This window comes from Streptomyces sp. NPDC037421 (genome assembly GCF_055602105.1).
Window position 1 is genome coordinate 1 of the sequence record NZ_JBVJWV010000007.1, and the last position, 55,906, is coordinate 55,906.

The window sequence follows — 55,906 nt, forward strand, 5'->3', positions numbered from 1 at the left end:
CGTTTTTCCAGGGCGCTCTCCCGCGCCCGTTGGTGGCTGCTCCTCTCCTGTCTCCGAAACGTCTGGTGGTCTTTGCTCCCCCACCCCCGCCGGCGTTTGAGGCGCGCGGGTCCGGGGCGCAGCCCGGGGGAACGGGCGAAGGGCGGGTAGGGGACACGGCCCGCGCAGCGGCCCCCCACCCGCACACGGCGCTCCAGGGCCCGGGCAGCGCCCGCCGGAATCGGGGCGCTCCGGCGGAGCCGGGGCCGAGCGCCCGGGAGCCGGGGCGGAGCGCCCGCGGGCCGGGGCGGAGCGCCCGCGGGCCGGGGCGGAGCGCCCGCGGGCCGGGGCCGAGCGCCCCGGGGGGCCGGGGCTCCGCCCCGGGGTTATACCGCCGACTCCGGGGTGATGCGGCTGCGGACGGCCGACTGGACGTCCTCCTCCTCCGCCGGGTCCGCCGCCAGGCGGCGCAGGCGGGGGGCCACTCGGGCGTCAGCGGTCTCGGCGTGGCGGGCCGCGACCTCGCGGGTGGTCTCCTCGCAGTCCCAGAGGCATTCGACGGCGAAGCCCGCCGCGAAGGTGGGGTCGGTGGCGGCCAGGGCGCGGGCCGCGCGGCCGCGCAGGTGGGAGGAGGCCGTCTCGCGGTAGACGTGCCGCAGTACCGGGGCCGCGCAGCCGATGGAGAGCCGGCCCGCTCCGTCGACCAGGGCGAAGAGGCGGACGGAGTCCGGGCCGGAGCCGCGGACGGTGTTGCGGAGGGCGCCGAGGACCAGTCCGGCGTCCTCGGCCCCGCCGCAGGCCGCCAGGAGGGCCGCGGCGGCCGCTCCGAGGGCGTCGGGGCGGTGGACCCAGAGCCGGGCCCGGTCGAGGGCGGCGGGGCCGCACATGCGCTCGTAGGCGGCCACGGCGGGCTCGTCCCCGGCGGCTTCGATGAGGTCCAGCACGGCCGGGTTCTCCGGTTCGGCGAGGACGAGGTGGTGCAGGGCGGTGGCCCGGGCGGCTTCGCCGGAGGCTCCGGCGGCGGCCGCGAGGATGGCGGGCCGGTCGTCGGGGGCGGCCACGGCGGCGAGGCAGCGCGCGGCGGGCACGTGCAGGGGGGTGCCCCGGCGCAGCCCGTCGGCGGCCCAGTCGAAGACGGCCTGGACGCCCCAGCCGGGGCGGGGGCCGTTGGGGGTCATCTGGCGCTGCCAGCGGTCGAAGGAGCCCTGCTGGCGGGCGGCGCGCAGGCGTTCCGCGTAGGCGGGCAACTCCTCCCACAGGGCCCACGGGCGGGGCTCGTAGGCGTCGCGGACGGCGGCGGCCAGCCGCGCCTCGCCCTCGGCGGTGGCGGGGAACCGGGCGAGGACGGGTGCGGCGAGGGAGCGCAGTCCCCCGTCGTCGTCGCGCAGGGCGAGCTCGTCGAGGGCCCAGGCCCAGTTGGCCCCGGAGGCGGCGTAGCGGCGCAGCAGCATGAGGGCGTCGTCGCGGCCGTACGAGGCCAGGTGCCCGAGGACGGACAGGGCGAGGCCGGTCCGGTGGTCCTCTTCGTCGAAGAGGTCGTCGGCGCCGAAGAGGTGGGCCTCGATCTCGCCGAGGGGGCCGTCGAGGTCCAGGTACAGGCGCGCGTAGTACAGGGAGCGGTTCTCGACCTGCCAGTCCTGGCGCGGGTCGCGCAGCACGCACTGGTTGAGTGCCGCGAGGGCCTCGTGCCTGGGTGCGGCGAGGGCGTGCAGCGTGCCGTCGCCACGGCCCCGCTGGAGGAGCCCGAGCAGGGTACCGCTCGGCGCTATGACTGGTTCGAACATGGGAATGGCCTCAAATCAAGCTGGGGACGCGACCGGGAATCGGGATTCACAGAGCCGCGTAACAGCATGTGAGGACGTCCGCCGTCTGGTTCCGCTCGATGTAGACCATTGCCTTCTCACTCTCGTCGGTGCTTCGCGACCACGGCGGCCGGGGCGGCAGGGGTGGGTGTGGACACCCGTCGTGTCCAGCCCGCTCCTGCCCGTCCGTCATGTCCGCGAATCGAATCCGACGCCATGATGACCCAGGCGGTTTGTGCGCCGCGACCACATTTAAGGGCGCCGTGACCAAGCCGTGAGGTGGCGGGGCCCGTCGGGGCCCGGCGACGCCCGGGAAAAAGCGGACTACTTGGCTCCGAAGAGTTCCAGCAGGTCGGCCTTGTTGAACATGCGGGCCGTGTCCACGGCGGAGGGGGTCCCGGCGTTCGGGTCGGCCCCGCCCGCGAGCAGCGCGCGGATGACGGCCTCCTCACCCTTGAAGACGGCGCCGGCGAGGGGGGTCTGGCCGCGGTCGTTGGCGCGGTCCGCCTCGGCGCCGCGGTCCAGCAGGACCGTGACGGCCTCGGCGTGGCCGTGGTAGGCGGCGAGCATGACGAGGGTGTCGCCCCGGTCGTTGGTGAGGTTGGCCGGAACCCCGGCGTCCAGGTAGGCGGCCAGCGTCGCGGCCTCACCCTGACGGGCGAGGTCGAAGATCTTGCCGGCCAGTTCGACGACGTCCTCGTCGGGGGCGTCCTGGTGCTCGCTCATCGGTCGTACCGCCTTTCGGTCTCTGGCTTGTCGGCGCGCCAGCCGTGGCGTGCCGCCCGGGCCGCCCGCGTGCGCCCCGCGCCCTCCGGAAGGAGTTTCCCCAGGCCGGGAGGGCAGGACGGCGCACGGCACTGCGTCCGTACGGGTGAATCGCCAGGGTAGCGCCCGTCCCGGGACATGACGGGGCCGGTCCGAGGCAAGGATGGCTGGCGGCGGTGCCTCCACACCGCGGGCGCCGGCCGCGCCAGTCAGGCGCGTCCGGTCAAGTGAAAAAACCCAGGATTCACCCGTATGCACCTTTTATCGCATTGATACTTCCTGTGAGCCTGGAACAACTGATGGTGACCGTACCCACCCACCAGGAGCCTCGACTCATCAGGAGAACGTCACATGGTCCTGTCCATCTCAGGTGTCGTCCTGCTCGGCATCATCTGCTTCCTGTTCTTCAAGAAGGACGGGATGAAACTGACGCACGCGTTCGTCTGCGCGCTGTTCGGCTTCTTCCTCGCCGGCTCCGCCATCGCCCCGAGCATCACGGCCAGTACGGCGAGCCTCGCGAGCCTGCTCGGCGGGATCAAGCTCTAGCCCGCCCGGGCTCCAGGCCCGCACGGGTCCCGGCCCCGCCGGGGCTCAGGTCCCGCACGGGCCGTCCACGATCAGGCCCGCGGCCTCGGCCGCCTGGGTTCCGCCCAGCCCCGCAGCGCCCGGGCCCTGACGCCACAGTCCCGCACCACCACGACTCCAGGAGACGACCGTGGCCCGGCGCCCTCTCCCCCGCATCCTCAGCAGCGGCAGCGCGTCGCTCACCCGGGGCCGCGACCTCGCCCGCACGGCTGCCGACAGCGCCACCGACGTGCTCCACCCGCTCATCGTCATCGGACGCGGCCTGCGCGTCCTGGCCTCCGCCGGGCGGCGCAGGTGGGCGGCGACCCCGAAGGACAAGCGCGGTCCGGCGCTCTTCCTCGGGGCCGCCTGCGTCCTCGTGGTCGCGATCGTCCCCTACGGTCCCCTCGGCGCCCTGATCAGCGTCATGGCGGCCGCGGCCTGGCACGGGCGGGACCGCTCCCCGGCAGGCTCCGGGCCCGGCGACGCCGAGGCCGAACGGCTGCGCTCGCTGTACGAGGCGCTGGTGCCGTACTTCTCCGCCCCGGAGGACCCCAGCCCGCTCTTCGCCCACGGCGGGGCCTGGGAGGAGGCCTTCAGCGACTACGAGTTCGACGGTGCGGGCCGGGTGAGCCGGCTCCGCATCCGCTACCCGGCCTACTTCACCGACGGCGAGACCGCCTCGCGGGCCCGGATCGAGGCCCTGCTGCACGCCAAGGCCGGGCGCGGCCGGGAGTACCTCTTCGACTGGGACGAGGAGGGCAACCAGCTCGACCTGCGGGTGCTGGCGGCGCTGCCCACCGACATCGCCGCCCAGCCCTTCGTGACCTCGCCGGGCGAGACCGTCCTCGGCTTCACCGACCCCGGCGGCGTGCGGCGCACCGTGCCCGTACTGGAGGGGGAGGAAGCGGCCGACGTGCCGCCGGTGATCTGGCGGACCGGCCCGCGCTCCGGCGAACCGCACCTGCTGGCCGTCGGCCAGCCCGGCAGCGGCACCTCCACCCTGCTGCGCTCGATCGCCCTCCAGGCCCTGGGGCAGGGCGGTGACGTGATGATCGTCGAGGGCGGCGGCAGCGGCGAGTACGCATGCCTGGCCGGCCGGGCCGGCGTCCTCGCCGTCGAGTGCGGCCCCGCCGGGGCGCTGGCCTCCGTCGAGTGGGCGGCACACGAGACCGAGCGGCGGCTGATCGCCACGCACCGGGCCCGGGAGGCGGGCCGGCCCGCTCCCGAGGACTCCCGGCGCCCCCTGTGGATCCTGTTGGACCGGCCCAGCGTGCTCGCGCACCTGGCCGCCGCCGACGGCCGCCCCGACCCCCTCGCCCAGCTCCAGGTACCTCTGCGGCACGGGCGCGCCGCGCACGTCACGGTGGTCGTCGCCGAGCACTTCGACCACCTGGAGCTGCTGGGCGACGCCGTCTGGCAGCACACCCGCGCCCGGGTGGTCCTCGGGCCCGCCCCGGTCCAGCAGGTCGCGGACGTGCTGGGGCTGCCTCCGCACACCACCCCGCCCCCGCAGCTGCCGCCGGGCCGGGGGTACGCGCGGCTCGGCACCGGTGCCGTGCACCGCCTCCAGGTGCCGGCCACGCCGGACCCGTACGACGACGCCGCGCACCCCGCCCACCGGCAGGCGGTACTGGAGCTGCTGCCCGAGCGGCAGGCGCCGGGCCGGGGCGGCGAGGGTCCGCCCGCCCCGAACCGGCCGCTCCAGGTCCAGCCGCAGCCCTCCTCGATCGACGCCGCGGAGATCCCGGAGGTCCCGGCGGAGGCTCCGTAGCAAGTCCTGCGGGAAGGACTACGCGACGAAGGTGCGCGGGGGCTCCGACCCGCTGCCGCCCGCCCCCGTGCCGACCAGCCGGGCCGCCGCGGCCAGGCGGGCGGCGGCCTCCTCGGCCACCGGCCCGCCGACCGTGAACGGCAGCCGGACGTAGCCCTCGAAGGCCCCGTCCACGCCGAACCGGGGGCCCGAGGGGACGCGGACGCCGACCCGCTCCCCCACCTCGGCCAGCCGCGACCCGGACAGGCCGCCCGCCCGGGCCCACAGCGTGAGCCCGCCGCTCGGCACCTCGTACTCCCATTCCGGCAGCTCCCGGCGCACCGCCGCGACGAGCGCGTCCCGGTTGTCCCGGGCCTGCGCGCGGCGCATCCCGACGGCCTCGGCCCAGCCGCCGGTGCGCATCAGCCAGTTCACCGCGAGCTGTTCCAGCACCGGGGTGCCGAGGTCCGCGTACGCCCGTGCGGCGACCAGGCTGCGGATGACGTCGGGGGCCGCCCGGACCCAGCCGATCCGCATGCCCGCCCAGAAGGCCTTGCTGGCGGATCCGACGGTGATCACCGTGGAGCCGGCCGGGTCGAAGGAGCAGACCGGGCGGGGCATGGCGAGGTCCGGGTCCAGCCGGAGTTCGGCCATGGTCTCGTCGGCGATCAGCACCGTCCCGGCGGAGCGGGCCGCCTCGACCATCGCCCGGCGCTTGTCCTCCGAGGCCAGGGCGCCGGTCGGGTTGTGGAAGTCGGCGACGACGTAGGCGAGGCGGGGGGCCGAGTCGCGCAGCACCTGCCGCCAGACGTCCATGTCCCAGCCGCTCAGGCCCGTCCCCATCGCCACCGGCACGAGGCGGGCCTCGGCGGCGCGCATCAGCTGGAGGATGTTGGCGTAGGAGGGGGACTCCACGGCGATCCGCTCACCCCGGCCCGCGAAGAGGCTGCAGATGGCGTCTATGGCGCCCATCGCCCCGGTCGTGACCATGATCTGCTCGGGCATGGTCGGGATGCCCCGCTCGGTGTAGCGGTCGGCGAGCATCCGGCGCAGTGCGGGCAGGCCCGCCGGGTAGTCCCCGTGGGTGTGCGCGTAGGGCGGGAGCTCCTCCAGGGCGCCCTGGACGGCCTTGGTCAGCCAGGGCTCGGGGGCCGGGAGGGCGGCGCAGCCGAGGTCGATCATCGAGCCGAGGGACTCGGGGGGCAGCGGTTCCAGGCCGCGGGCCGGCAGCGGGTTCCCGGCCGGTACGGCGGTCCAGCTGCCCGCGCCCCGGCGGGATTCCAGGAAGCCCTCCCCGCGCAGGGCCTCGTACGCGGCGGCGACGGTGGTGCGGCTCAGCGACAGGGCGACGGCGAGCTCCCGTTCGGCGGGCAGCCGGGCGGCGACGGGGACGCGGCCCTCCAGGACGAGCAGCCGGATGCCGTCGGCCAGGGTCCGGTACGCGGGCGGCTTGCGGGCGCCGGGCGGCGCGGGCCGGTCCTGCTGGGAGCCGATGAGCCGGGCGAGCTGTGCGGCACCGACCGCTGAGGTCCACTGAGCCATGGCGTCCGGTCCACCTTCGTCGAATTGGCCTCGGGATGCGGATTCCGTGGCCGGTATTGGATTGGTCGTGGGGCCCCAGACTGTCACGGGCCGGTCCATTGGAGCCAGGGGGGTGCCGCGCGGGCATGTGGCGGGCCGGGCCGTTCACTGCGCGGCCACGCCTCCGCCCCCGTGGCGCTCCCGCCCGGCGGGACGCATTGGGCATACTGCCGCCGTGACTCACGTACGCCTCCGGCACCCCTACCTGGACCACCCGGCCCCGATCCCCTTCGCCCACCGGGGCGGGGCCGCGGACGGGCTGGAGAACACCGCCGCCGCCTTCCGCCGGGCCGCCGACGCGGGCTACCGGTACTTCGAGACCGATGTGCACGCGACGGCGGACGGGAAGCTGGTGGCCTTCCACGACGCCACGCTGGACCGGGTCACCGGCATGGGCGGCAGGATCCGGGAGCTGCCCTGGAGCCGGGTGCGCGAGGCGCGGGTGGCGGGGACCGAACCGCTGGCCCTCTTCGAGGACCTGCTGGAGCAGTTCCCCGAAGCCCGCTGGAACGTGGACGTCAAGGACGAGTCGGCCCTGCACCCGCTGGTCAACCTGATCGCGCGGGCCGGGGTCTGGGACCGGGTGTGCGTGGGCTCCTTCTCGGAGAGCCGGGTGGCCCGGGCGCAGAAGATCGCGGGGCCACGGCTGGCGACCTCGTACGGGGTGCGCGGGGTGGTCGGGCTGCGGCTGCGTTCCTTCGCGATCCCGGCGGCCCTGCGCGTGGGCGCGGTGGCGGCTCAGGTCCCGGAGACCCAGGCGGGCATCCGGGTGGTCGACCGGCGCTTCGTACGGACCGCGCACGAGCGGGGACTCCAGGTGCACGTGTGGACCGTGAACGAACCGGAACGCATGGAGGCTCTCCTCGACCTGGGTGTCGATGGCATCATGACCGACCGGATCGACATCTTGCGCACGGTGCTGGACCGGCGCGGCGCCTGGGCCTGACACCGCCCGGCCGCCGTGCGGGCGTCCGCGGCCGTGCGGTACGGGGACCAGCGAGGGGGCTCTCGAATGAGCGCGCAGACAACGGACGGGGCGGAGCCCGGGGCCGAGGACGGCAGACCGTCCGCGGAGGCGGCGGCCGCACGCAAGCGCGAACAGCGCGGCTGGTACTTCTACGACTTCGCCGTGTCCGTGTACTCGGCGAGCGTGCTCACGGTGTTCCTGGGCCCGTACCTGACCTCGGTGGCGAAGGCCGCCGCGGACGCCGAGGGCTACGTCCACCCGCTGGGCATCCCGGTGCGGGCCGGTTCCTTCTTCGCGTACTCGGTCTCGGCGTCGGTGATCCTGGCCGTGCTGCTCATGCCGCTGGCGGGGGCGGTCGCCGACCGGACCGGGCGCAAGAAGCCGCTGCTGGCCGTGGCCGCGTACACCGGTGCCACGGCCACGGCGGCCATGTTCCTCCTCGGCGGGGAGCGCTACCTGCTGGGCGGGTTCCTGCTGATCGTCGCGAACGCGTCCCTGTCCGTGTCGATGGTGCTCTACAACGCCTACCTGCCGCAGATCTCGACCCCGGACGAGCGGGACACCGTCTCCTCCCGGGGCTGGGCCTTCGGCTACACCGCGGGCTCGCTGATGCTCGTGGTGAACCTCGCGCTGTACCTGGGCCACGACTCCTTCGGCCTCTCCGAGAGCGAGGCCGTACGCGTCTGCCTGGCCTCGGCGGGCCTGTGGTGGGGGGCCTTCGCGCTGATCCCGCTGCGCCGGCTGCGGGACCGGGCGGTGGTCCGGGAGGCGGGCGGCGCGCCGGCCGTCAGCGGCTGGAAGCAGCTGGTGGCCACCTTCAAGGACATGCGGCGCTACCCGCTGACCCTGTCGTTCCTGCTCGCGTACCTGATCTACAACGACGGCGTGCAGACCGTGATCTCCCAGGCCTCGGTCTACGGCTCCGAGGAGCTGGAGCTGGAGCAGTCCACGCTGATCGGCGCGGTGCTGCTGGTCCAGGTGCTGGCGGTGGCGGGCGCGCTGGGTATGGGCCGGCTGGCCCGGGTGTACGGGGCGAAGCGGACCATCCTCGGTTCGCTGGCCGCGTGGGCGCTGACGCTGGCGGCCGGGTACTTCCTGCCGGCCCGGACCCCGGTGTGGTTCTTCGCGCTCGCCGCGATGATCGGACTGGTGCTGGGCGGCAGCCAGGCGCTGTCGCGCTCGCTGTTCTCGCACCTGGTGCCGGCGGGCAAGGAGGCCGAGTACTTCTCGGCGTACGAGATGAGCGACCGCGGCCTGAGCTGGGTGGGGCCGCTGGTCTTCGGCCTGACCTACCAGGTCACGGGCAGCTACCGGGACGCGATCATCTCGCTGGTGGTGTTCTTCGCACTGGGTTTCGTGCTGCTCGCGCGGGTGCCGGTGCGGCGCGCGGTGGAGGCGGCGGGCAATCCTGTTCCGGTACGCCTCTGAAGCGCGGATCCGGGCCCGGGCGGGCCCGGGTCCGGCCCCTCCGCCGCCCGCCGGGGATCCGGACTCACGAACGAATCCCGAACGAATTTCGACGTTGTGGCAAAGGGCCGGTAGTGTACGCCTTTGGCCTGCCAGGCGGACCGTTACTGCGCGCACGAGAAGTGTAGACGTTGGGTGACATCTGCTGCCAGATGTGACAAAACGGGCACTGGTGGGTACAACAAGGGGCGGCACGACGGGCGACGCATGACCCGGAGCGGGAATCTATACCGCCGACCGGACGTTGACCGGATGACGACGACAGCGACACCTGTCCTGTGGGCGACAAGCCCGGGAGGCACGATTCATGAGTGAGCGAGCTCTCCGCGGTACGCGGCTCGTGGTTACCAGCTACGAGACGGACCGCGGCATCGATCTGGCCCCGCGCCAGGCGGTGGAGTACGCATGCCAGAACGGACATCGATTTGAGATGCCGTTCTCGGTTGAGGCAGAGATTCCGCCGGAGTGGGAGTGCAAGGCGTGCGGCGCCATGGCACTCCTGGTGGACGGGGACGGGCCCGAAGAGAAGAAGGGCAAGCCTGCGCGAACGCACTGGGACATGCTCATGGAGCGGCGCACCCGCGAGGAGCTGGAGGAGGTGCTGGCCGAGAGGCTGGCCGTCCTGCGCTCCGGCGCCATGAACATTGCCGTGCATCCGCGCGACAGCCGCAAGTCCGCCTGACCCGCGGGCACAGCGCAGTAGCCGAGGGGCCCCGCCACATCAGTGGCGGGGCCCCTCGGCGTCTCGTGTCGTCCGTGGTCCGCTGTCCGAATGTCCGCCCGCGGGCCCTACGGGGCCAGCGGGGGCCGGTACCCGGTGTCCGGGTCCTGCCGCTGCCCGGGGCGGTCCTCGCGGATCACCTCGCCCTGGACGACCTTGCCGTCGGGGTGGTGGATCCGGGCCTGGGTGAAGGCGTCACCGAAGCCGCCCGGGGCGGCCGAGGCCATCTTCCGCTCCAGGGTGCGCTCGGCCCGGCGGCCCGCGAAGGCCCGTACGGGCGGCAGCAGCAGGAGCAGGCCGGCCAGGTCGGAGAGCAGGCCGGGCATGATCAGCAGCAGTCCGGCCAGCATGGTCATCGCGTTGCCGGAGCCCTTGGGGGGCTGCGGGGCGGACGGTATGCCGCCCGCCATCGCCTGCTCCTGGGCCTGCTGGAAGCTGCGGGTGAGGTTCTTGAAGGCGCGGCGACCGGCCCGCTTGATGACCACCACGCCGAGCACCAGGCCGCCGGCGAGCAGCGCCGCGACGGTGAACCCGCCGGCCACCCCGGCGACCAGGCTGAGCAGCCAGATCTCCAGGATCAGCCAGGCGGCGACCGCCAGGGGGATGAAGGTACGGGCGGGCGAGCGCCGCCGGGGGGCCGTCGGAGTAGGAACGCCGGTCGTCATACCCCCCAGTGTGCCTGGACCCCGGTGAAAGCGGGCTCAGCCGGAGGTACCGGGCATCCCCTAAGGGATGCCCGGGGGTCGGGGCCGGATCAGCGGCGCTTGCCGGCCAGCTTGGCGGCGCGCTCCTTCAGGCCCCACTGGGTGACCCTCAGGAGGGCCTCGACCACGATGTCCTTGCTCATCTTGCTGTCGCCGAGCTCGCGCTCGACGAAGGTGATGGGCACCTCCACGACCCGGAAGCCCTTGCGGACGGCCCGGCGGGCCAGGTCCACCTGGAAGCAGTAGCCCGCCGAGGCGACCTCGTCGAGGCCGAGCCCCTCCAGCGTCTCGCGGCGGAAGGCGCGGTAGCCGCCGGTCACGTCGCGGATCGGGACGTCCAGCATCAGCCGGGAGTACGTGGAGCCGCCCCGGGAGAGGAACTCGCGGCTCTTGGGCCAGTTGACGACCCGGCCGCCCGGCACCCAGCGGGAGCCGAGCACCAGGTCGGCACCGCCCAGCGCGGTGAGCAGCCGGGGCAGCTCCTCCGGCTGGTGGGAGCCGTCGGCGTCCATCTCGACGATGACGCCGTAGCCGTTCTCCAGGCCCCAGGCGAAGCCCGCGAGGTAGGCGGCGCCGAGGCCCTCCTTGCCCTTGCGGTGCATGACGTGGATGTGGTCGTCGGCGGCCGCCAGCTCGTCGGCGAGCTTGCCGGTCCCGTCGGGGCTGTTGTCGTCCGCGACCAGGACGTGGGCCTCGGGGACGGCGGCGCGGACACGGCCGGTGATCAGGCCGATGTTCTCGGCCTCGTTGTACGTCGGAATGATCACCAGGGTGGTGCCGAGCGGTCCGTACGTCCGCTGTCCGCCGTCGCTCACTGGTTCCCCTTGTGTGTTCTTCGTCCGTCCCGTCACAACAGGACGATTTTAGAACAGCCGGCGACCGGGACCGGCGGCCCTTCGGGCCGGACCGGCTCCCGCTGGCTGCGGGCCGCCGTGACCGTTGTCTACTGGGCCGCCGGGCCCGGTCCGGGGCCACCCTCCCCCGGTACGCGCCGGGAGCCGGCCCCACCGGCGAAACCTTCCCTCGCCCCCGCGGCGCGGGCGCGCCGAGCGGGCGGAGCCGTCCGGTGGGGACGTCCAGTGGTGGGCCCGGCCGAACCTATCCGGGCCGGGCCGCCGGTACCGCACCGAGGCCCGGCGGATCACCCCTGTGGCCGTACGAATACCTCCCGGCCGCCGACCACCGTCGCCAGGCACACCGGCAGCTCCCCGCCCGGGCTCAGGTCGGGCAGGCCCGGCGTGCCGGAACGGGGGTCGGTGGACCAGCGGGCGACCCGGTCGTCGGGCGCCTGGACCACCAGTTCGCCGGTCTGCCAGACCGCGTAGTCGGCCGGGGCACCGGGCACGAGGGTGCCCGCGTCGTCGCGGCCCAGCGCCCGCCAGCCGCCCCGGGTGTGGGCGGCGAAGGCGGCCCGTACGGAGATCCGGTGCTCGGGGGTGCGGTGGAAGGCGGCGGCACGGACCGTGCCCCAGGGGTCGAGCGGGGTGACGGGCGCGTCCGAGCCGAAGGCCAGCGGGACACCGGCCTTGAGCATGGCCGCGAAGGGGTTGAGGGTGCGGGCGCGCTCGGCGCCGAGCCGGTCGGCGTACATGCCGTCCTCGCCTCCCCAGGCCGCGTCGAAGGCGGGCTGCACGGACGCGGTGAGGCCGAGCTCCGCGAAGGCCGCGATGGTCTGCGGGGTCATCATCTCGGCGTGCTCGACGCGGTGCCGGGCGGCCCGGATCCGGTCCAGCCCCACCTTCCCGGCGGCCGCGCGGACGCCCTCGACCACGGCGGCGACGGCAGCGTCCCCGATGGCGTGGAACCCGGCCTGGAGCCCCGCCCCGGTGCAGGCGGCGACGTGCTCGGCGACCTCGGCGGCGTCCAGGTAGCCCGTGCCGGTGTGCGCGGCGTCGGCGTACGGGGCGTGCAGGCAGGCGGTGTGCGATCCGAGGGCGCCGTCCACGAACAGGTCGCCGGCGGCGCCGACCGCGCCGAGCTCCTTGGCCAGGGCGAGGTCCCGGTCCGCCCAGTAGCCGTGGACGCGCGGCCCGGGGCGCTCGGCGGCCAGGGCCAGCAGGCCCGTGAAGTCCTCGGCGGAGGAGATGTCGGGCCCGCCGCACTCGTGCACCGAGCCGATGCCGAGGGAGGCCGCCCGGTCCAGGGCCGCCCGCTGCGCCTCGGCGCGCTGGGCGGGGGTGAGGGCGGCGAGCGCGGCGCGGCGGACGGCGTGGTGGTCGTCCTTGGTGAGCGGCACGTCGTCGCCGCGCGGGTGCACGTGGGGGACGAGGTCCAGGAGGGCCGTGGTGACCACCGCGGAGTGGACGTCGATGCGGCTCAGGTAGAGCGGACGGCCCCCGGTGGCCTCGTCGAGCTCGGAGCGGCGCGGGGCGCGGCGCTCGGGCCAGCGGGCGGCGTCCCAGCCGTGGCCGAGGAGCACCCGGTCGGCGGGCCGCCGGTCGGCGTACGCGCGCACGAGGCCGAGGGCCTCGGTGAGGGAGCGGGCCCCGGTCAGATCGAGACCGGTGAGGGCGAGGCCGGTGGAGGTGGTGTGGACGTGGGCGTCGGTGAAAGCGGGGGTGACGAGCGCCCCGCCGAGGTCGACGACCTCGTCCACGCCCTGCGCGAAGGCGTCGGCGGCGCCCTCGGAGCCGACCCAGGCGACGTGGCCGCGCTCGACGACCATCGCGGTGGCGAAGGGGTCGGCGGGGCTGTGCACCTCTCCTCCGCGGAGGAGGACGGTACGGGTGGTTCCGGCGGCGGGGGTGGGCGCGGCGGCGGTGCGGTCGGTCATGGGGACCAGTCTGGCCCCTCCGCCGGCCGCGGTTCGCCCCGGGTGGGGTGGGCGGGGGCGGGGGTCGGCCGGGGGCTGCGGGGTGCCGCTGCGCGGGGTTTGTCCCCTGCCCGCCCTTCGCCCTTTCCCCGGTCGCTGCCCGGACCCGCGCCTCACGCGCCGGCGGGGCTGGAGGGTGCGGCGGGGGCGGAAGGCCTACACCCGCGGTGGGCGGGCTTCGTAGGGGGTGGAGAGGACCACTGTGGTGCGGGTGGAGACGTGGGCCAGGGCGCGTAGACGGCCCAGGAGGTCCTCCAGTTCCAGCGGGGTGGCCACGCGGACCTTGAGGATGTAGTTCTCGTCGCCCGCGACGCTGTGGCAGGCCTCGATCTCGGGCACGCCCGCGAGCCGGTCCGCGATGTCGTCCGGCGCGCTCGGGTCGAACGGCTTGACCGAGATGAAGGCCGTCAGGGGGAGCCCGACGGCCTCGGGGTCCACGACGGCCGCGTACCCGCGGATGACGCCGCGCTGCTCCAGCCTGCGTACTCGCTGGTGGACCGCCGACGTGGACAGGCCCGTGGCCTTGCCCAGGTCCGTGTAGCTCATCCGCCCGTCCCGCACGAGCAGATCCACGATCTGGCGGTCCAGCTCCTCCATTGCGCTCATAGCCGCACAACCTATTGCCCCGAGCGGCTCCAGGCACAGCGGTGTCCACGTAGAAGTGGCACCTGCGGCGGGCATGTGACCAAAGCCACAGGCGTGTACGGGCGTACATCCCGCTCTGGTGGTTACTCGTGCCGCGCGGCGGGAAGTGCTTGGTGTGGCCGTGGCCGAAGTACCTGCCCGCCCGGCCCACCCAAGGGGGAGTACATCCATGCTGAACACCAAGCGCGCCGGTCGCACCGAACCGGAGCCCCTGGAATCCGTCGAGACCGATTACGCGGACGACGGGGAGTACCTCGAACCCGGCGACGCCGAGGACTTCGAGGTCCGCCACGCGGTCTGCCCGGACTGCGGGCAGTCGATCGCCCTCGTCGCGGACGAGGAGCACCTCCCGCAGCACGCGCTGTGCCTGACCCCGTGGAACCCCTTCGGGCTCACGGTGTGCGCCGGCACCGGCCGCCCGGTCTCGGACGCGCTGCCGACGCTGGGCGCGCTCCTGCCGGAGCAGCAGGAGCTGGACGCCATCGTGCGCCTCGCCCTGCCGCAGGGGCTGGACTGGCGCACGCAGCCGTTCTCGCACGTCGGCGGGCCGGGCTCGCGTCCCGTGCGGCCGGAGGCGGCCCCGCTGCCGCGCAAGAGCCAGCACGCGCAGGCCGCCTGATCCGCGGCTACCAGTACGTGCCCTGCACCATGCCGGCCAGGCTGGCATGGTGCAGGATCAGCCCGTCCGGGTCGGCGGGAACCTCCACCTCGCCGAAGTACGCCTGCCGGTAGGCGATGCGCAGCATGACGATCCCGTGCCGCAGGGCCGCGTACAGGGTGTGGAACTCCATGTCCCCCGGGGTGTGCCCGGTGAGCTCCGCGTAGCGGCGTTCCAGGTCCTCGCGGCGCAGGAAGTCCGGCAGGCCCGGCTGGCCGAAGCCCACGGTCAGGTCCTGGAAGAAGCGGTGCAGGTAGACGGTCCAGCCGAGGTCGACCTCGCGCGGGGCGTAGGCCGCCATCTCCCAGTCGAGGACGGCCGCCGGCCGGAAGCCGTCGTAGATGACGTTGCCGATGCGGGCGTCGCCCCAGTTGAGGACCGGGTCGCCCTCGTCGGCCGGCCAGAGTTCCTCCAGCCGGTCGAAGGCCCGCTCCAGCAGGGGCGAGCGCGCCAGGCCTGACACCACCCACTCGTAGTAGGCGCGCTGCGCGTCGACGTGGCGGCGCAGCGGGCTGCCCTCGCCCGCGGGGAGCAGGAACTCGGCCTCCTTCGCGGGGAACCGGTCGTGCAGCCGGGCGAGGAGGGAGATGCTCGCCTCCTGGAGTTCGGCGCGCTCGGCGTCGGTGGCGGAGTGCAGCCAGTTCCCCTCGTAGGTGTAGGGCATGACGTCGGGCGGTACGCGGCCCTCGGCGCGGGCCATCACGAAGAACGGCGCCCCGAGCGGTGCCGGGTCCTCCTCCAGCCACAGCACGCGCGGGACGGGCAGGTCGGTGTGCTCGGCGACCAGGCTCATCACGCGGTGCTGGCGCGGCATGTCGTAGGTGGGGAAGACGGTGTAGGCGGCCGGGTCGGCGGCCAGGCGCAGGGCGCAGGCGCGGACGGGGGCGTCGGGGTGCTCGATGTCGAAGAGCAGGGTCTCGCTGGACATGCCGTTGGAGCCGGGGACGGAGGTGTTGACGACCTTCGCGCCGGGGAGGCGGCCGTCAAGCCAGGCCGCGAGGCGGCGGCCGAGTTCCTCGGGCTCTCGGGTGGAGGTGCGGGGGCGGGGTGCCGTGGCCATGGTCGACCCTTCCTGTCTGGGGGCTGGGTCAGGGAGCGACGGAGGAGTAGTCGGCGAAGCCGCTGGGGTCGTGGCGGCCGAAGCTGCCGTGCTCGAAGATCCCGAAGCCGGTCCGCCCGTCGAGCGTGAAGCGGGCCGAGTGGTCGGTGACGCCGAAGGCGGCCATGGGGTGGGCGGCGGGGTCGGAGAGGTCGTAGGTACGGCGGTCGGTCCATCCGCGGCCCTGCCAGGTGCCGTGCTGCCAGTCGGCGGCGGGCGGGTAGCCGGCGCCGACGGCGAGCGGGGAGGAGTTCAGGATCTCGACGCCGAGTTCGAGGGGTTTGCGGGAGGGGTCGGCGAGGTGGACGACGGCGCGCTCGGGGTGGCGGCTGCCGGAGCGGTAGCGGATCTCGGTCTGGGGCCAGCCGAGCTGGACGTCGTGGCGGCCGCTGCCCTCGGGGAAGACCTGGACCGCCTCGTTGAGGGTGCGGTGGCCGTCGGCGTCCTCCTGGGCGATGACCATCAGGAAGCGGTCCTCGAAGCGGACGGGGATCCAGAGCCAGTGGAAGCCCTCGGGGCGCATCTCCTCGGCGGCCCGGCCGCCGTCCTCGCCGGGTATCGGGCGCACTCCCCAGCTGCGGTCGCGGGTGCCGGTCCACTCCCCCGGTGTGAGGGTGAACTCCTCGCCGCGGGCCCGGATGGTGCCGGTGACGTTGCCCGCCTGGACGAAGCGGCGGCCTTCGAGCATGAGGCGGTCGCCGCGGCGCTGGACGTGGTGGGGCTCCCAGACGGCGGGGAACTCGGCGGTCCAGGTGATGTCGTACGAGAGCCCGTGCGGGTCCGCCGGGTCGGGTTCGCAGCGCAGGGTGAGCCGCTTGAGCGGTACGTCGACGGTGATCGACAGGGGGCCGACGGAAAGGTTCATCCGGTCGTCGGTGAGCGCGTCGGAGGCGCGGACGGCGAGGAGTTCGCCGCCCAGGCGCAGGGTGGCGTAGGCGTCGATGACCCCGGCGTTGGGGTAGACGCCGAGGCCGAGGATGAGGACGGCGCGGCCGACGTGGTCGAAGACGTGGAAGATGCAGCGGTCGTAGGCGTTCCGGTCGCCGCTGACGTGGTGCTTCATCGACAGCGGGGCCTGGTGGACGGGGTACTCGTCGAGGGCGACGGGGCGGTCCGCGGGCACGGCAAACCTCCTGGGGCACGGGGGCGGGCAGGGCTGCTGAGCGGATATGACGGTACGTCAGATGCCCCGCTCGCGGCCAGTGCCGTGGCACACCCTGACATCCCGGCACTCCCGGCCACCGCCCGGCTCCGCCGGGGCGCCCGGGGCGCGGGGGCGGCGCGCGTGGGACGGCTCGAACGGATGGGCGCGGACGGGGAGGGGTTACCCCTGCGTCAGGTCCGGCGTTGGCGGTGCATGACGACCCTCGAAACGCCGTCGGCGAGAGCGGGGCGCAGGCGGCGCCCCACCCCGCCTGGTTACGAAGAATCGGTTCAGCGCACGGTCCCGGAACCGGGCGGACAGCACGGGCGGCCGCACCAGCCCGACCCGCCGATCTACGGCGACCTCCTCGCCCGCTGGGCCGCCGCCGGCCGCACCCTGCCGGGGCGTCGCGACCCGGAGTGGTCCCGGATCGCCGCCTCCCCGATCTGGCCGAGCGGGCCGCTGTACGAGTCCTGAAGCGGACGCGGCCCGGACGCCCCTCAGGGGGCCGGGGGTGGCGCCAGCGGGCCCCCTTCGCGCAACGTCTTCCAGATGGTGGCGAGCGCCAGGAGCTGCGCCAGGCAGAACGCCACCGAGGCGAAGCGCATCTGGTAGACGTACGCGACGAGACCGGCGCTGGTCGGCCAGTAACGCCGCTCGCTCTGGAACGTCTGCACGTCCATGACCAGCCCGGTGAACGTCATGACCGAGGCGAAGGCGGCCATGGCCGGGGTCGACCCCTCCATGCTCTGCCCGATGGCCTGGGCGATGACCTGGTGGGCCGCGACCGGTACGGAGAAGGCGGCGGCGACACCGAACGCCTTCGTCGGCCCGTGCCGGCCGGGAAGGTCGCGCCAGAGCGCCCCCAGGAAGAACCCTCCGCCCACCCAGGTGGACTGCCAGAAGACGATCTCGAGAACGATATCGAGGACGCCGACGGGGGACTCGGTGGTCAAGAGCCACGCTTCGTTCCGGATCATGTCCGTCCAGTACATCAGCGCAGTGGCGGGCAGACCGACGAAGCAGGCGACGAGCGCCCCCCGGCACGCGTTGCCCCACCAGGTGGGCATGGGCCCGCAGGCGAACGGCAGGTCCACCGGCCGCACCCCTTCCGGCAGGCACCGGTCCAACTCGTCGATCTCGTGCTCGATCGACTCCTGCGTCGGGGTGCGCTCGCCCGACGAACCGGCGCCCGCGCGCTGGAGCCGCGACTGGAGCTGCCGGAAGCGCCGCGCCAGGCGCATCAATTCGGACCGGTCTGTCCGTGAGACGGTCTTCCCGAGCGGAGCGTTGTCCGCTGAAGGCTGCTCCAGCACGGACCTGGCCTGTCCCAGAGCGAGCAGGCCCCAGGTGGCGGCGAGAGTGATGACCAGGATGACGAGGTCACCCGAGAAGCCGTAGTACAAGGCGTAGCTGGGGACCACGGCGAGGGTGAACAGCACCACCAGCAGGAATTTCTCGGCCTGGTCCGGCGTGAACGAGTCTTCCTCTCTCTGTTCGGAACGGCAGACGCGGAGCACCCCCACGAGGGCCAATGGCGTCAGGTATGCGGCGCCCGTCAGCAGCGAATTGAGGGAGTAGTAGGGGAACCACCACCACCACATGTCGTAGTAATACACCCATTGGCCCCCGTACGACTTCCAGCCGGGGTCGGCGAGCCAGCTGAGGCGTTCCCAGCTCCGCTCGAAGGCGACGTAGGACCACAGGACGGTCGACGCCGCCGCCGCGAAAGAGACCGATGCCACCACCCATCGCGGCAGCCCTCCGTCGCCCATGAGCAGGAATCGCTGTCCCGACGAGAGCAGCCCCAGGACGTAGACGAAGAGCACCGCCAGAAGTACGAGCAGCACGATCCAGGAACCGGGAGGTTGGATCTCGGAGTCGCTGTTGGTCAGCAGAGCGTATTCCGACCATTCGACGTAGGCGTAGGCTGCCGCCAGACAGAGCGTGAAGGCGCACGCCCCGATGAGGAAGGGCTTTCCCACCCTGCCCAGGAAGCACAGGACGAGCCCGATCAGCAGCAGAGCGAACAGCCAGACAGTCCCCTCGTAATCCCAGTGCCAGGACATCTGCTGGCGCATGAAACGGTAGGCGTTGTCACCCAGGAAGACCACCAGGGCGAGCAGCGCCTGCACGAGCGCCCACGTCTTCAACGTCTTGAGCGACCGTTCCTCCTCCGGCATCAGAACGCCGCCCCGACCTCGCCGGAGCATTCTGGCGCAGAGCAGCAAGAGCACGCTCGCCTCCAGGAACCAGAAGGCACCCGAGGCACTGTCGTAGCCGAAGGTCTCCCAGAACTCACCCTCCGTCGCGGCGATGGCACTCCATTGCTGTGCCGCGGGCGGACGGAACGCCACCTGGAAGGTCTCCCCGCCCTTCCGCTGCTGCCACCTCAGTTCGGTGCCCTTCTCACCGAAGGCCGGAGCGGGGGTGACAGACATGGCGCCGGGGCCGCCCAGCCGGACGTGCACGTCCTCCCACGTGGCCCCGGCGAGATTCGGCGGCGGTCTCAGTCCGAGGACCCACTCGTTCTCGCCCGCGTTGAGCTGCCAGGGGCCGACGCGATACGAGCCGAGCACCTGAACCCATGCGACGGCTTCGTAGTGGACGGTGGTCCAGGTGCCGTCGGCCGTCACCGTCAGTGGTTTGAGACGCCATTCGTCGTCGAAGAAGCCCTCATCGGTATCCGTGACCTTCCCCAGCAGACAGCGCAGCGCCGAGCGGTAACGCGGTGAGCGGGAGTCGAGGAGCAGGTCGGGGGCGGGACCCCAGCCCGTCGGGACACGGATCTCCATCACGCTGGTGAGCAGGCTGTCATTACGGCCACGGTGGTCGAACTCCGCCCAGGCGGTGACCTTCGCCCTGCCGAGCTGGTCCGCCCGGCAGGGGTCCGTCGCCGCGGCAGCCCGGGGCCAGGCCCCTCCGGCCTGCACGGCGAGGAGGGCGAGCAGCAGGAGCACGTACGGCAGGAACACCCCGGAGCGTCTGAGACGGGTCACCGCCCATGATCTTCTCCGGCGGCCCCGTGCGGCTCCCGGCGACACGGCGGAACCCCCGCGGGTTCAGCCCGGCGGCCGAGAGCCTTCACACGTCCGGCGTCAGCGGGTCTCGGGGCCGGCCAGGTGGCGGGCGATGACCATGCGCTGGATCTGGTTGGTGCCCTCCACGATCTGGAGGACCTTCGCCTCGCGCATCAGCCGCTCCACCGGGAAGTCCGCGGTGTAGCCGTAGCCGCCGAGGATCTGCACCGCGTCCGTGGTGACGGCCATGGCCGCGTCCGTGCAGAAGAGCTTGGCCATGGCCGCCTGCCGGGAGAAGGGCTTGCCCGCGTCCCGCAGCCGCGCGGCCGCGAGGTAGAGCGCCCGGCCCGCCTCGATCTTGGTGGCCATGTCGGCGAGCATGAAGCGCAGCCCCTGGAAGTCCGCGATCGGGTGCCCGAACTGCTTGCGGCCGAGGGCGTACGAGACGGCCTCGTCGAGGGCCGCCTGGGCCACGCCTATGGCGCAGGCCGCGATGCCCAGCCGGCCCGCGTCGAGGGCCGCCAGCGCGATGGTGAAGCCCTGGCCCTCCTCGCCGATCCGCCGGGAGTCGGGCACGCGGACGCCGTCGAAGTGCAGCTGGGCGGTGGGCGAGCCCTTCATGCCCATCTTCTTCTCGGGGACGGCCGCCGTCAGGCCGGGGGCGTCGCCGGGCACGAGGAAGGCGGTGATGCCCTTGGCGCCCGGGGCTCCGGTGCGCGCGAGGACGGTGTAGAAGTCGGCGACACCGCCGTGGGTGATCCAGGCCTTGGTGCCGGTGATCACCCAGTCGTCGCCGTCGCGGACCGCCTTGGTGGTCAGCGAGGCGGCGTCCGAGCCGGCGGCCGGCTCGGAGAGGCAGTACGCGCCGAGCAGTCCGCCGCCGAGCATGTCGGGCAGGTGGGCGGACTTCTGCTCCTTGGTGCCGTAGCCGGCGAGGCCGTGGCAGGCCAGGGAGTGCACGCTGACGCCGAGGCCGACGGTCAGGCGGGCGGCCGCCAGCTCCTCCAGCACCTGGAGGTAGACCTCGTACGGCTGCTCGCCGCCGCCGAACTCGCCGCCGTACGGGAGGCCGAGCAGTCCGGCCTCGGACAGCAGGGTGAAGACCTCCCGGGGGAACCGGCCGGTCTCCTCCTCGTCGGCGGCGTGCGGGCGGATCTCCCGCTGGGCGATCTCGCGTACGAGCGCGAGGAGGTCCCGGGACTCCTCGGTGGGCAGCTGACGGTCCACCGGCTGCGGGGCGCGGTCTGTCATGGCGGCGCTCTCCTCCCTCGTCGGGCACGGCGGCGACGCGTGAGGTGTGGGACGCGCCGCCGGGTCTCGGTGCTCTCACAGCCGATGCTGCCGTCCCGGGTCACGGAACGGCTCGCTCAGCGGCTGCGGCGGGTTGAGTATGCCCGATCAGGCGCTTTACGTCACCGGTACATGATTGCCATGATCATTCGATCCGCTCGCGGGCTCCTCGGGAGCCACTGGAGGAGCCGGACAGTCGGGGACGAACTCCTCGATCACGGTCAGCGTCGCCCTCAGCTGGCGTACGAGCAGGGCGGCGAGCACGTCCCGCTCCGGGCGCGCCCCGGCCGGCGGGGTGCCGATCCAGTCGAGGGTGGCGCCCTCCACCCCGGAGAGCCAGCCGACGAGGGCGAGCCGGGCCAGGGGCGGGACCTCGCGGCGGCCGTAGGCGCCCTCGGCGATGGTGGTGACGAGCTCCTCGCGGACGGCGTCGCGGATGGCCAGCACCTCGGCGTCGGAGCCGACCCCGCCGGTGGCGATGGTGCGGTAGGCGGCGCGGTGGTGCTCGGCGTAGTGGAGGTAGCCGTCGATCGTGCGGCGGACCCGCTCGGCGGCCGGCAGGCCGGTGTCCCCGCCCGCGCGGGCGACGAGTCCGGCGACGGAGTCCTCGACGATCGCGAGGTAATAGCCGCGCTTGCTCTTGAAGTAGTAGTAGACGAGCCCCTTGGCGACGCCGGCCTGTCGCGCGATGTCGTCCATGGAGAGGGCGTCGTACGGGGTGTCGGCGAACAACTTCCGCCCGAGGGCTATGAGTTCGGCCCTTCGAACCTGCGAACGCGGGGCTGCGCCACGCTGTTGACTACCATTCAAATTCGGCCCCAGCCTCGAACCGCCACAGGATGCCCGCAGTATCGCAGACCTGCCTGTCGCGCTCCTTTCGCACCGATCCTCCGGAATTCACACGGGGGCCGAGAAGCAAGGGGCTCGCCTCCTGCGTGCACACCGACCGCTCCGTCGACGGCGAGGACCTCGAAGGCGACGCCGCCTTCGGCACGGCGCAGATCGGCCGGGACGCCTCCACTGCCGGAGGCAGGTTCAGCGGGTGCGTCCAGGGGCTGCTGTGCGTCACCTTCAGCCCGGACGGGCCGCCGGCCCCGCCGGCCATCCCGCCGTTCGCGTTCATGACGCGGGTCAGCGCGGGACAGGCACTGGTCACGTCCGACGTGATCGTCACGGAGGGGCTGCGGCTGGGGGCCTCGTGACGGCGGCGGTCAGATCAGGCCGAGCTGGGTGACGAACATGGCCACGACGACCACCAGGGTCCAGCCGAGCACGTGCTCCAGCCACGCGGAGTCTTCCTTGGGGCCGCCGGTCCCGACGAGGCGGCGGGCGCGGGCGGCGAGGGCGGCGGTGTGTGCGGTCATGCCGTCCAATGTGCCAGCGTTCGCGGCTTTCGCGGTATATGACGAGGGTCACTGGTGGCACCGGTCACGCCACCGGGCCCCGGCGGCCTCCGGTGGTCGGAGGTGCTGCCGGGGCCCGGCGGCGGGATGCGCTCCTGGTCAGGTCGTCGTGCGCCGTCCGCCCATGGAGACCATGGCCAGCCCCAGGCACAGCATGACCGCGCCGGTGATGACGTTGCTGACGACACTGCGGGTGGTGTCCATCTCACCGGCCATGACCCAGGGGGCCACGATCGTCCAGGCGCCGATCGCGACGGCCGTCCAGGCCATCGCGTGCGTGCGCTCGTACGCCGACCCCAGCCCGCCCATGCACAGGCAGAAGGCCAGACCGGCGATCAGGTTGTTGACGGCCAGCGGGCCCAGCACGCTGAACCCGGCTATCCAGGGCGAGGCCGCGAGGTACAGGCCCGAGATCAGGGCCAGTGCCTCCACGGCCTGCGCGGCGGGAGTGCTCGTCACCCGCTCGAACCGAGTCCGCATCTCGGCAAGGTCCGGGTGTCGTTCGATGCTCGAATGGGTGGTCATGGTGGGCTGCCTCCTAGAGAAGCCTTATACGCCCTTTATGCCCATATTCCGACCGTTAAGCCATATCTACCAGCGGACCTTTTCCGGGCCCGCGGATCACAGCACCCCGACCTCCCGCAAGGCCCTGATCTGGTCCGGGCCGGGCCGGGCCGGAGCGTAGAGGTAGCAGACGCCGCCGGTGCCCGAGACGGTCTTCCCCGCGGCATTGCGGCGCTTGGTGCGCAGCCACGCGTTCTCCCACTCCCGGCGCCGGTAGAGGCGGCGGACGGACTCGTTGTCCGCCGAGTTCGGGTCGTTGGCGATCACGTCCCCGGCGGCGGTGAAGCCGATCACCGTCATCAGGTGCCCCGCAGTGCCGTAGCCGGCCCCGGTGAGCTCCTGCGCGAGGAAGGACTGGGAGGTGATGACCGGGATCCCCGCCCGGACCAGGGTCTCCAGGTCGGTGAGGGAGGTCAGCCGGGTGACCACGGCGGCCAGATCGCGGTAGGTGGCCGCGTAGGCGGCGTTGAATGGCCAGTTCCCGCAGCCCTTGTACGCGGCGTCGTAGGTGGAGCGGGCCGCGTGGCACACCTGCGGGTCGGCGTAGCCGGGGCGGACCCAGCCCAGGGAGGCGGCGCTGGGCTTGCGCCCCCAGTACTCGATGACCATCTGGGAGGAGGTCGGGCTGCACCAGGCCTCGCCGCCGTTGTCGTACTCGGGGTACTGGCCGGCGTGGACCTCCTGCGAGTAGCGCGGGACCTTCAGCTCGTGCGCCCGGCCCGAGGGGGTGGCGGCCGGGACGGTGAAGCGGTCGGGGACGGCTGAGGCCATGGCCCCGGCCAGCCAGACCCTGGGGCCCCGGGCGGCGCCGGGCTTGCGGTGCAGGGTGAGGCGCAGCTGCCAGCCGGTGATGCGCAGGCCGGCGGCCGCGGCGGGGGCGTCCACGGCCAGGGTGTCGGTCCAGACGGTGGTCCGGCCGTCGGTCTGGCCGTCGACGGAGGTGCGGCGGATGTCGCCGTCCCCGGCGGCCCAGCGGCCCATCACGTACCAGCGGCCGAGCGTGCCGTCGCCGTAGGAGGGGCGCAGCTCGGTCTGGATCCAGGTGCCGGCCGGGGTGCGGGCGTTCCAGGAGGCGATGGCCTCGGTGGCGGGGACGGTGGTGCGGTGCACGGGGGAGGTCCAGGTGGCGTACTCCCAGGTGGACTTCCGGGCGGTGTGCGGGTCGGTGTACTCGGTGCGGCCGGCCGGGGTCGCGATCTCCAGGCCGGGCCGGGCGCCGGCGACGGCGGTGGTGCCGCGGTGGGTGCCGGCCTGCCAGTGGGCGTGCGCGTACCAGAACCGGTTGTCCACCGTCCGGGCCGGGGCCGCGCCGGCGGCCGCTTCCGCGGCGGCGTCTCCGGGGGCGGCGGCCGGGTCGGAGGCCGCCGAGGCCCGCCCGCCGGGGACGGTGGCCGCGGTGGCGGCGGCGAGGGCGACGGCCAGCAGGGCCCTGCGTGGCGTGGGTGCGGTCATCGGCTTGTTCCCCCAGGGGGTCGGTCTGGTGGTGCGACTGCTCCACCCTTCCAGTTCCCGGCCGCGCGGCGGCGAAGCCCGGGGCCGTGTCGGGGGCCCGTACCCTGGCCGGGTGGAGCCACAGCAGTCACTCGAGTCACTCGCGCGGGAGCTCGCCGCCCTGCCGCCCTCGCTCGGCCCCGTCCGGCTGATCGGCATCGACGGGCACGCCGGATCGGGCAAGAGCACCTTCGCGGAGCGGCTCGCCGCGGCCCTGGGCGGCGCACCGGTACTGCACCTGGACGACGTGGCCACCCACGAGGAGCTGTTCGGCTGGGCGGGGCGGCTGCGGGCGCAGGTGCTGGAGCCGCTGGCCGCCGGACGGGACGCGCACTGGGCCCCGTACGACTGGGTGGAGCGCCGCTTCGGCCCGGAGCGGGTGCTGCATCCGGCGCCCGTGGTGCTCGTCGAGGGCGTGGGGGCGGGCCGGCGGGCGCTGCGGCCCCATCTGGCGCGGCTGCTGTGGATGGAGACCCCCCGGGAGAGGTCCTGGGGGCGCGGGCGGAACCGGGACGGACTGGACCTTTCCGACTTCTGGGACGGATGGGAGCGCGCGGAACTCGCGCACTTCTCGGACGACCCTTCACGCCCCTTCGCGGACACCTTGGTACACCAGAGCGGTACGGGATACGAGTGGACTTCCGGGGCTTCTGCGACCCCGGGAACGGCCTCTTCCGTCACCGAACGTCACGGACTCCCCCAGGCCTGAGCGGCCGAGCTCCGACGGCCGCACGGGGCTTCCCCGACCCGCTTGACCCGGGCCCGGGAACCGCCGTACGTTCTGAATGCGCGGTCTGCGAAGGCCGCCGCAGACGCGAAGCCCCCGATTGTTCCCCCGTGATCGGGGGCTTCGTTCTGCCCCGGGCCGGTGCGGCGCGCGCCGCTCCGCCCGCTCTTCTTCACCCTGAGTTACCCTGCGCTTCCGGGGCACACCCACGACCCGTGCCCACCGCACCCTGGGTAAGGTGCGTCACCGCAGGTACGATGCAGCCCTGATTTCATCGGCGGGGTCGACAACTCTGGTGCGCGACGCGGAGTTTGCCGCGCACCACGGGGCATGCTTGTGGGGGATGTGATGGACTTCGGCATGCCGGGCAGCGCACACGCCCCGGCCGAACTCGCCTGGCTGCGCGGGGTCGACGCCTGCACGATGGGCGCGTACCCGCAGGCCGAGGAGGAGTTCCGCGCGGCCGTCGGGCTCGATCCCGCCATGGCCGACGCCTGGCTGGGACTGCACGCGCTGCGGGTGGACACCACCAACGCCTTATTGCGGATGTACGCCCACCGGGACCGCTTCGGCGAACAGCGCACCCGGCACCGGCGGACCCTCAACTCCTGGTACTGGCTGGGCTGGTGGGTGCAGCCGGTGCTGGAGAGCCGGCGGGACCTGCTGCTGGCCCACGCCTCCCACTGGCTGGACGGCCGCCACGTGCCCGAGCTGGACCAGGCCCTCGCCGCGCTGCCGCCGGTGGACACCGATCCCCAGGTCCGGTTCCTGCACGCCTGCCGGGCCTACCTGGTCAAGGACTGGGAACAGCTGGTACGGCACACCGAGCCGCTGGTGCTCGACCCGCTGCTCGGGATCGAGGCGGGGCTCTTCGGCGGGATGGCCCGGGTCCGGCTGGAGATGTACGGGCAGGCGGAACCGATGCTGTCGGCCGCGCTGATGCGGTGCCGCAGCGAGCAGCCCCAGCGCAAGGAGCTGCGGTACTGGCTGGCGCGGGCCCGCGAGGGCACCGGCCGCAGCGCGGCGGCGCTGCCGCTGTACCGGGCGGTGCACCGGGTGGACCCGGCGTTCATGGACACCGCGGCCCGGCTGACCGCCATCGAGGACAGCACCGACCCCGACGACATGGCGGGGATGGCCGACGCCTTCGGGTACGGCGGCCACCTGAGCGAGGGTCTCGCCGGGCACTACGCGGCGGTCGCGCTGGGCGGCGGCGGCAGTGGCGGCGGGGGCGGCCCGGTCCAGGACATCGCGCCGGACGGGCAGGTGGACGCCGATCCGCCGACGCCCGGGGAGCCGCCGGGAACGGGCCGGCTGGAGGGCGTACGGCACCGGCTGCCGGTGCCCCCGCAGGGCGCCCCGCCCGGACTGCCGGCCGGGCCGGCCGATCCGGCGCTGCTCGCCGAGGCGCTGGCGGAGCTGGAGCGGATGGTGGGCCTGGAGCCGGTGAAACGGCAGGTGAAGGCGCTGTCGGCGCAGCTGCACATGGCCCGGCTGCGGGCCGCCCAGGGCCTTCCGGTGCAGCCGCCGAAGCGGCACTTCGTCTTCTCGGGGCCCTCGGGCACGGGCAAGACCACGGTGGCCCGGATCCTGGGCCGGGTCTTCTACGCGCTGGGGCTGCTGGGCGGGGACCACCTGGTGGAGGCACAACGGGCCGACCTGGTCGGGGAGTTCCTCGGCCAGACCGCCGTCAAGGCGAACGAGCTGATCGACTCCGCGATCGGCGGGGTGCTGTTCGTGGACGAGGCGTACAGCCTGTCCAACTCGGGCTACAGCAAGGGCGACGCGTACGGCGACGAGGCCCTGCAGGTGCTGCTGAAGCGGGCCGAGGACAACCGCGACCACCTCGTGGTCATCCTGGCGGGCTACCCGGCGGGGATGGACCGGCTGCTGGCCGCCAATCCGGGGCTGTCCTCGCGGTTCACGACCCGGGTCGACTTCCCGAGCTACCGTCCGGCGGAACTGACCGCGATCGGCGGGGTGCTGGCGGAGGCGAACGGGGACTGCTGGGACGAGGAGGCGCGGGAGGAGCTGCGCAGCATCAGCGGGCACGTGGTGGAGCAGGGCTGGATCGACGAGCTGGGCAACGGCCGGTTCCTGCGGACCCTGTACGAGAAGAGCTGCGCGTACCGGGACTTGAGGCTGGCGGGCTTCGCGGGCGAGCCGTCGCGGGAGGACCTGGCCACGCTGCGCCTGCCGGACCTGATGCAGGCCTACGGGGAGGTCCTCTCGGGGCGCGGCCCGAGCCCGGCCTGACGCCGCGCCGCTGCGCTGGGCTGGGCTGGGCTGGGCTGGGCTCCGTCGGCCGGGCGGGCGGGGCCGGGCGGGGCCAAGGGCCGGGGCGCGGGCCGTTGGCCGCCTGCGGGTGGTGGCCGCTGCGCGGGGCTGGTCCCCTACCCGCCCTTCCACCGTTCCCCGGGGCTCCGCCCCGGACCCCGGTCCCGGGTCACCGGGCCGGTACCAGAGCCGGTCTCGGGACACGAGGCCGGTACCAGAGCCGGTCCCGGGTCACCGGGCCGGCGCCAGGGCCCGGGCCAGTGCCAGGGCCCGGGCCGGTGCCAGGGCCCGGGCCGGTGCCAGGGCCGGCGCCAGGGCCGAAACCAGCCCCGGGCCAGTGCCAGGCCCGGCCAGTGGCAGGCCCGGGCCGGTGCCAGGGCCCGGGCCAATGCCCGGGACGGGCGCCACCCCCGGGACGGGCACCGCACTCCGGGACGGCACCGACCCCGGGGACGGGCACCGCACCCGGGGCGCCCGTTCGGCGTGTGAGGCGGGGCGGTCCGACATGGTCCGGCGTCGACCCGTAGGGGTGCGGCGCCGGTTGACCGCGTCGGGGTGGGGCGGCCCGGCGTCCGGGCGGAGACCGGCGAGCGGTAGGCTCGATCCGCAACACGACGCGAAGGGGAGCCTCAGTGGCGCGGGTTGCAGTGATCGGTGGGGGTATCAGCGGGCTGGGAACGGCCCTCATGCTCGGGCGGCGGGGCCATGCGGTCACCCTCTACGAGCAGGACGCCCGGCGGGCCGGAGCCGACCTCGAACGGGACTTCTTCCGCTGGGACCGGCCCCGGGTCCCGCAGGCCGTCCAGCCCCATTCCTTCCTCGCCCCCGTGCGCACCGTCCTGCGCGCCGAGACACCCGACGTCTACGCGGACCTGCTGGCGCGCGGCGCCCGGGAGTACCACGACTTCGACTGGTTCGGCGAGCATCCGCCGGCCCGGGACGGGGACGAGGAGCTGGTGACCCTGCGCACCCGCCGCATCGTGCTGGAGGCGGCGCTGGCCTCGGCCGTGCGGCGGGAGCCCGCCGTCGACGTGCGGCAGGGCAGCCGGGTGAGCGGCCTCGCCTTCGCGGAGGGCAGCCCGCCGCGGGTCACCGGCGTACGGGTGGGCGCCGAGGAGCACCGGGCGGACCTGGTCGTCGACGCGTCCGGGCGCCGCTCGCCGGTTCCCGGCTGGCTCACCGCGGCCGGCTGCCGGCCGCCCGTGGTCGACAGCCACCGCACCGGGCTCGCGTACTTCTGCCGCTGGTACAAGCTGCGGGCCGACGGCCCCCGGGACCCCGGGAAGGTGAAGACCGGCTCGGCCTCGCCGTTCGCGCTCGCCGGGGTCTTCCCCTCCGACAACGACACCTTCGCGGTGCACCTGGTGCTGTCCACGGGCGATCCGACCCGGAGCGCGGTCACCGACCCCGCCGTGTTCGAGGCGGCCGCCCGGCGCTTCCCCGCCACCGCCGCCTGGCTCGGCCTGGCCCCCGAGCCCCAGTCGGCCGTCCTGCCCATGGCGGGCCTGGACAACCGCTGGACCTCCCTCACCGACGACGAGGGGCCCGTGGTCGCCGGCCTGGTCAACGCGGGCGACAGCCTCGTCCACACCAACCCCACGCTGGGCCACGGCGTCGCCCTCGGCCTGCGCGCCGCCCAGTACCTCGCCGCCCACGCCGGCCCGACGGCCGCCGACCCGGCCGGCTACCACGACTGGACGGCCCGGACCCTGCGCCCGTGGTTCGACGCCCAGGTGGCCGCCGACCGCGTCAACGAGCAGCGCCTCGCCGAGAGCACGCCGCTCTCGGACCGGCGGGCCGCCGCCGTGGGCGCCTGCGCCTTCGAGGACCCCGTCGTCATGAGGGCCCGGGCCCAGGTCCGCCACCTCCTGCTGCCCGCCGCCGACGCCTACGGCACCGACGAGGTGGACCGGCACGTGACCGCCTGGCTGGAGGCCAACCCGGACTTCTCGCCGCGGCACGACGGCCCGACCCGGGACGAGTGGGAGGCACTCATCCCGGGCTGAGCCCGGATCAGGCCCGGGCGAAGGGGCGGTGGGCCGGGTCGCGGACCTCGCCGACCAGCATTTCGAGGACGTCCTCCAGGGCCACCAGGCCCAGGATCCGGCCCGAGGGGTCGGCCACCTGGGCCAGGTGGGTGGCGTCGCGGCGCATGACGCTGAGGGCGTCGTCCAGCGGGAGGGTGGAGCACAGCGTGGTCATCCGGCGCCACACCCGCTGCGGCACCGCCCGCTCGCGGTCCTCCAGGTCGAGGACGTCCTTGACGTGGAGGTACCCCATGAAGGCCCCGGTCTCGGAGCGGACGGGGAAGCGGGAGTAGCCCGTGCGGACCGTCAGCTGCTCGATCTGCCGGGGAGTGACGGCCGGGCCCACCGTGACGAGGCGGTCCCGCCTGAGCAGGACGTCGGTGACCGGGCGGCTGCCCAGTTCCAGGGCGTCCTCCAGGCGCTCCTGCTCGACCGGTTCGAGGAGCCCGGCCTGCCGGGAGTCCTTCACGAGCCGGCCCAGCTGGGCACTGGTGTAGACGGCCTCGACCTCGTCCTTCGGCTCGACCTTGAACAGCCGCAGGACGAGCGCGGCGCACGCTCCGAGCGCCGTGGTGACGGGACCGCAGAGGCGGGCGAAGGCGACCAGCCCGGGGCTGAACCACAGGGAGGTCTTCTCCGGGGCGGCCATCGCGAGGTTCTTCGGGACCATCTCGCCGATGACCAGGTGCAGGAAGACCACCGCCGACAGGGCGACCACGTAGCCGAGGGGGTGGATCAGGCCCTCGGGCACGTGGAGGGCGTGGAAGACGGGCTCCAGCAGCCGGGCCACCGTGGGCTCGGCGACGGCGCCGAGGGTGAGCGAGCACATGGTGATGCCGAACTGGGCGGCGGCCATCATGCGCGGCAGGTTCTCCAGGCCGTACAGCACCTGGCGGGCCCGCTTGGACTCGGCGGCCAGCGGCTCGATCTGGCTGCGGCGTACGGAGACGAGCGCGAACTCGGCGCCGACGAAGAAGCCGTTGGCCAGGACGAGGAGCAGGGCGAAGAGGAGCTGGAGGGCGTTCACCGGGCGGCGCCTTCCAGCTCGGCGGCCGGGCGGCCGCTCGCGGGGGCCGGCACCGCCGTGAGGCGTACCAGCCGCACCCGCTCCGCGCGGTTGCGCCGGACCTGGCGGACGGACAGCTTCCAGCCGGGCAGCTCGGCCCGGTCCCCGGGGGAGGGGATCCGGCCGAGGAGGTCGGCCACGAGCCCGGCGACGGTCTCGTAGGGCCCCTCGGGCACTTCGAGGCCTATCCGGCGCAGGGTGTGCACGCGGCAGCTGCCGTCGGCCTCCCAGGAGGGCCGGCCGTCCTCGCCGGGTACGGCCGCCAGTTCGGGGCTGTCGTCCTCGGCGAGGTCGTGCTCGTCGCGGACCTCTCCGACGAGTTCCTCCACGATGTCCTCCAGGGTGACCACGCCGGCGGTGCCGCCGTATTCGTCGACGACCACGGCCATCGGCTGCTCGCTGCGCAGCCGCTCCAGCAGCGGCTGGACCGGCAGGGAGCCGGGTACCAGCAGCGGGGCCACGCAGATCCGGGCGACGGAGGTGCGGGCGCGTTCGGACTCGGGCACGGCGAGGGCGTCCTTGAGGTGGACGACACCGGTGACCTCGTCGATGCGCTCGCGGTAGACCGGGAAGCGGGACAGGCCGGTGGCGCGGGTCAGGTTCAGTACGTCGGCCGCGGTGGCCGTGTCCTGGAGGGCGCTGACCTTCACCCGGGGGGTCATGACGTGCTGGGCGGTGAGTTCGCCCAGCGACAGGGTCCGTACGAAGAGGTCGGCGGTGTCCTGTTCGAGGGCGCCGGCCTGGGCCGAATGGCGGACCAGGGAGACCAGTTCGCCGGGGGTGCGGGCGGAGGCCATCTCCTCGGCGGGCTCCACTCCGAGCGCCCGCACGAGGCGGTTGGCGACGGAGTTGAGGCCGGCGATGACGGGCCGGAAGGCCCGGGAGAAGGCCTGCTGCGGGCCGGCCACGAAGCGGGCCACCTGGAGCGGCCGGGAGACCGCCCAGTTCTTCGGGACGAGCTCGCCGACGACCATCTGCACGGCGGAGGCGAGCAGCATGCCGGTGAAGACGGCGACGCCCGAGACGGCGCCGTCGGGCAGGCCGGTGGCGGCGAGCGGCCCCGACAGCAGGCCCGCGAGGGCCGGTTCGGCGAGCATGCCGACGACGAGGGAGGTGATGGTGATGCCGAGCTGGGTGCCGGAGAGCTGGAAGGACAGCTCCCGCAGGGCTTCGACGACCGTGCGGGCACGGCGGTCGCCCTCGGCTGCGGCGCGCTCGGCCTCGGGCTTCTCGACGGTGACGAGGCCGAATTCGGCCGCCACGAAGAAACCGTTGGCGAGGATCAGTGCGAAGGCCGCCACGAGCAGGAGTAGCGGGATGGTCATGCCGCCGCCTCCGTGGGGAGGGCGGCGCGGGTACTACCGGACGATCCGTCCATTGCTGGAGGGAGTCACTCCTCTGGTCGCAGGTGCCCACGGGCCACGGGGTCCCGGGGCGGTGGGAGGGCGCACCGGGGCGCCCCGCCACCAGGGTAGTCATTGAGATCGCCGCCGCAATGGGACGCAGCGACGAGGCCCGGCCGGGTCAGTGGTCGTTTGTGCCGGTTCCGCGGGTTTCGGCGAGGGCGCGCAGGGCGCGGGCGTCGCCGATGGCCCGGGCCTTGGCCACGCCGGGCTGGATGCCGAGAACGGGCAGGCTGGTGCCGTCGTTGAGGTCGAGGAACACCCACGGGTCGCCGGGGCGGAGGTTGACGCGGAGGATCTGCGCCCACTCCAGGCGGCGGGTGGTGGTGAGGTTCACCACGGTGACGCCGGTCTCGTCCGCGACCACCTTGGGGCGGCTGAGCAGGACGAGGACGGAGGCCATCAGGGCGGCGGTGAAGACGAAGCTGACCCGCTCGCCGGGGCTGAGGTTCTCCAGGAGCAGCGCGATCGCCGTGATGGTGGCGAACATGACGAGCCCGACGCTGAGCAGCACCGCCCGGGTGCGGTTCGGCCGGAAGGTGACCGGCAGGGCGGGGGTTGCGGGGTGGGCGGCGGACTCGCTCATGGTGCGCTGGGCCTTCTGGGGTGGCGTACGGGAGGACGGCGCGGGGGTGGTGCGCCGTGCGGGGAGGCGGTGGGGGCCGGGAAGGGTCCGGGTGCGGACCCCGTCGCCGGCCCGGACCGTCCTAGAGGCGGCAGGCGTGGATCGAGGTGGTCAGGATCGCGCGCGCGCCGAGCTCGTACAGGTCGTCCATGATCCGCTGGGCCTCCTTGGCGGGGACCATGGCGCGGACCGCGACCCAGCCCTCGTTGTGGAGCGGGGAGATCGTCGGGGACTCCAGGCCCGGGGTGAGGGCGACGGCGCGCTCCAGGTGCTCGGCGCGGCAGTCGTAGTCCATCATCACGTAGCTGCGGGCCACCAGGACGCCCTGGAGGCGGCGCAGGAACTGCGCGACCTTGGGGTCCTCGTTGTCGGCGCCGGTGCGGCGGATGACGGTCGCCTCGGACTTGAGGATCGGCTCGCCGATGACCTCCAGGCCGGCGTTGCGCAGGCTGGTGCCGGTCTCGACGACGTCGGCGATGACCTGCGCGACGCCGAGCTCGATGGCGGTCTCGACGGCGCCGTCCAGGTGGACGACGGAGGCGTCGATGCCCTGGTCGGCGAGGTGCTTGGCGACGATCCCCTCGTACGAGGTGGCGATCGTCATCCCGCCGAAGTCCTCGGGGCCCTTGGCGGTGCCGGGCTTGGTGGCGTAGCGGAAGGTGGACCGGCCGAAGTTCAGCGGCAGGATCTCCTCGGCGTTGGCGCCGGAGTCGAGCAGCAGGTCACGGCCGGTGATGCCGATGTCCAGCTTGCCCGAGGCGACGTAGATCGCGATGTCCTTCGGGCGGAGGTAGAAGAACTCGACCTCGTTGTCGGGGTCGACCGTGACGAGTTCCTTGGACTCCTTGCGCTGGCGGTAGCCGGCCTCATGGAGCATCGCCGACGCCGGTCCGGAGAGTGAACCCTTGTTGGGGACGGCGATGCGCAGCATGGGCTTCCTTTGGTGCGTAGTTGCGAAGGGTGTGGGCGGGGCGGAGCCCCCGGTACTGCGGGCTCGCCTAGAGGTGCGCGTAGACGTCGTCGAGGGAGATCCCGCGCGCCACCATCATCACCTGGACGTGGTAGAGCAGCTGGGAGATCTCCTCGGCGGCGGCTTCCTTGCCCTCGTACTCGGCGGCCATCCAGACCTCGGCGGCCTCTTCGACGATCTTCTTGCCGATGGCATGGACGCCCTTGCCGACGAGCTCGGCGGTGCGGGAGGTGCTGGGGTCGCCGTTGGCGGCCTTGAGCTGGAGCTCGCTGAAGAGCTCTTCGAAGCTCTTGGTGGGTTCGTTCGCCATGATGCCCTTAGAGTACGGGCTCACCCGCGTCCCCCGGTGCCGGGGTTCACTCCTTGGACTACCGCCAGGGCTCGCTGACGGTGCGCAGGGTCATGGCGGTGGAGACGGCGGCGGTGACCGCTTCGTGCCCCTTGTCCTCGTTCGACCCCTCAAGGCCGGCGCGGTCCAGCGCCTGCTCGTCGTTGTCGCAGGTCAGCACGCCGAAGCCGACGGGGACTCCGGTGTCGATCGACACCTGTACCAGGCCCTGGGTGACGCCCTGGCAGACGTAGTCGAAGTGCGGGGTGCCGCCGCGGATGACCACGCCGAGGGCGACGATGGCGTCGTAGCCGCGACCGGCCAGCACCTTCGCCACGACCGGGAGCTCGAAGCTGCCGGGGACGCGGAGCAGGGTGGGCTCGTCGATGCCCAGCTCGTGCAGGGCCCGCAGCGCGCCGTCGACCAGCCCGTCCATGACCTTCTCGTGCCACTGGGCCGCGATCACGGCCACCCGGAGGTCTCCGCAGTTCTTCACGCTCAGTTCGGGTGCGCCCTTGCCGCTCACAGCTCTGCTCCTCGGTGTTTCGGTTCCGCTGATGTGTACGAGTGGTGTGTCTGCGTGGTTACGGTTACTGGTTGCCGCAGGCGGAGGTGGGTACGGCACCCTCCAGCCAGGGCAGGTCGTGGCCCATCCGGTCCCGCTTGGTGCGCAGGTACCGGAGGTTGTGCTCGCCGGCCTCGACGGGCATGGGCTCCCGGCCCGCCACGGAGATGCCGTGGTCCTCCAGGGCGGCGGCCTTGTCGGGGTTGTTGGTCAGCAGCCGGACGGTGCGCACTCCCAGGTCGGCGAGGATCTGCGCGCCGGCGCCGTAGTCGCGGGCGTCGGCGGGCAGGCCCAGTTCCAGGTTGGCGTCCAGCGTGTCGCGGCCGCGCTCCTGGAGCTCGTAGGCGCGCATCTTGGACAGCAGTCCGATGCCGCGGCCCTCGTGGCCGCGCAGGTAGACGATGACCCCGCGGCCCTCGGACTGGACCTTGGCCATGGCGGCCTGGAGCTGGGGGCCGCAGTCGCACCGCTGGGACTGGAAGATGTCGCCGGTCAGGCATTCGGAGTGCATCCGGACCAGGACGTCCTCGCCGTCGCCGACCTCGCCGTGGACGAGGGCGACGTGCTCGACGCCGTCGGTGGTGGAGCGGTAGCCGTACGCCGTGAACTCGCCGGCGGCGGTCGGCAGGCTGACCTCGGCCTCGCGGCGCACGGTCGGCTCGGAGGAGCGGCGGTAGGCGATCAGGTCCTCGATGGAGATGATCGTCAGGCCGTGCTTGCGGGCGAAGGGGATCAGCTCGGGCAGCCGCAGCATGACCCCGTCCTCGCCGGCGATCTCCACGATGGCGCCGGCGGGGCGCAGGCCCGCGAGGCGGGCGAGGTCGACGGCGGCCTCGGTGTGGCCGTTGCGGACCAGGACGCCGCCGGGCTTGGCGCGCAGCGGGAAGATGTGGCCGGGGCGGACGAAGTCGCCGGCCCCGGAGGTTCCGTTGGCCAGCAGGCGCAGGGTGGTGGCGCGGTCGGCGGCGGAGATGCCGGTGGTGACGCCGTGCGCGGCGGTGGCGTCGACGGAGACGGTGAAGGCGGTCTTCATCGACTCGGTGTTGTTCTGGACCATCTGCGGGAGCTCCAGGCGCTCCAGCTCGGGGCCCTCCATCGGCGCGCAGATCAGGCCCCGGCACTCGCTCATCATGAACGCGACGATCTCGGGGGTGGCCTTCTCGGCGGCGATGACGAGGTCGCCCTCGTTCTCGCGGTCCTCGTCGTCGACGACGACCACGGGGCGGCCGGCGGCGATGTCGCGGATGGCCTGCTCGACGGGGTCGAGGCGGAAGGTCTCCTGGGCGGCCGGCTGGGCCGGGTCCGGCACGGACTTGAGGATGGTGGTCATGCCGTTGCTCCTTCGAGAACCGTGGCGGGGGTGGTGCGCGAGCGCTGGTACCAGTCGTAGGCGCCCCACAGGACGAGCGCGAAGTAGACGACGTAGACGAGGCCGGAGAAGGCCAGGCCGCTGTTGAAGGCGAGGGGGACGCCGACGAGGTCGACGAGGAGCCAGGCGAACCAGAACTCGACCAGGCCGCGGGCCTGGGCCACCATCGCCACGATCGTGCCGACGAAGATGTAGGCGTCGGCCCACGGGCTCCACGACAGGTTCGGGAAGAGGGTGAACAGACCGCCCACGGCGAGGGTGCCCGCGGCCGCCCCGGCGAGGAGCAGGCCGCGCTCCTTCCAGGTGGCGGTGCGGACGGCGATGGAGCCGTCCTGGGCCTTCTGCCGGCCGAGCTGCCAGGCGCGCCAGCCCCAGACGGCGACGGAGATCACCAGGAGCTGCTTGCCGACGCCGCCCGCGAGGTGGGCGGAGGCGTAGGCGGCGACCAGGATCAGGCCGGAGAGGAGCTGGGCGGGCCAGGTCCATATGGAGCGGCGCCAGCCGAGGGCGAGGGCGGCCAGGCCCATCAGGTTGCCGATCATGTCGGACCAGATGACCTTCTGGCCGAACACCTCGAAGGCCTGGGTGTTGAGCCAGGTCAGGGCGGTCACTGCTCCGTCTCCTTCGCGTGGAGGGGGTTCACACCGGCGGCCAGGAGGCGCTCGACGTACTTCGCGAGGACGTCGACCTCGAGGTTGACCGGGTCGCCGCTCTGCTTGATGCCGAGGGTGGTCAGCGCGAGGGTGGTGGGGATGAGGCTGATGGTGAAGTAGTCGGCGGCGGCCTCGACCACGGTGAGGCTGACGCCGTCCACAGTGATAGAGCCCTTCTCTACGACGTACCTTGCGAGGTTCTCCGGCAGCGAGACCTTGACGATCTCCCAGTGCTCCGAGGGGGTGCGGGAGATGATCCGGCCGGTGCCGTCCACGTGCCCCTGCACGAGGTGGCCGCCGAGCCGTCCGCCGAGGGCCATGGGGCGCTCCAGGTTGACCCTGGAGCCCGCGGCGAGGGCGCCGAGGCTGGAGCGGTTGAGCGTCTCCTGCATGACGTCGGCGGTGAACTCGCCGTCCTCGGTCTCCACCACGGTGAGGCAGACGCCGTTGACGGCGATCGAGTCGCCGTGCTTGGCGCCTTCGGTGACGACGGGGCCGCGCAGGCGGAAGCGGGAGGCCTCGGCGAGCTGCTCGACGGCGGTGACCTCGCCCAGTTCTTCGACGATTCCGGTGAACACTCAGTGCTCCTTGGGGGCGTTGGCGGGAACGGCGGTGATGCGCAGATCGGGGCCGGTGCGGACGGCCTCGGTGATGTCGAGGCGTACCGCGTGGGCGATGTTCGTGATGCCCGCGCCCGCGAGGGCGGCGGGGCCGGCGCCGAGGAGGGCCGGGGCGATGTAGCCGACGACGCGGTCCACGGCCCCGGCCTCCAGGAAGGCTCCGGCGAGGGTGGGGCCGCCTTCGAGGAGGACGGAGCGCACGCCGCGCCCGTACAGCTCGGCGAGGAGGAGGTCGAGGGGGACGCGGCCGTCGCGCAGCGGCAGCCGCAGGACGTCGGCGCCGGGCAGGTGCGCGGTGTCGGCGTCCTCCCCGGTGACGATCAGGGTGGGGCCGGCGTCGTCGAGGATGCGGGCGGTCGCCGGGAGGCCGGCGCGGGTGTCGAGGGCGACGCGCAGCGGCTGGACGGCTCCGTCGACGCCCCGGACGGCGAGGTGGGGGTCGTCGGCGCGCAGGGTGCCGCCGCCGACGAGGACCGCGTCGGCCTCGGCGCGCAGCCGGTGGACGTCGGCGCGGGACTCCGCGGAGGTGATCCAGCGGCTGCTGCCGTCCTCGGCGGCGCTGCGGCCGTCGAGGGTGGCGGCGTACTTCCAGGTGACGTGGGGGCGGCCGAGGCGTACGGAGGTCAGCCAGGCGGTGTTGCCCTGCTCGGCCTCGTCGGCCAGGAGCCCGGCCTCGGTGGCGATCCCGGCGGCGCGCAGGGTGGCTCCGCCACCGCTGGCCTGCGGGTTCGGGTCGCAGACGGCGTAGACCACGCGGGTGATCCCGGCGTCGGCGAGGGCCTGCGCGCAGGGGCCCGTACGCCCGGTGTGGTTGCAGGGTTCGAGGGTGACGTAGGCGGTGCCGCCGCGGGCGGCGTCTCCCGCCGCGCGCAGGGCGTGGACCTCGGCGTGCGGGCCGCCGGCCCGCTCGTGCCAGCCTTCGCCGACGACGGCGCCCGCGGGGTCGGTGATGACGCAGCCGACGACGGGGTTGGGGCTGGTGGAGCCGAGTCCGCGGGAGGCCAGCTCGATGGCCCGGCGCATCGCGGTGACGCTCGGGTCGGGTGCTGCCTGCGCGGCGTGTGTCGCCACCGGGTCCTCCTGCCTCATCGGGCACGGACTCCGGGGCCTGTCGGGATACGACAGATGAAGCGGGTAGCGCACGCGGGGACGCCGAGGCCGGAGAACACGGTCCGTCCGACACGTATCCGCTGGGAATACGCCGATGGACCGCCGACGGCGGCGTACCGGTGACTGGCCCGCCGCGCACTGCCTCCCATCCGGACTTTAACCGTCGGTCCAGGAATTTCACCTGGTCAACCGGCCGCTGGATGCGGACGGGTCGCGGACTATACCGCCGGTTCGGAATTACACCGACCCCGGAGTGCGCTGCTACTGGTACTAGGGCCAGTGTGCCACGGGCGATCGGGGGCCATGCGGGTGAAGCACTGTGGCCTGGCTCACAAGGGCGCCGTTCTCGAGCGCTCCTCTTGCGCCGGCGGTGTCGCGATCCCCGCCTGCCCGGCTTTGGTCCAGACCTATTGACGGGTTGGTCTAGTCCTCTTAACGTTCCCTTCATCTTCCCCGGGAGCCGGCCTGTCGACGTGCGCACGTCACGGGCCAACCAGCGCCACTCTTCCGCCTGTTGCCGCACGTTGGCCCTGCCACCCTCCCCTCCCCAGGAGGCACCATGCTGTCCCCCACACGTACGAGAGCGATGCTCCTGGCATCCGGCGCGGCGATCGCCGGCCTGCTGGCCGGCGGGCTCTCGGCCGGCGTGTCCCACGCCGCCGACAACGAGAGCTGTCGCCCGGACGGGTTGTACAAGACGACCGGCGTCGACGTCCCGTACTGCTCGGTCTACGACTCCGAAGGCCGCGAGAAGATGGGCGCCGACCACCAGCGCCGCGTCATCGGATACTTCACCGGCTGGCGCACCGGCAAGGACGGCAGCCCCGCCTACCTCGCCAACGACATCCCGTGGTCCAAGGTCACCCACCTGAACTACGCCTTCGCCCACGTCGGCGCCGACAACAAGATCTCGGTCGGGGCGGACAACACGAACAACGCCGCCACCGGGATGACCTGGCCGGGCGTCGCGGGGGCCGAGATGGACCCGGCCCTGCCGTACAAGGGCCACTTCAACCTGCTGAACAAGTTCAAGAAGCAGTACCCGAACGTGAAGACTCTGGTCTCGGTCGGCGGCTGGGCCGAGACCGGCGGCTACTTCGGCGACGACGGCAACCGGGTAGCCTCCGGCGGCTTCTACTCGATGGCGACCAACGCCGACGGCTCGGTCAACCAGGCGGGCATCGAGACCTTCGCGGACTCCTCGGTGGAGTTCGTCCGCAAGTACGGGTTCAACGGCGTCGACATCGACTACGAGTACCCGACCACCATGAAGGACGCGGGCAACCCGCTGGACTGGCAGCTGTCCAACGCCCGCCGGGCCGGCCTGGTCAAGGGCTACGACGTCCTCATGAAGACCCTGCGCGAGAAGCTCGACCGCGCGGGCGCCGCCGACGGCAAGCACTACCTGCTCTCCGTCGCCGCCCCCTCCTCCGGCTACCTGCTGCGGGGCATGGAGACGTTCCAGATGCAGAAGTACCTGGACTACGTCAACATCATGTCCTACGACCTGCACGGCGCCTGGAACGAGTACGTCGGCCCCAACGCCTCCCTCTTCGACGACGGCAAGGACGCCGAGCTGGCGGCCGCGGGCGTCTACTCCACTTCCCAGTACGGCGGCGTCGGCTACCTCAACACCGACTGGGCCTACCACTACTTCCGCGGCTCGATGCCGTCGGGCCGGATCAACATCGGCCTGCCGTACTACACCCGCGGCTTCAAGAACGTGCAGGGCGGCACGGACGGGCTGTGGGGCAAGGCCCCGGCCACGAGCTGCCCGGCGGGCGCCGGTCTGACCAAGTGCGGTGACGGCGCGGTCGGCATCGACAACCTGTGGCACGACAAGGACGCCAACGGGGTCGAGTCCCCGGCGGGCTCCAACCCGATGTGGCACGCCAAGAACCTGGAGAAGGGCGTCGTCGGCGACTACGTCACCAAGTACGGCTTCCCCGCGAACACCACCCTGACCGGCAGCTACGCCCGCAAGTACGACTCCACGCTGGTGGCGCCGTGGCTGTGGAACGCGCAGAAGAAGGTCTTCCTGTCGACGGAGGACGAGCAGTCGGTGGCGGCCAAGGCCGACTACGTGGTCGACAAGGGCATCGGCGGCACGATGGTCTGGGAGCTGGCAGGCGACTACGCGTACAACGCGGCCAAGGGCCAGTACGAGATGGGCGACACGCTCACCTCACTGATGTACGACAAGTTCAAGGCCGCCACCCCGTACGGCGCGAAGAAGGCGGGCGCCACCGCGCTGCCGACGCAGGCCGTGGACATCAAGACGGAGTTCACCGAGTTCAAGCTGGGCGACTCCAACTACCCGATCACCCCGAAGCTCAAGATCACCAACAACACGAAGAGCACGCTGCCCGGCGGCACCGAGTTCCAGTTCGACTACGGCACCTCGGCCCCGGCCAACGCCTCGGACCAGTCCGGCTTCGGCACGAAGGTGATCGCCACCGGCCACACCGGCAACAACGTCGGCGGCCTGAAGGGCGACTTCCAGCGGGTCTCCCTGAAGCTCCCGGCCTGGCAGACGCTGGCCCCGGGCGCCTCGGTCGACCTCGCGTTCAACTACTACCTGCCGGTGTCCACGCCCTCCAACTGGACGGTGAACATCTCCGGCACCGCCTACGCCCTCGCCGGCGACCTGGCGCGCGGCACCACCACCGGCGAGCCGGGCGGCGGCAGCACCCCGCCGACCACCCCGCCCACCACTCCCCCGACGACCCCGCCGACCACCCCCGGGACCTGTACCTCCCCGGCGTACGTGGCGGGCACGGTCTACAACTCCGGGAGCGTGGTCTCGCACAAGGGCCACACCTGGAAGGCCCAGTGGTGGACGCAGAACGAGGAGCCCGGCACCACCGGCCAGTGGGGCGTCTGGAAGGACCAGGGCGCCTGCTGATCCCCTGTGGCCGAGCGTGAGTGAGGACCCGGTGGCCCGGCGGCCACCGGGTCCTCGCGCGTACGGGGCCCTTCCGCGCGGGGTGTCACATTCCGCAGCCTCCGTCTGTCTCCTGGGAGACAGCGCTCCCACGCGGAAGGACACCCCACCATGAGCACGATCCTCGTCACCGGCGGCACCGGGAACCTCGGGGCACTGGTCGTCGCCCGGCTGCGGAGCCGGGGCCACGAGGGCCGGGTCCTGAGCCGGCACTCCCCCGACTTCCCCGTCGACCTGCGGGACGGCAGCGGGCTGGACGCGGCGATGGCGGGCGCGGGGGTGGTGGTGCACTGCGCGAGTTCGCCGCGCGGGGGCGACGACGCCGCGGCCCGGCACCTGATCGAGGCGGCCCGGCGCAGCGGGACCGTCACGAACATCGTCTACATCTCGATCGTCGGGGTGGACGTGGTGCCGCTCGCGTACTACGTCGTGAAGCGGCGGGTGGAGCGGATGCTGGAGGAGTCCGGGCTCGGGGTCACCATCCTGCGGACCACTCAGTTCCACGACCTGGTGGCCCGGGTGGTGGAGACGGCCGCCAAACTGCCGGTGGTCCCGCTGCCCGGGGGCGTACGGGTCCAGCCCATCGCCGTCGAGGAGGTCGCGGACCGGCTGGCGGAGCTGGCGGTGCCGGAGCCGGCGGGGCGGGTGCCGGACATGGGCGGCCCGGAGGTCCGCACCCTCTCCGAGTGGGGCCGCCTCCACCTCGCCGCGACCGGGCGCCGGCGGCGGGTGGTGCCGCTGCCGCTCGCGGGGAAGGCGTACGCGGGCTTCAGGCGCGGCGGCAACCTGGCGCCCGGGCACGCGGTGGGGCGTACCACCTACGCCGAGTTCCTGGAGCGGCGGGGGTAGGCGACGGGCCCTCGGCCCCCTCAGCCTCCGAACAGGTCGTCCTGGGCGGCCGCCCGGGCGGCCAGGCGGGCGCCCTCCAGGACGGCCGGGCCGCCCAGCGCGGTGGCGCGGACCTCCGTCGGGACGGGGGTCAGGGCGGCCAGGCGGTCCGCGACGCGGGCGGCCAGGGCGGGACCCCCCGCGCGGCCGAGCTCCCCGCCGAGGACGACGCAGCCCGGGTCCAGGACGGCGGCGACGGCCGCCGCCCCGAGGGAGAGCCGCTCGGCGAGGGCGTCGAGGAAGTCCTCCCCCGCCGCGCCGGCCACGGCCTCCTCCACGGGCCCGGTGAAGCCGTGTTCCGCCGCCAGGGCGGCCACCGCCGCGCGCCCGGCCAGGGAGTGGAAGCCGCCGCCGCAGTCGGTGGCGGAGGGCAGCGCGGCGGTCCCGGGGACGGGCAGGAAGCCGATCTCGCCGGCCCCGCCGGAGGCGCCCCGGCGCAGCCGCCCGTCCAGGACGACGGCGGCGCCGACGCCCGCGCCGAGCCACAGCAGCACGAAGGAGTCCAGGTCCCGGGCGGCCCCGACGCGCTGCTCGGCGAGGGCCGCCAGGTTGGTCTCGTTCTCCACCACCACCCTGGCGGGCAGCCTCTCCTGGAGGGCGGCCACCAGGTCCCGGTGCCAGGCGGGCAGACCGGCGGTGTCGCGCAGTTCGCCGCTGGCCGGGGCGACCAGCCCGGGCGCGCCGACGACCACGGTGTGCAGCTCCCGGGCACCGGCCTCCCGGGCCAGCTCCGCCAGCCGGGCCACGGCCTCGCCGACCGCGTCGACGGGCAGGGAGGCGCGGGCCAGCGGGTGTCCGAGGAGGTCGGTGACGACGGCGGTCGCGCTGTCGGTCCGCACGTCCAGGGCGGCCAGGTGGGCGCGGCCGGCGACGATCCCGTACAGGCGGGCGTTGGGGCCGCGGCGCTGTTCGCCGGACTCCCCCACGACCTCGATCAGCCCGGCCGCGCCGAGCCGCTCGACGAGGTCGGCGACGGAGGGGCGGGACAGCCCGGTCAGCCGCTTGAGCTGGGCCGCCGTCAGGGGCCCCTGCTCCTGGAGGAGTTCGAGGGCGAGGCGGTCGTTGATGGCCCGGGCCGTGCTCGGCGAGGCGGGGGACGGCGCGGCCGTCGCGGCGGGGGTCAGCACCTTGGCAGGGGTCACGGCGCCCATCTTAGGGAGGGAAGTGCTCTAACTATCAGGCAGGCTCCCTGATAGTTTACGTCCCATGACCGGGGAACCCGACCTCAGCCCGGCGCGCCTGCGCCACGCCCGCTTCGCGATCGCCGCCGTCTTCTGCGTCCACGGCGCCGTCACCGGCTCCTTCGCCACCCGCATTCCCTGGATCCAGGAGCACGCCCAGCTCGGCGCGGGCACCCTGGGCCTGGCGCTCGGCTTCCCGGCCCTCGGTGCGGCGCTCGCGATGCCGCTGGCCGGGCGGATCAGCCACCGCTTCGGCGCCCGCGCCGCCCTGCGCGGACTGCTCGCCCTGTGGACCCTGTCGCTGGTGCTGCCGGGCCTGGCCCCGAACCTGTGGACCCTGTGCGGGGCGCTCTTCGTCTACGGGGCCACCGCCGGGATGTCGGACGTGGCGATGAACGCCCTCGGCGTGGAGACGGAGAACCGGCTCGGCCGCTCCGTCATGTCCTCGCTGCACGGCATGTGGAGCGTGGGCGCGCTGCTGGGTTCGGCCGCCGGTACGCTCGCCGCGCACGCGGGGACCGACACCCGGCTCCACCACCTGGTGGCGGCGCTGGCCCTGACCGCCGCCGGGCTGGTCGCCGTACGCGGGGTGCTGGACCTGCGCGCCGGGCACGAGGAGGAGGCCCCGCCGCGCTTCGCCCGGCCCCCGAGGACCGCCCTGCTGATCGGCGGGGTGGGCTTCTGCGCGGTCTTCGCGGAGGGGGCGAGCCTGGACTGGTCGGCGGTGTACCTGCGGGACGTGCTGGGCTCGCAGGCGGGTACGGCCGCCGCCTCCACCACCGCGTTCGCGCTGACCATGGCCCTGGCCCGGCTGGCCGGGGACCGGGTGGTGGACCGCTTCGGGGCGGTGCGCACGGTACGGGCGGGCGGGGTGCTGGCGGTCGCGGGCGGGCTGGTGGTGGTCGGCGTCCGGCATCCGGCGGCGGCCATGGCGGGCTTCGCGCTGATCGGGCTCGGCATCGCGGTGGTGGTACCGCTGGCCTTCGCGGCGGCGGCGCGCAGCGGGCCTGCTCCGGCGCAGGCCATCGCCGGGGTCGCGACGATCACGTACACCTCGGGGCTGATCGCGCCGTCGGCGATCGGGGCGGTGGCGGACGCCGTCTCGCTGGTGGTGTCGTTCGGGCTGGTGACCCTGCTGGCGTGCGCCCTGACCGCGGGGGCCGGAGTCCTGCGGACCGGGGTCCAGGGGCCGGTCGGTCCCGCCAATCGGGACGAACCAGCTTCTATCCGGCCGTAATATATCCGCTGGCCCGCTGCGGTGATCTACCGGCAGGCGGCCAGGATCCTTGATCGGCCGACGGAACGGAAGTGGTGGGACATGGGCTTCGGCGTGCGCTGGACCCTGCACGGAGACGGGCGGACCCCCGCCCCCGGCGCGGTGGTGCGGCCCGAGGAGCGGCTGTCGTGGCCGCGCACCGCCGGGCTCGGCGCCCAGCACGTCGTGGCGATGTTCGGCGCGAGCTTCGTCGCCCCGGTCCTGATGGGCCTGGACCCGAACCTGGCGATCATGATGTCGGGCATCGCGACGGTGATCTTCCTCCTCGCCACCCGCGGCCGGGTCCCCTCCTACCTGGGCTGCTCGCTGTCCTTCGTGGGCGTCGCGGCGGCGATCCGGGCGGGCGGCGGGGACAGCGCGGTGGTCACGGGCGCGGTCTTCACCGTCGGAGCGGCGCTGTTCCTGGCGGGTCTGGCCGTCCAGCGGTTCGGGGCGCGGATCATCCACGCGGCGATGCCGCCGGTGGTGACGGGCGCGGTCGTGATGCTGATCGGCTTCAACCTGGCACCGGTGACGGCCTCGACGTACTGGCCGCAGGACCAGTGGACGGCGCTGCTGACCATGCTGTTCACCGGGCTCGCGGTGGTGTGCCTGCGCGGTTTCTGGTCGCGCATCGCGATCTTCCTGGGCCTGGTCTTCGGGTACGCGGTCTCCTGGGTCTTCGACCTGGTCTTCGGGAAGATCCACTCCACGGTGGGCGGACCCGAGGCCGTGGACCACTGGCGGCTCGACCTCTCCGGCGTGGGCAAGGCCGACTGGATCGGGCTGCCGTCCTTCCACGCGCCGTCCTTCGAGTGGTCGGCCATCCTGATCGCACTGCCGGTGGTGATCGCGCTGATCGCCGAGAACGCCGGGCACATCAAGGCCGTCGGCGAGATGACCGGCGACCCTCTCGACGACAAGCTCGGCACCGCCATCGCCGCCGACGGCGCGGCGTCCATGCTGTCCACGGCGGTCGGCGGCCCGCCGAACACCACGTACTCCGAGAACATCGGCGTCATGGCCGCCACCCGCGTCTACTCCACGGCGGCCTACTGGGCGGCGGCCGGCTTCGCCCTGCTCTTCGGCCTCTGCCCGAAGTTCGGGGCGGTCGTGGCCGCGATCCCCGGCGGGGTGCTGGGCGGCATCACCGTGATCCTGTACGGCATGATCGGCCTGCTCGGCGCGCAGATCTGGCTCAACGGGCGGGTGGACCTGCGCAATCCGCTGAACCTGGTGCCGGCCGCGGCGGGCATCATCATCGGCGTCGGCGGGGTCAAGCTGCACTTCACCGACAGCTTCGAGCTGGGCGGCATCGCGCTCGGCACGATCGTGGTGATCACCGGCTACCACGCGCTGCGCTACTTCGCCCCCGCGCACCTGAAGGAGCAGGAGCCGCTGCTGGACTCCGGCACCTCGGCCTACGACGCCGAGGGCGACAAGCGGGGTTGACGGACCTTCGCCCGAACCGGCGAAGCGCACGGCCAAGTTCCCCGCGCGGGCCGTCCCGGCTGGGACGCTGCCTGACATGGAAGCGGTACTCGCGCGGATGCGCGCCCTCGACGAGCGGCTCCCCGCGCAGGACGGTGTGGCCGTCTTCAACCGGGTGTACATGACCGTGACGCAGACCCTGCACCGGCGGATCGGCCAGGGCGAGTTCCCGGCGCCCCGGCGGGCCGAGACGCTGGCCGTGCGGTTCGCGGAGCGGTACCTGACGGCCGTGGAGGCGGACCGGGCACCGGCCTGCTGGCGCCCGCTGCTCCAGTACCGGCGCCACCCCGGCGTGCGGCCCCTCCAGCACGCGCTGGCCGGGATCAACGCCCACATCGGGCACGACCTGGCCCTCGCGGTGGTGTCCGCCTGCCGCGTGCTGGACTGCCCGCCCGCGGCCCTCGAAGCCGACTTCCACCAGGTCGGCGACACCCTGGTGTCCCTGGAGGAGCGCATCCGGGAGGACCTGATGCCGGGCCCGGACCTGCTGGAGGTCGCCGACCCGCTCACCCATCTGCTGGGCTCCTGGAGCCTGGAGCGGGCCCGGGCCGGCGCCTGGGCCTCGGCGCGGCTGCTGTGGACGCTGCGGCGCTCGCCCGATCTGGCCGAGGAGTTCGAGGAGTCCCTCGACGCCGGCGTGGGTTTGGTGGGGCGCTGCCTCCTGACCCCGACGGGGCGTCGGTCCGCTGCGCGGGGCTGCCCGTCCGGGTGGTGACGCCGGTCCGCTGCGCGGGGCCGCGCGGCCAGGTGCCGCCGCTGCGGGTCCGCTGCGCGGGCGAAGCTCCCCGCCCCGCACCCCCGCGCCTCAAACGCCGGCGGGGCTACACATGGCCCCGCCTGCGTTTGAGGCGACGGGCGCACAGCGCCCGTACGGGGTCAGGGGCGGAGCCCCTGGGAACGGTGGAGGGGCGGGGAGGGGCAAGCCCCGCGCAGCGGCACACCACCCGCACCCGACCCGCCGGCCCCCGCCACGCGAACCGGCCCCGCACCAGCCCCGCCGGACGGAGTCCGGCGCGGCGGCGCGAGGCCGGGGAGGCCGCTCGCGGCCGAGCGGCGCGTAAAGGTCAGTCCTCGGGGAGCTCGACCGGGGCGATCTCGTCGTAGACGTCACCCGGGCCGGGGTTGGCGGCGTCCGTGGAGCCGCCGAGGTGGTGCATGACGCCCCAGACCGCGTTCAGGGCGGTCTGGACGGCGCCCTCGGCCCAGCCGGCCGTCCAGGAGATGTCGTCGCCCGCGAGGAAGATGCCGCGCTTGTCCTCGGGGAGGCGGTCCTGCATGAAGTGGGTGAACAGGCGCCGCTGGTAGCGGTAGTGACCCGGCAGGTTCGCCTTGAACGCACCCATGAAGTAGGGCTCGTTCTCCCAGGACACGGTCACCGGGTTGCCGATGACGTGGCGGCGGATGTCGACCTTGGGGTAGATCTCGCCGAGGGACTTCAGCATGACCTCCATCCGCTCGTTCGCGGACAGCGGCAGCCACTTCAGGCTGTCGTCGCACCAGGTGTACGAGAGGCAGATCACGGCCGGCTGGTCCGGGCCGTTGTCCAGGAGGTACGTGCCGCGCGTCATGCGGTCCGTGAGGGTCATCGACATGACGTCGCGGCCCGTCTCCTCGTCCTTGTCCAGCCAGAACGGCCGGTCCACCGGGATGAAGAGCTTCGAGGACTCCATGTAGTGGGTGCGCTCGATCGCCGTCCAGTGGTCGATCGGGAAGAGCGTGTCGTCGCACGCGATCTTCGACAGCAGCATCCACGACTGGGCCGTGAAGATCGCGGCGCGGTACGTGCGGATGTCACCCGACGCGTCGGTGACGGTGATGCGGTTGCCGGCCGTGCGGTGCAGGCGGGTGACCGCCGGGCGCGGGGTGCCGTCGTGCAGGGAGGACAGGGACGTGCCCTGGGCCCAGTGCAGGATCTTCTCGGGCTCGCGCTCCCACAGGCGCAGCGGCAGCTGCTGCGAGCCGCCGACGATGCCGCGGTGGTGGTCGTCCGCCTCGGTGTAGACGACGCGCAGGATCTCCAGGATGGAGTTCGGGAAGTCGGTGTCCCAGCCACCGGTGCCGAAGCCGACCTGGCCGAAGATCTCGCGCTTGCGGAAGGACTTGAAGGCCTCGGACTTGCAGAGGAAGCCGTAGAAGGTCTCGTCGTCGAGCTTCTCGACGAGCTTCGCCCAGATCTCGCGGATGCGGGGGACGTCACGCTCGCGCATGGCGGTGTTCATGTCGGAGAAGTCGGCGCCCTCGTCGAGGCAGGCGTTCCACGCGGCGGCGACGTCACGGTAGACCTGCGGGAGGTCGGCGATGGTCTCGGCGTAGTGGGTCTCGCCCTTGAGGTCCACGACCGTGGAGGGGGTGGCCTCGGCCAGCGGGTTCGGGAAGGGCTGGGTATGCAGGCCCACGAGGTCGATGTAGTGCTGGAGCGCGGTGGAGGACGGCGGGAAGCGCATGGCGCCCATCTCCGCGGTCAGGCCCTCGGTGCCGGCGCCCTCGAAGCCGACGGTGCGCAGGCGGCCGCCGATCTGGTCGGCCTCGTACACGACGGGCTTGAGGCCCATCTTCATCAGCTCGTAGGCGGAGATGATGCCCGACAGGCCGCCGCCGATGACGGCGACCTCGGTGCCGTGTTCGGTCGCCGGTATCTGGCCCAGGCCCGCCGGGTGGGCGAGGAAGTCGTCGTAGGCGTACGGGAAGTCCGGCCCGAACATGGTGATCGGGGGCTGGCCGTCGCTGTGCGGAACGGCGGTGGTGGGCACCGTGGACGTCATGGGGGTACGTCTCCTTGCGGCAGAACAGGCGGGGCGGGGAGGGCGGGGCGGAGCGGAAGGCTTAGACGAGGGAGGCGTAGAGCCCCGGGCGGCGGTCGCGCAGGTACGGGTTGGTCTCGCGCGAGGTCTCCAGGAGCTCCGGGTCGACCTCCCCGAACACCATTTCCTCGCCGCGGCCGGCCCGGGTGCGGGTGACCCCGTCGGGGCTGGCGAGGCAGCTGAGGCCGACGAACTCGAACTCGCCCTCGGGGCCGGTCCGGTTGACGTACGCGATGTACATCTGGTTCTCGAAGGCCCGTACGGGGACCAGCTGTTCGGCGACGAACTGGAAGGGGTGCATCTGCGCGGTCGGGACCAGGAGGAGGTCGGTCCCGGCGAGCGCGTGGGCCCGTACGTTCTCGGGGAACTCCACGTCGTAGCAGATCATGATGCCGACGCGGAGGCCGTTCAGGTCCGCCTGGACGACGGGGGTGTCGCCGGGGGTGAAGGCGTCCTGCTCGAAGCAGCCGAACAGGTGGGTCTTGCGGTAGTTCGCCAGCCGGGCGCCGTCCGGGCCGATCAGCTGCGCCGAGTTGTAGACGGTGTCGCCGTCCCGCTCCGGGTAGCCGTACAGGACGGCGACCCCGTGGCGGCGGGCGATGCCCGCGATGGCGTGGGCGGACTCGCCGTCGGCCGGTTCGGCGTACCCCGGCACCTCCTGGAGGTCCAGCGCGTAGCCGGTCAGGAACATCTCCGAGGTCACGAGGAGCCCGGCCCCGCCCTGTGCGGCGCGCGACGCGGCCTCGTCCAGCCGCTTCAGGTTCTCGGCGGTGTCGCCGAGCCGTCCGGAGCTCTGGAGGAGTGCGGTGCGCAGCGGGGGCATGGGCGTACCTCTGTGACAGATGGGGTGGGGGTCGTAAAACGGTACGTTCGCACGTTCGACCCGGACAAGCCGTGACCGTTGCGCTGGGCGCATCGATTCGTTGCGCGTTCCGGCGGATGTGCGGTGATTCGTTGCGCGGCGGGTTTCCGGTGGCCCCCGGGCCCGCGCGGGGGCCGGGGCGGGACCTGACGGTCGCGGGAAAAGCGGCTGCTCAGCCGGGCCCCGTGGGCTTACCCTGCGGCCACCCCCAAGGCCCTCAGGAAGGATCCCGCACCGACATGTCCGCCGAGAATCCCGCCTCCCCGCTCGACAACCCGGTGTGGGCCTCCCTGAACGGCCCGCACCGCGCCTTCGCCGAGCACTCGGGGCGCGGGGCCGCCCGCTACCTCCCCGACGCGAACCCCTTCGCCGCCCTCGCCGATCCGGAGGACCCGGCTTCCTGGGCCGACCTGGCCGCGCTGGCCGGCCCCGGCGAGGAGGTCTGGCTGACGGGCCTGCCGACCCCGCCGCCGGGCTGGGAGACGGTGCTCAGCATCCCCGGGGTCCAGCTGGACGGCCGCGGGGTACGGGTCGGGCACGCGCCGGACGCGGTCCGGCTCGGCCCGGCCGACGTGGAGGAGATGACGGCCCTGGTGAAGCTGACCGAGCCGGGCCCCTTCCTGCCCCGCACCGTCGAGCTGGGCACCTACCTCGGGATCCGGCACGAGGGCCGGCTCGTGGCGATGGCCGGGGAGCGGATGCGACCGCCGGGCTGGACCGAGATCAGTGCGGTGTGCACCCACCCGGACTTTCGCGGCCGGGGCCTGGCGGGCCGGCTGATCCGGTCCGTGGCGGCCGTGATCCGGGACCGCGGCGACCTGCCCTTCCTGCACGCGGCGGCGGCCAACACGGGCGCGATCGCGCTGTACGAGTCGATGGGCTTCACCCTGCGCCGGGAGCCGGTGTTCATCGGCGTGCGCTCCCCGAAGGAGTAGACGATCTTCCGTAACACGCTTTAACACAGGGTTCATTGAGTGCCGGCGGAGTTCCCCGTAGCGTCGGCGGCACGGGAGCGCGGGCGGCGGGACGACGGCCGTGGCGATGAACACGCGGCAGATCAGCGGTCGTCCGGACCGCCGCCGCGCTCCCGGTTCCCGGGCGGCGGGTTTCAGCGGGCGGCGAGCGGTCAGACGCGGGGCGAGGCCACTGGAAGGAGCCGTCATGACCGACCTCTCACGCCTGCCCGGCGCCGCCCTCCACCACTGGCAGTGGCAGTCCCGGGCCGCATGCCGCGCGCTCGGGCCCGGCCGTTTCTTCCACCCCGCCGGTGAGCGGGGGGAGGAACGCGAGGACCGGGACCGGGCGGCGAAGGAGGTCTGCGCCCCCTGCCCGGTCCGCGCCGCCTGTCTGGAGCACGCCCTGCGCACCCGTGAGCCCTTCGGCGTCTGGGGCGGGCTGACGGAGGAGGAGCGCCGTGCGCTCACCGGCCCCGCAGCCCGCCCGTTGTCCGTGTGACTACCGCTGCCTCTGCGCCCAGGCGCGGGCGAAGAGCTCGTGCGGGGGCAGCGGTGCGAGCAGGCGCAGCAGCGGCGGGTGGAGCGTCGTACCCGAGGCCGACGCCAGGTGCGCGGCCAGTTTGGCGTGCTCCACGGGCAGGTGCGGGGCCTTGAGCTCCGTCCACTGGCCCGGGACGAACAGGGTGCGTCCCGCGCGGGCCCGCTTGCCGCTCTCCACCGCGCCGGAGGCCGCCAGCTCCGCCTGGGCGGCCTTGTGGCGGGCCGCCGTCCAGCCGTTCCAGCGGCGGACGGCGCGGTCCGTCGGGCGGACGAGGGCCAGCAGCTGGAGGTACAGGGCGGCGGCGTCCGCGCCGGTCCCCAGGGACGCGGCGGCCTCCGCGACCAGCTCGGGGGCGCTCAGCGCCGGGTCCGCCTCGTAGCCGCCCTCGGGCACCGGGGTGTCCGCGGCGCGGGCGGCCAGCCGGGCGAGGCCGTCGAGGAGGTCCCGGTGCCGGCGCAGGACGGTCAGCAGGTAGCCCTCCCGGACGGTGGCGGCCAGCCGCTCGGCCCGCTCCATCCGCTCGGGGTCGGCGAGGGCCGCCGGCCGCAGGAAGGCGTCCCCGCTGGGCACGGCCACCACGAACACCCCGTCGTCGAGGGCGGTGGAGGTGCCGGCGGCGCCCTCCCACAGCGGCTGCGGGCAGGGCAGTACGGGTCCCTCGTACGGCGTGAAGGCCTGGTCGGCCTCCGCCGTGCCGGCCAGCTCCTTGAAGAAGCCGCCCAGCGGGATCAGGGCGTCGGGGCGGGCCAGCTGCGCCCGCAGCCGCCCGTGCAGGGCAAGGGCGCCCCGGGCCGCCGGATCCCCGACGGGCCGCTCGGTCAGTGCCCAGGCGATCACGGAGGCGGCGGTGTGGTGCGCCGGTTCCCCGTGGACCCAGTCTCCGACGGCACCGTCCGGCCCGGCGTGGTGCAGGTGGATGCCGCCCGTGCGGCCGCCGGCGAGCACCAGCCCGTCCTCGCCGAAGGGCGCGTCCGCGGGGGCCCGGCCGGCCGGCAGGGCGCGGGCCCAGGGCAGGGGCAGGCCCAGATCGGCCTCCAGGGCGGCGGCCAGTTCCTCGTCCACGTGCTCCTCGGCCCCCAGCAGCCCGGTCCAGACGGCGGCCATCCGCTCGGCGGCGCGCACCGTGCCGTCGGGTTGCCACAGCTCGGCCGGGTCCTGCGGCAGCCCGGCGGCGAGGACCGCCCGGCGGCCCGTGTCGCGGAGCTTCCAGGAGAGCTCGCGGTATTCCTCGGCGATCGTCTTGTTCGCCTTGAAGGGGGCGGCGGCCAGCAGCTTGCGCTGCTCGTCGCCGTTCTCTCGGCCGGGGAATCCCGCGAGGACCAGGCGCGCGACCTGGCTCCGTACGCCCGTCAGCCGGACGAACGCGTCCACCGCGGCGGGCGGCACCGTCAGCGGGCCCCGCTCGGCGAGCAGCTCCAGCAGCCGGGGCAGGCGTACGGAGTCGTCGTACTCGACGGCGGTGGTCGCACAGTCCTCGGCGCCTTCGGGGGCGGGGTCGGCGGCCGGCTGGACGAACCAGGCCAGGCCGTCGCGGACGGGGCCGGAGGCCAGGGTGTGTCCGGCGGCGCGGCGGGCGGCGAGGGCGTCCTCGCGGGCCCGGCCGGTGCGCCAGGTGCGGCCGGGCCGGGCGAAGGGCTGTCCGCTCCAGGTGTCCAGCAGCGCGGCCAGCGCCGTCCGCTCCTCGTCGGGGGTGGTCGCGACGGCGGCCCGCCAGGCGGCGGCGCCGATCCCGCCGATCAGCGGCTCCCAGGTCTCGGGGGCGGCGGGCCGGGCCAGCACGCGGGCCTCGTCGTCGATCTCGCCGCGCAGGTGGCGCCCGTCGGCCGCGACGGCGGTGAGCAGGGCGGGGTGTGCGGCGAGCGGGGGCTCGTCGTGGCGCCGGTGGCGGTGGGGCAGCAGCGGGTACAGGGCGGGGGCGAGTACGGAGTCGGGCACCTCGGCGCGCAGGGAGACGACCGGCGCGGCCCGCAGCACGGCGACCCGGCGGGCGAGCTCGCGCAGCCGGCGCAGGACGTCTGCGGCGAGCCGGGCGGCCCGGCCGGCCCCGGCGGCGATGCGCGGTTCGAGGCCGCCGGGCAGGGCGGGGGCCGGGTCGCCGGCGAGGGCGGCGTCGAGCAGGGCGCGTACGGCGGTGTCGTCGACGGTGCGCAGGGCCTTGGAGGAGGTTTCGCAGCGCGGGGTGAGGAAGTGCCAGAAGGCGGGCGGCGGGACGGGACCGGCGCCTTCGCCGAAGCCGGGGGTGCGGCGGCGGTCGGAGCCGGGGAAGCCGTGCACCTGCCACAGGAGGGAGTTGTCCTCGGCGGCGTGGCAGCGGACGGCCTCCTGGCCGACGAGCACCGCGTCCTCGCCGCCCTGGGGCATGCGGATCACCCCCCAGGGGCGGCGGCCCCAGCGGCGGCTGCGGTAGGAGGCCCGGCGGCCGTCGACGCCCTCCAGGACGAACCGGGTGGGCGAGGGGCCCGGGTAGGGGGTGTGGTTGAGGACGCGGAAGCCGACGAGCCGGCCGTCCTGGCCGAGCGGGGACGCGGGGGCGTCCGGGGGCAGGGCGGCGAGGGTCTGGCAGGAGGACGAGAAGGGCTGCGTGCCGGGCGGGAGTTCGGCGAAGGCGTGGAACTCCGGCGGCGCGGTGTCGGCGAGTACCTCGCCGGTCTCCGGGTGGACGCGGGTCAGGGCCTGCCCGTACCGGGGGCCGACGCCGCCGGAGCTCCAGTAGCGCCGGCCGTCGGTCATCTGGAAGTCGTACGAGCCGATGCCCTCCCGGCCGCCGGGCCGCAGGACGGATCCGCCCTCGTGCCGGCCGCCGCCGTCCGGGGTTTCGAACTGGTAGCCCAGGCCGCCCTGGATCATGCCGCCGTAGCGGCGCAGGCCGAGCTGCTGCCCGGGCTCGAAGACGTCCTCGGGGCGGTCGGCCCAGAAGGCGCGGTCGCCGAAGGAGGCCTTGGGGGTGGTGCCGAAGCCGACCAGGAAGGCGCCGCCGACGTAGTGCACGGTGTGCGCGGTCGCTCCCTCGGGGAGCCGGAAGGAGCAGGAGGCCCGGGGGCCCGCGTGGTCGACGGCCACGGCCCGGTCGGGGCCGTAGACGGTGAGGACGGGCCAGGTGCAGGTGACCCCGGTGACCGCGTCGGTTCCGCCGAGGCCGGCGACGGCGTCCTCGAGGGCGGGCCAGCCGTACTCCTCGGGCAGCCCGGCGCGCAGGGCGCGGGCGAGGGGGCCGGTGAGGTCCAGTGCGGCGAGGGCCTCGTCGATGCCGTCGAGGGCGCGGGCGGTGGGCCGGTCCAGGAGGGTGGCGAGCTCGTCGACGGCCTCGTCGGCCGCGGCGAGGCCGCCGCCGCGCAGGGCTTCGAGCAGGGTTTCGATCCGGCCGTGCACCTCCGCGGCGATGCCGGCGTTGTGCGGGAGGCGGCTGATGGCGGTGCCGGAGCCGCGCAGGCCGGCGTGGACGGTGCCCTCCAGGCGGGGGCCGAAGACCGGATCGGCGGCCAGGGCCTTGAGGTCGCGGCGGGAGCGGGCGTCCCAGAACACCAGGCCGACGGCGACGCCGGGGTCCTGGACGGCGATGCCCTCGGCGAGGCAGGCGTCGAGCAGGTCGGCGTCCAGCCCCCGGTGGGTGTAGCGGTCCTCGTGCAGCCGCAGCGGGCTGTCGCAGGCGCGCAGCCGGGGGGCGAACAGGGCGAGGAGCTCGAAGAGTTCGGCGGGCATGGGCTGGCGCATGACGCCGCCGCCGCTGCGGCCGTGCGCGTAGCGGCCCGCGTACCGGGAGAACCATTCGGTGAGGCCGCCCTCGGGGGCGATCCGCCCGGCCGCGGCCGCCTCGGCGGCGCCGCAGCCGAGGAGCAGGCGCAGCCAGGAGGAGGCGTCGCCGCGGCTCTCGGGGAACAGGTCGAGGAGCAGGGCCGCGGCCTCCTCCGCCGGGGGGTGGGCGGTCAGCAGCCCGGTGGCGGCGTCCAGCAGCCGGTCGGGGATCTCCTTGCCCCGGGCGGCGCCGAGTACGAGGCCCAGGACGCGGGCCTCCTCGGCGGTGTCCAGGCCTGCGGCGCGGGCGGAGAGCCGGACGCGGCGGGCCAGGTCGGCGGGGAGCTCGCCGGGCGAGGCGGCCCAGGCGCGCAGGACCCGTACGTACTCCTCGTGCGCGGCGGCGGGCTCCAGGGCGGCGGCCAGCCAGGCCTGGTGGCCGCTGAGCTCGGTGGCGGGCAGGGCCCCGGCGCGGGCGAAGAGGCGGACGTTGGCCCGGTGCCAGTCGGGGTCGACGGGGAGGCGGTGGGTGCGCTCGGCCTTGCGGGCCAGGGCGTAGGCGCGGGCGGCGGAGCGCAGGTGCCAGGCGATGAGCTTGTGGCCGATGGTGTCCCAGAACCAGGGCAGGTGGGCCGGATCCAGTTCCCGTACGCGCCGCTCCAGGCCGTCCACGTAGCGGCCGGGCTTCTCGTAGGCCCGGTGGATCGTTCCCAGGGCCTCGTCGAGCAGCGCGACGGCGGCCGGCTCGGAGCCGGGGTCGTGGGCGCGGGCCCAGTCGGTGTAGACGGTCGAGAGGTGCGGGTCGGCCGGCAGCGGGATCTGGATCTTCATGCGCCCGATGGTGGCATGCCCCGCCGACAGCCCCGCGTCCGTCTGCCGTGCGTACGCCGACGCCCCCGCCGGATGGTCCGGCGGGGGCGCGAGGGGGTGTCCTACGCGGGTGCTCCCGAGGTGAAGCGGCGCAGGAGCGGGCTGAGGACGAGGACGGACTTGGTCCGTTCCACGAAGGGTTCGCCCGCGATGCGTTCCAGGACGCGCTCGAAGTGGCGCATGTCGGAGGCGAAGACCTGGACGAGGGCGTCCGCG

Annotated in this window: 48 protein-coding genes and 1 riboswitch (1 of these 49 cut by a window edge); of the genes, 18 read left to right on the top strand and 30 right to left on the bottom strand. The window is 73.8% G+C overall.

What is annotated here, in order from left to right:
- Positions 1-365: 365 nt before the first annotated feature.
- The gene (locus tag ACZ7IF_RS12755; RefSeq protein ID WP_470968239.1) at positions 366-1,763 is read right to left on the bottom strand and encodes a HEAT repeat domain-containing protein; all 1,398 of its coding nucleotides are present in this window, start codon (positions 1,761-1,763) and stop codon (positions 366-368) included.
- 342 nt (positions 1,764-2,105) lie between these two features.
- Entirely contained in the window at positions 2,106-2,507 is a 402-nt protein-coding gene (locus ACZ7IF_RS12760) for an ankyrin repeat domain-containing protein (RefSeq protein WP_470968245.1), read from the bottom strand.
- Between the two features lie 390 nt (positions 2,508-2,897).
- On the opposite strand from ACZ7IF_RS12760, the gene ACZ7IF_RS12765 reads away from it, so the two are divergent.
- Together ACZ7IF_RS12765 and ACZ7IF_RS12770 are read left to right on the top strand one after the other, a co-directional pair.
- The gene (locus ACZ7IF_RS12765; protein WP_007262923.1) at positions 2,898-3,092 is read left to right on the top strand and encodes a hypothetical protein; all 195 of its coding nucleotides are present in this window, start codon (positions 2,898-2,900) and stop codon (positions 3,090-3,092) included.
- Positions 3,093-3,261: 169 nt separating this feature from the next.
- The gene (locus tag ACZ7IF_RS12770) at positions 3,262-4,884 is read left to right on the top strand and encodes a hypothetical protein (protein WP_470968249.1); all 1,623 of its coding nucleotides are present in this window, start codon (positions 3,262-3,264) and stop codon (positions 4,882-4,884) included.
- Positions 4,885-4,902: 18 nt separating this feature from the next.
- Here ACZ7IF_RS12770 and ACZ7IF_RS12775 read toward each other — a convergent pair whose 3' ends face one another.
- Positions 4,903-6,405: an SCO1417 family PLP biosynthesis transcription factor gene (locus ACZ7IF_RS12775; protein WP_470968254.1), complete on the bottom strand. Its 1,503-nt coding sequence runs from the start codon at positions 6,403-6,405 to the stop codon at positions 4,903-4,905.
- Positions 6,406-6,619: 214 nt separating this feature from the next.
- Here ACZ7IF_RS12775 and ACZ7IF_RS12780 point away from each other — a divergent pair, with 214 nt between their 5' ends.
- The 3 genes from ACZ7IF_RS12780 to ACZ7IF_RS12790 all read left to right on the top strand — a co-directional run bounded on the left by ACZ7IF_RS12780 (position 6,620) and on the right by ACZ7IF_RS12790 (position 9,560).
- Complete coding sequence (locus ACZ7IF_RS12780) at positions 6,620-7,390, top strand: glycerophosphodiester phosphodiesterase (protein WP_470968257.1); 771 nt, start codon at positions 6,620-6,622, stop codon at positions 7,388-7,390.
- A gap of 66 nt (positions 7,391-7,456) precedes the next feature.
- A complete protein-coding gene (locus ACZ7IF_RS12785; protein WP_470968261.1) occupies positions 7,457-8,839 on the top strand; it encodes an MFS transporter in 1,383 nt (460 codons plus the stop codon).
- Positions 8,840-9,185: 346 nt separating this feature from the next.
- Positions 9,186-9,560, top strand: a complete 375-nt coding sequence (locus ACZ7IF_RS12790; protein ID WP_007262928.1) for an RNA polymerase-binding protein RbpA — start codon at positions 9,186-9,188, stop codon at positions 9,558-9,560.
- 107 nt (positions 9,561-9,667) lie between these two features.
- On the opposite strand, the gene fxsA is transcribed toward ACZ7IF_RS12790, so the two are convergent.
- From fxsA to ACZ7IF_RS12810, 4 genes are all read right to left on the bottom strand, one after another.
- Entirely contained in the window at positions 9,668-10,264 is a 597-nt protein-coding gene (gene fxsA, locus ACZ7IF_RS12795) for an FxsA family membrane protein (protein WP_470968266.1), read from the bottom strand.
- Between the two features lie 89 nt (positions 10,265-10,353).
- Positions 10,354-11,118, bottom strand: a complete 765-nt coding sequence (locus tag ACZ7IF_RS12800; protein WP_470968272.1) for a polyprenol monophosphomannose synthase — start codon at positions 11,116-11,118, stop codon at positions 10,354-10,356.
- A 326-nt stretch (positions 11,119-11,444) separates the two neighbouring features.
- Positions 11,445-13,076, bottom strand: a complete 1,632-nt coding sequence (locus ACZ7IF_RS12805; RefSeq protein WP_470968278.1) for an amidohydrolase — start codon at positions 13,074-13,076, stop codon at positions 11,445-11,447.
- Between the two features lie 195 nt (positions 13,077-13,271).
- The gene (locus ACZ7IF_RS12810) at positions 13,272-13,712 is read right to left on the bottom strand and encodes an Lrp/AsnC family transcriptional regulator (RefSeq protein ID WP_030011705.1); all 441 of its coding nucleotides are present in this window, start codon (positions 13,710-13,712) and stop codon (positions 13,272-13,274) included.
- 217 nt (positions 13,713-13,929) lie between these two features.
- Between ACZ7IF_RS12810 and ACZ7IF_RS12815 the strand changes: the two genes are divergently transcribed.
- A complete protein-coding gene (locus tag ACZ7IF_RS12815; RefSeq protein ID WP_470968283.1) occupies positions 13,930-14,379 on the top strand; it encodes a hypothetical protein in 450 nt (149 codons plus the stop codon).
- A gap of 7 nt (positions 14,380-14,386) precedes the next feature.
- On the opposite strand, the gene ACZ7IF_RS12820 is transcribed toward ACZ7IF_RS12815, so the two are convergent.
- Together ACZ7IF_RS12820 and ACZ7IF_RS12825 are read right to left on the bottom strand one after the other, a co-directional pair.
- On the bottom strand, positions 14,387-15,478 hold the full coding sequence (locus tag ACZ7IF_RS12820) for a phosphotransferase family protein (protein ID WP_470968287.1): 1,092 nt from the start codon (positions 15,476-15,478) through the stop codon (positions 14,387-14,389).
- Positions 15,479-15,506: 28 nt separating this feature from the next.
- Complete coding sequence (locus tag ACZ7IF_RS12825; RefSeq protein ID WP_470969285.1) at positions 15,507-16,580, bottom strand: Rv3169 family protein; 1,074 nt, start codon at positions 16,578-16,580, stop codon at positions 15,507-15,509.
- Positions 16,581-16,874: 294 nt separating this feature from the next.
- On the opposite strand from ACZ7IF_RS12825, the gene ACZ7IF_RS12830 reads away from it, so the two are divergent.
- Positions 16,875-17,138, top strand: coding sequence for a hypothetical protein (locus ACZ7IF_RS12830; RefSeq protein ID WP_470968293.1), 264 nt, complete (start codon positions 16,875-16,877; stop codon positions 17,136-17,138).
- 23 nt (positions 17,139-17,161) lie between these two features.
- Here the strand turns inward: ACZ7IF_RS12830 and ACZ7IF_RS12835 are convergent, their stop codons facing one another.
- From ACZ7IF_RS12835 to ACZ7IF_RS12845, 3 genes are all read right to left on the bottom strand, one after another.
- Complete coding sequence (locus tag ACZ7IF_RS12835) at positions 17,162-19,660, bottom strand: DUF6185 family protein (RefSeq protein WP_470968297.1); 2,499 nt, start codon at positions 19,658-19,660, stop codon at positions 17,162-17,164.
- Between the two features lie 99 nt (positions 19,661-19,759).
- Complete coding sequence (locus ACZ7IF_RS12840) at positions 19,760-20,932, bottom strand: acyl-CoA dehydrogenase (RefSeq protein WP_470968302.1); 1,173 nt, start codon at positions 20,930-20,932, stop codon at positions 19,760-19,762.
- Positions 20,933-21,088: 156 nt separating this feature from the next.
- Positions 21,089-21,781 carry a TetR/AcrR family transcriptional regulator gene (locus ACZ7IF_RS12845; protein ID WP_470968309.1) on the bottom strand — a complete coding sequence of 231 codons (693 nt, stop codon included), beginning with the start codon at positions 21,779-21,781 and terminating at the stop codon, positions 21,089-21,091.
- Between the two features lie 125 nt (positions 21,782-21,906).
- Here ACZ7IF_RS12845 and ACZ7IF_RS12850 point away from each other — a divergent pair, with 125 nt between their 5' ends.
- Positions 21,907-22,173: a hypothetical protein gene (locus tag ACZ7IF_RS12850; protein WP_470968312.1), complete on the top strand. Its 267-nt coding sequence runs from the start codon at positions 21,907-21,909 to the stop codon at positions 22,171-22,173.
- Between the two features lie 9 nt (positions 22,174-22,182).
- Here the strand turns inward: ACZ7IF_RS12850 and ACZ7IF_RS12855 are convergent, their stop codons facing one another.
- From ACZ7IF_RS12855 to ACZ7IF_RS12865, 3 genes are all read right to left on the bottom strand, one after another.
- Complete coding sequence (locus tag ACZ7IF_RS12855; RefSeq protein WP_470968315.1) at positions 22,183-22,335, bottom strand: SCO1431 family membrane protein; 153 nt, start codon at positions 22,333-22,335, stop codon at positions 22,183-22,185.
- A gap of 138 nt (positions 22,336-22,473) precedes the next feature.
- Positions 22,474-22,899 (bottom strand): SPW repeat protein, encoded by a 426-nt coding sequence (locus ACZ7IF_RS12860; protein WP_470968321.1) that lies wholly within the window; start codon positions 22,897-22,899, stop codon positions 22,474-22,476.
- 96 nt (positions 22,900-22,995) lie between these two features.
- The gene (locus ACZ7IF_RS12865) at positions 22,996-24,390 is read right to left on the bottom strand and encodes a peptidase C39 family protein (protein WP_470968328.1); all 1,395 of its coding nucleotides are present in this window, start codon (positions 24,388-24,390) and stop codon (positions 22,996-22,998) included.
- Positions 24,391-24,502: 112 nt separating this feature from the next.
- Here ACZ7IF_RS12865 and ACZ7IF_RS12870 point away from each other — a divergent pair, with 112 nt between their 5' ends.
- From ACZ7IF_RS12870 to ACZ7IF_RS12880, 3 genes are all read left to right on the top strand, one after another.
- A complete protein-coding gene (locus tag ACZ7IF_RS12870) occupies positions 24,503-25,138 on the top strand; it encodes a uridine kinase family protein (RefSeq protein WP_470968332.1) in 636 nt (211 codons plus the stop codon).
- A gap of 366 nt (positions 25,139-25,504) precedes the next feature.
- Positions 25,505-27,412: an AAA family ATPase gene (locus tag ACZ7IF_RS12875; RefSeq protein WP_470968338.1), complete on the top strand. Its 1,908-nt coding sequence runs from the start codon at positions 25,505-25,507 to the stop codon at positions 27,410-27,412.
- Positions 27,413-28,065: 653 nt separating this feature from the next.
- The gene (locus ACZ7IF_RS12880; RefSeq protein WP_470968342.1) at positions 28,066-29,439 is read left to right on the top strand and encodes an FAD-dependent oxidoreductase; all 1,374 of its coding nucleotides are present in this window, start codon (positions 28,066-28,068) and stop codon (positions 29,437-29,439) included.
- Between the two features lie 7 nt (positions 29,440-29,446).
- Here the strand turns inward: ACZ7IF_RS12880 and ACZ7IF_RS12885 are convergent, their stop codons facing one another.
- The 10 genes from ACZ7IF_RS12885 to ribD all read right to left on the bottom strand — a co-directional run bounded on the left by ACZ7IF_RS12885 (position 29,447) and on the right by ribD (position 38,148).
- Positions 29,447-30,487, bottom strand: a complete 1,041-nt coding sequence (locus ACZ7IF_RS12885; RefSeq protein WP_470968345.1) for a hemolysin family protein — start codon at positions 30,485-30,487, stop codon at positions 29,447-29,449.
- Positions 30,484-31,851: a hemolysin family protein gene (locus tag ACZ7IF_RS12890; RefSeq protein ID WP_470968352.1), complete on the bottom strand. Its 1,368-nt coding sequence runs from the start codon at positions 31,849-31,851 to the stop codon at positions 30,484-30,486. Before ACZ7IF_RS12890 ends, ACZ7IF_RS12885 begins: the two co-directional genes overlap by 4 nt.
- A 199-nt stretch (positions 31,852-32,050) precedes the next feature.
- Complete coding sequence (locus tag ACZ7IF_RS12895; RefSeq protein WP_470968358.1) at positions 32,051-32,515, bottom strand: PH domain-containing protein; 465 nt, start codon at positions 32,513-32,515, stop codon at positions 32,051-32,053.
- A 121-nt stretch (positions 32,516-32,636) separates the two neighbouring features.
- Complete coding sequence (gene hisG, locus ACZ7IF_RS12900; RefSeq protein ID WP_405981682.1) at positions 32,637-33,485, bottom strand: ATP phosphoribosyltransferase; 849 nt, start codon at positions 33,483-33,485, stop codon at positions 32,637-32,639.
- A 67-nt stretch (positions 33,486-33,552) separates the two neighbouring features.
- A complete protein-coding gene (locus ACZ7IF_RS12905) occupies positions 33,553-33,834 on the bottom strand; it encodes a phosphoribosyl-ATP diphosphatase (RefSeq protein ID WP_470968364.1) in 282 nt (93 codons plus the stop codon).
- Positions 33,835-33,892: 58 nt separating this feature from the next.
- The gene (gene ribH / locus ACZ7IF_RS12910; RefSeq protein WP_007262951.1) at positions 33,893-34,378 is read right to left on the bottom strand and encodes a 6,7-dimethyl-8-ribityllumazine synthase; all 486 of its coding nucleotides are present in this window, start codon (positions 34,376-34,378) and stop codon (positions 33,893-33,895) included.
- Between the two features lie 64 nt (positions 34,379-34,442).
- Positions 34,443-35,747 (bottom strand): bifunctional 3,4-dihydroxy-2-butanone-4-phosphate synthase/GTP cyclohydrolase II, encoded by a 1,305-nt coding sequence (locus tag ACZ7IF_RS12915; protein ID WP_470968369.1) that lies wholly within the window; start codon positions 35,745-35,747, stop codon positions 34,443-34,445.
- Entirely contained in the window at positions 35,744-36,397 is a 654-nt protein-coding gene (locus ACZ7IF_RS12920) for a nicotinamide mononucleotide transporter family protein (protein ID WP_007262953.1), read from the bottom strand. Before ACZ7IF_RS12920 ends, ACZ7IF_RS12915 begins: the two co-directional genes overlap by 4 nt.
- Positions 36,394-37,017: a riboflavin synthase gene (locus ACZ7IF_RS12925; protein ID WP_470968374.1), complete on the bottom strand. Its 624-nt coding sequence runs from the start codon at positions 37,015-37,017 to the stop codon at positions 36,394-36,396. Before ACZ7IF_RS12925 ends, ACZ7IF_RS12920 begins: the two co-directional genes overlap by 4 nt.
- A complete protein-coding gene (ribD, locus tag ACZ7IF_RS12930; RefSeq protein ID WP_470968378.1) occupies positions 37,018-38,148 on the bottom strand; it encodes a bifunctional diaminohydroxyphosphoribosylaminopyrimidine deaminase/5-amino-6-(5-phosphoribosylamino)uracil reductase RibD in 1,131 nt (376 codons plus the stop codon).
- Between the two features lie 152 nt (positions 38,149-38,300).
- Positions 38,301-38,430, bottom strand: a riboswitch (FMN riboswitch).
- Between the two features lie 298 nt (positions 38,431-38,728).
- Here ribD and ACZ7IF_RS12935 point away from each other — a divergent pair.
- Positions 38,729-41,074: a chitinase C-terminal domain-containing protein gene (locus ACZ7IF_RS12935; RefSeq protein ID WP_470968381.1), complete on the top strand. Its 2,346-nt coding sequence runs from the start codon at positions 38,729-38,731 to the stop codon at positions 41,072-41,074.
- Positions 41,075-41,224: 150 nt separating this feature from the next.
- Entirely contained in the window at positions 41,225-41,962 is a 738-nt protein-coding gene (locus ACZ7IF_RS12940) for an SDR family oxidoreductase (protein ID WP_470968384.1), read from the top strand.
- Between the two features lie 20 nt (positions 41,963-41,982).
- Here ACZ7IF_RS12940 and ACZ7IF_RS12945 read toward each other — a convergent pair whose 3' ends face one another.
- Entirely contained in the window at positions 41,983-43,152 is a 1,170-nt protein-coding gene (locus tag ACZ7IF_RS12945; protein ID WP_470968387.1) for an ROK family transcriptional regulator, read from the bottom strand.
- A gap of 55 nt (positions 43,153-43,207) precedes the next feature.
- Between ACZ7IF_RS12945 and ACZ7IF_RS12950 the strand changes: the two genes are divergently transcribed.
- From ACZ7IF_RS12950 to ACZ7IF_RS12960, 3 genes are all read left to right on the top strand, one after another.
- Positions 43,208-44,419, top strand: coding sequence for an MFS transporter (locus ACZ7IF_RS12950; protein ID WP_470968394.1), 1,212 nt, complete (start codon positions 43,208-43,210; stop codon positions 44,417-44,419).
- Positions 44,420-44,500: 81 nt separating this feature from the next.
- The gene (locus ACZ7IF_RS12955) at positions 44,501-45,889 is read left to right on the top strand and encodes a uracil-xanthine permease family protein (RefSeq protein WP_470968399.1); all 1,389 of its coding nucleotides are present in this window, start codon (positions 44,501-44,503) and stop codon (positions 45,887-45,889) included.
- A gap of 76 nt (positions 45,890-45,965) precedes the next feature.
- Complete coding sequence (locus ACZ7IF_RS12960) at positions 45,966-46,643, top strand: DUF5995 family protein (RefSeq protein WP_470968404.1); 678 nt, start codon at positions 45,966-45,968, stop codon at positions 46,641-46,643.
- A gap of 349 nt (positions 46,644-46,992) precedes the next feature.
- On the opposite strand, the gene ACZ7IF_RS12965 is transcribed toward ACZ7IF_RS12960, so the two are convergent.
- Both ACZ7IF_RS12965 and ACZ7IF_RS12970 read right to left on the bottom strand, forming a co-directional pair.
- Positions 46,993-48,690: a flavin monoamine oxidase family protein gene (locus ACZ7IF_RS12965; RefSeq protein ID WP_470968410.1), complete on the bottom strand. Its 1,698-nt coding sequence runs from the start codon at positions 48,688-48,690 to the stop codon at positions 46,993-46,995.
- 61 nt (positions 48,691-48,751) lie between these two features.
- A complete protein-coding gene (locus ACZ7IF_RS12970; RefSeq protein ID WP_470968413.1) occupies positions 48,752-49,552 on the bottom strand; it encodes a carbon-nitrogen hydrolase family protein in 801 nt (266 codons plus the stop codon).
- Between the two features lie 278 nt (positions 49,553-49,830).
- Between ACZ7IF_RS12970 and ACZ7IF_RS12975 the strand changes: the two genes are divergently transcribed.
- Together ACZ7IF_RS12975 and ACZ7IF_RS12980 are read left to right on the top strand one after the other, a co-directional pair.
- Positions 49,831-50,526, top strand: coding sequence for a GNAT family N-acetyltransferase (locus ACZ7IF_RS12975; protein ID WP_470968418.1), 696 nt, complete (start codon positions 49,831-49,833; stop codon positions 50,524-50,526).
- A gap of 226 nt (positions 50,527-50,752) precedes the next feature.
- Positions 50,753-51,046, top strand: coding sequence for a WhiB family transcriptional regulator (locus tag ACZ7IF_RS12980; protein ID WP_470968421.1), 294 nt, complete (start codon positions 50,753-50,755; stop codon positions 51,044-51,046).
- Here the strand turns inward: ACZ7IF_RS12980 and ACZ7IF_RS12985 are convergent, their stop codons facing one another.
- Both ACZ7IF_RS12985 and ACZ7IF_RS12990 read right to left on the bottom strand, forming a co-directional pair.
- A complete protein-coding gene (locus ACZ7IF_RS12985; protein WP_470968424.1) occupies positions 51,047-55,651 on the bottom strand; it encodes a thioesterase domain-containing protein in 4,605 nt (1,534 codons plus the stop codon).
- A gap of 101 nt (positions 55,652-55,752) precedes the next feature.
- Positions 55,753-55,906, bottom strand: partial view of an Lrp/AsnC family transcriptional regulator gene (locus ACZ7IF_RS12990; protein ID WP_007262967.1) — the 3' portion only. Its footprint extends 302 nt past the window's final position; 154 of the gene's 456 nt are visible here — the last part of the coding sequence; its start codon lies beyond the right edge, outside the window — the gene reads right to left on this strand; it ends in the stop codon at positions 55,753-55,755.

Excerpts from the sequence above, each read along its gene's own strand:
- ACZ7IF_RS12805 (WP_470968278.1), bottom strand. The coding sequence starts at position 13,076 with ATGACCGACCGCACCGCCGCCGCGCCCACCCCCGCCGCCGGAACCACC.
- ACZ7IF_RS12785 (WP_470968261.1), top strand. The coding sequence starts at position 7,457 with ATGAGCGCGCAGACAACGGACGGGGCGGAGCCCGGGGCCGAGGACGGC.
- ACZ7IF_RS12935 (WP_470968381.1), top strand. The coding sequence starts at position 38,729 with ATGCTGTCCCCCACACGTACGAGAGCGATGCTCCTGGCATCCGGCGCG.
- ACZ7IF_RS12830 (WP_470968293.1), top strand. The coding sequence starts at position 16,875 with ATGACGACCCTCGAAACGCCGTCGGCGAGAGCGGGGCGCAGGCGGCGC.
- ACZ7IF_RS12875 (WP_470968338.1), top strand. The coding sequence starts at position 25,505 with ATGGACTTCGGCATGCCGGGCAGCGCACACGCCCCGGCCGAACTCGCC.
- ACZ7IF_RS12915 (WP_470968369.1), bottom strand. The coding sequence starts at position 35,747 with ATGACCACCATCCTCAAGTCCGTGCCGGACCCGGCCCAGCCGGCCGCC.
- ACZ7IF_RS12945 (WP_470968387.1), bottom strand. The coding sequence starts at position 43,152 with ATGGGCGCCGTGACCCCTGCCAAGGTGCTGACCCCCGCCGCGACGGCC.
- ACZ7IF_RS12955 (WP_470968399.1), top strand. The coding sequence starts at position 44,501 with ATGGGCTTCGGCGTGCGCTGGACCCTGCACGGAGACGGGCGGACCCCC.
- ACZ7IF_RS12960 (WP_470968404.1), top strand. The coding sequence starts at position 45,966 with ATGGAAGCGGTACTCGCGCGGATGCGCGCCCTCGACGAGCGGCTCCCC.
- fxsA (WP_470968266.1), bottom strand. The coding sequence starts at position 10,264 with ATGACGACCGGCGTTCCTACTCCGACGGCCCCCCGGCGGCGCTCGCCC.
- ACZ7IF_RS12895 (WP_470968358.1), bottom strand. The coding sequence starts at position 32,515 with ATGAGCGAGTCCGCCGCCCACCCCGCAACCCCCGCCCTGCCGGTCACC.
- ribD (WP_470968378.1), bottom strand. The coding sequence starts at position 38,148 with ATGAGGCAGGAGGACCCGGTGGCGACACACGCCGCGCAGGCAGCACCC.
- ACZ7IF_RS12755 (WP_470968239.1), bottom strand. The coding sequence starts at position 1,763 with ATGTTCGAACCAGTCATAGCGCCGAGCGGTACCCTGCTCGGGCTCCTC.
- ACZ7IF_RS12790 (WP_007262928.1), top strand. The coding sequence starts at position 9,186 with ATGAGTGAGCGAGCTCTCCGCGGTACGCGGCTCGTGGTTACCAGCTAC.
- ACZ7IF_RS12970 (WP_470968413.1), bottom strand. The coding sequence starts at position 49,552 with ATGCCCCCGCTGCGCACCGCACTCCTCCAGAGCTCCGGACGGCTCGGC.
- ACZ7IF_RS12890 (WP_470968352.1), bottom strand. The coding sequence starts at position 31,851 with ATGACCATCCCGCTACTCCTGCTCGTGGCGGCCTTCGCACTGATCCTC.
- ACZ7IF_RS12840 (WP_470968302.1), bottom strand. The coding sequence starts at position 20,932 with ATGACAGACCGCGCCCCGCAGCCGGTGGACCGTCAGCTGCCCACCGAG.
- ACZ7IF_RS12905 (WP_470968364.1), bottom strand. The coding sequence starts at position 33,834 with ATGGCGAACGAACCCACCAAGAGCTTCGAAGAGCTCTTCAGCGAGCTC.
- ACZ7IF_RS12985 (WP_470968424.1), bottom strand. The coding sequence starts at position 55,651 with ATGAAGATCCAGATCCCGCTGCCGGCCGACCCGCACCTCTCGACCGTC.
- ACZ7IF_RS12820 (WP_470968287.1), bottom strand. The coding sequence starts at position 15,478 with ATGGCCACGGCACCCCGCCCCCGCACCTCCACCCGAGAGCCCGAGGAA.
- ACZ7IF_RS12940 (WP_470968384.1), top strand. The coding sequence starts at position 41,225 with ATGAGCACGATCCTCGTCACCGGCGGCACCGGGAACCTCGGGGCACTG.
- ACZ7IF_RS12760 (WP_470968245.1), bottom strand. The coding sequence starts at position 2,507 with ATGAGCGAGCACCAGGACGCCCCCGACGAGGACGTCGTCGAACTGGCC.
- ACZ7IF_RS12855 (WP_470968315.1), bottom strand. The coding sequence starts at position 22,335 with ATGACCGCACACACCGCCGCCCTCGCCGCCCGCGCCCGCCGCCTCGTC.
- ACZ7IF_RS12860 (WP_470968321.1), bottom strand. The coding sequence starts at position 22,899 with ATGACCACCCATTCGAGCATCGAACGACACCCGGACCTTGCCGAGATG.
- ACZ7IF_RS12825 (WP_470969285.1), bottom strand. The coding sequence starts at position 16,580 with ATGAAGCACCACGTCAGCGGCGACCGGAACGCCTACGACCGCTGCATC.
- ACZ7IF_RS12950 (WP_470968394.1), top strand. The coding sequence starts at position 43,208 with ATGACCGGGGAACCCGACCTCAGCCCGGCGCGCCTGCGCCACGCCCGC.
- ACZ7IF_RS12965 (WP_470968410.1), bottom strand. The coding sequence starts at position 48,690 with ATGACGTCCACGGTGCCCACCACCGCCGTTCCGCACAGCGACGGCCAG.
- ACZ7IF_RS12815 (WP_470968283.1), top strand. The coding sequence starts at position 13,930 with ATGCTGAACACCAAGCGCGCCGGTCGCACCGAACCGGAGCCCCTGGAA.
- ACZ7IF_RS12765 (WP_007262923.1), top strand. The coding sequence starts at position 2,898 with ATGGTCCTGTCCATCTCAGGTGTCGTCCTGCTCGGCATCATCTGCTTC.
- ACZ7IF_RS12810 (WP_030011705.1), bottom strand. The coding sequence starts at position 13,712 with ATGGAGGAGCTGGACCGCCAGATCGTGGATCTGCTCGTGCGGGACGGG.
- ACZ7IF_RS12865 (WP_470968328.1), bottom strand. The coding sequence starts at position 24,390 with ATGACCGCACCCACGCCACGCAGGGCCCTGCTGGCCGTCGCCCTCGCC.
- ACZ7IF_RS12980 (WP_470968421.1), top strand. The coding sequence starts at position 50,753 with ATGACCGACCTCTCACGCCTGCCCGGCGCCGCCCTCCACCACTGGCAG.
- hisG (WP_405981682.1), bottom strand. The coding sequence starts at position 33,485 with ATGCTGCGCATCGCCGTCCCCAACAAGGGTTCACTCTCCGGACCGGCG.
- ACZ7IF_RS12975 (WP_470968418.1), top strand. The coding sequence starts at position 49,831 with ATGTCCGCCGAGAATCCCGCCTCCCCGCTCGACAACCCGGTGTGGGCC.
- ACZ7IF_RS12775 (WP_470968254.1), bottom strand. The coding sequence starts at position 6,405 with ATGGCTCAGTGGACCTCAGCGGTCGGTGCCGCACAGCTCGCCCGGCTC.